The sequence below is a fragment of the Pseudomonas sp. MS646 genome, from assembly GCF_036693845.1.
Taxonomy (GTDB): Bacteria; Pseudomonadota; Gammaproteobacteria; order Pseudomonadales; family Pseudomonadaceae; genus Aquipseudomonas; species Aquipseudomonas chlororaphis_E.
On record NZ_CP144763.1, the window covers coordinates 2,496,887 to 2,554,557 of the forward strand.

The following is a 57,671-nucleotide window of genomic DNA, read 5'->3' on the forward strand; positions in this document are numbered from 1 at the left end:
TGGCCGCTGCCGCCCAGTTCGAGGGTCTGCGGCAGGCCGGCCAGGTGGGCGCGCCAGAAGTCCTGCTCGGTGGCGATCCGCTGTTCGCTCCAGTGGGTCGCTTCCCACTGGGCGAAATCGAGGTATTGCACCGGTTGTTGGGCGTTCGCTACACCGGCCAACTCCGCCAGCAGCACTTGCGCCGAACGCCCGTCAAAGGCGATGTGGTGCAGGGTCAGCAGCAGGTCGTGTTGCTGCGCGTCACGGCTCAGCAGTTGGGCGCGCAGCAGCGGCCCCTCGGTGAGATTGACCGGGGTGGCGTGTTCGCGTGCCAGGGCGTCGCGCAGCGCTTGCCGTTGCTGCGCCTCACTCTGCCCTTGCAGGTCGTGCCAGTCCAATGCGACCGGCGTGGCGGGCTGCACCTGTTGCTGCGGGCCGTCGATGCCATCGCGGTAGACCGTGCGCAATACGCTGTGTCGGTTGACCAAGGCGCTCAAGCGCTCGGCCAGCACCTCGATTTCAAGTGGACCTCGCAGGCTCAGGTGCAGCACTAGGTTGTGCCGGGTGTCGTCCGGGTTGAGTTGGCGCAGGAACCACAGGCGGCGCTGGGCGAAGGATTGGCGATGTTCGCTGGCGTTGTCGCGCGCCGTCGAGGGTCGCTCGGCCGCTGGCGGCTCACTGAGGAAATCCAGCAGGGCCTTGGCCCATTGCGCCAGGGTCTGCTCGCCGAACAGGTCCTGGGTGTCGAGGTTCCAACCCAGGTCCCGGTGCAGGCGTGCGGCGAAATCGGCGACGCTGATGGAGTCCAGTCCCTGGCCTACCAGGCTCTGTTGGAAATCCACGGCCAGGTACGGATTGACCTCGTGCAAGGTCTGCGCGAGCCATTGGCGGCAGGCGCTTTGGGCCTCGTGTTTCGACGCCTGGACCAGGGCCTTGAGCTGGCCTGCATCAAGGGTTTCACGCGGGGAAGGCGCCGGCCCGCCGCTCTGGGCGATGATGCTCAACGTGCCCGCCGCCAGTTGCTTGCGTGCGCCCTGGCGGGCGATCTTGCCGCTGGTGGTCATCGGGATGGTGCCGGCTTCCACCAGCACGATCTGGTCGATGCCACAGTCGGCGGCTTCACGCACGGCGTTCTGCATCGACGCGAACAGCGCCGGATGCCGCGCCGGGTCGACGAACTTGCGCTGCGGCTCGGCGACGATCACCAGTTTCTCGCGGCCCAGGACCGGGTCCATTTCCGAGAACGCGGCGATGCGCCCGGTGCGGATGCCGGGCTCGGCATCGGTGATGGCGAACTCGATGTCGTGGGGGTAGAGGTTGCGCCCGTTGAGGATCAACAGGTCCTTGAGCCGTCCGCAGATCACCACCTGGCCTTCGTGCATGAAACCCAGGTCGCCGGAGCGCAGGTAGTGCTCGGAGGAACCGACGATCTGTGCTTCAAAGGCTTCGCGGGTGGCCTCGGGGTTTTTCCAATAGGACTCGGCGTTGCTCGGGCCCTTGAGCCAGACTTCGCCGATGCGATCAGCGGCGCAACGCTCGTGGGTCTGCGGGTCGACGATGGCGATGCTGTGCAAGGCCTGCGGGAAGCCACAGGCGACGAATTCGACGGCGGCGGCATCGGCGTTCGCCAGGGCCGCGCGGCCGGTTTCCAGCACAGCCTTGTCCAGGCGCAACACCACCGGCAGCACATCCGCCGGGGTGGCGCTGACACACAGCGTCGCTTCGGCCTGGCCATAACCGGGGCTGATCGCCAGCGGGTTGAGGCCGCAGGCGGCAAAGCGCTGGGCGAAGGCATCCAGTGTGCCGGGGTGGATCGGCTCGGCGCCGTTGATGGCGTGTTTCCAGGCGCTCAGGTCGAGTTGGGCGATCAGGTTGTCGCTGACCACCCGGTTGCACAGGGCGTAGGCGAAATTGGGGGCGAAACTCACGGTGCCACGGTAGCGACTCAAGGCCTGCAACCAGGTGGACGGTGCGTTGACGAAGGTCTGCGAAGCCATCAGGTAGCAGGGCATGCCACTGTAGAGCGGCGCCAGGAGGCCGCCGATCAGGCCCATGTCGTGGTACAGCGGCAGCCAGTTGACCATGGCGCCGTGCTCATCGAAACCGTAGGCCTGGCGCATCAGCTCGACGTTGGCGATCAGGTTGCGCTGACGCACCTCGACGCCTTTGGGCGAGCCGGTGGAGCCTGAGGTGTATTGCAGGAAGGCCACGGTCGAACCGTCGATGGCCGGGCGTTGCCACTGGCTGGCGGCTGGCGTGCCCAGGTGCTGGACCGTCAGCACGTCGACCCGGCCTTGCACCAGTTCTCGCAAGCCTTCGCAATGCTCCGCCGGGGCCAGGATCAGCGCCGGCTTGGCGTCCACCACCACGTTTCGCACGCGTTCGAGGTGACGCGGTTTACGTGACGGCGGCGGGAACAGCGGCACCGCGATCATGCCTGCGTACAGGCAGGCACAGAATGCGCGGGCGTAGTCGAGGCTGCTGGGCAGCATCAGCAACACCCGGTCACCCGGCGCGTAGCGTGCCTGCAACGCGGCGGCCAGGGACTGGGACTGCTCGTGCAATTGGGAAAAGGTCAGGGTTTCGCCGATCTCTACGCCGTCCGGCAAAAAGTGCAGGGCCGCACGCTCTGGAAAATGCCGGGCGTTGGACTCCAGCACTTCGATCCACTGTTTGAATGAAAACATCTGCAATTCACGCCATGGCCACGATGACCTTGCGGTCACCGGTATAAGGATTGCGACCGTGTGCCACCAGTCGGTTATCGAGCATCAGAACGTCGCCGGGCTGCCAGGGGAAGCTGATGGCGGTCTGGCGATAGACTTCGCGCACGGTGTCGAGCATGGCGTCGGGGATGGCCGAGCCATCGCCGAAATAGACATGGCGCGGCAGGTTCTCTTCACCCACCGCCGCCAGCAGGCTGGCGCGCACGCTCGGCTCGATGGCCGACACATGGAACAGGTGCGCCTGGTTGAACCAGACCCATTCGCCGGTATCGGGGTGCTGTTGCACCGCCGCGCAGCGCTGGCGGGTGCGCAGGTCGCCGTCGGCTTTCCATTCCCACTCGATGTCGTTGTCCTGGCAGTAACGCTCGACCTGGGCCCGATCCTGGGTGTTGAAGACCTTCTCCCAGGGCAGGTCCAGGGCGCCGCTGTAGTTGCGCACGTAAAGCAGCTCGCGGCGGGCGAACAGCTCACGGATTCCGTCGGGTATGCGCTGGTAGATCAGGCGACTGTCGGCGATCGGCGTTTCGCCGCCGGTCTCGCTGGCCTTGATGCAGTGGAACCAGATGCGCGAAGGCCAGGGCCGGGTGTAGGCCTGTTCGTTGTGCAGGGGGATGAACTGGTGGGCCGGGTATTCAGTGGAGCTGTAGACCCCGGCAAAGACTTTACTGCGGGGCGTGGAGCCGAATTCGTAGCTGGCCAGCGGCGCGCCGAAGCTGGCGGCGAAGCGCTTGAAGTCGATCGGGGTGGGCACGCCGAATCCGCGAAACAGGACACCGCCAACGGTCGCCAGCAGGTGGGGCAGGCGTTCGCGAATCGAAGCTTCCAGGTCGTGGATCGACTGCCCTGGTGTGGCCTGTACCAGCACGGGTAACGCCGTTGCGCTGCCATCCGTGCAAGCCAATGGAACAGGCTCGGAACGCCCGTTCAGGTGTTCGATTGAGGTCATCCTTGCGCATCCTCTTATAACTTTTTCGACCCGTCACGACCGGAACAGCAAGGCAGTGGTCGCAGATGTAGGACGGGTCTGTAAATGTATGCAAAACAATACAGGACGGCATATTAGGTACAAATGAGAGAGATTATCAATACTATTTATTTAAATAATTTTTTGGATTAGACTCCGCTCCGCTGGCACCGAACAGCCTTCAGCCAGCTCGAAGAAAACCAAAAATATCTGTCGCAGGGGAGCGGGGCGTGAATTTCAAAAAGACTACAATTGCGTTGGCTGTGGGGTCGGCGTTGGGCCTGAGCAGCGGTGCGTGGGCGGCTGAAGAGGCCGGCAAGATGGAGATCGCTCCGATCACCGTCACCGGTGAAAAAATTGACCGTACCCTGGACCAGACCCAGTCCAGCGTGGTGGTCATGACTGACAAGAGCCTGCGTGAACACGCCGACAAAGACCTGGTGGATGTGTTTGCCCGCACGCCAGGCGTCTACAGCCAGGCTGGCAACGAAAACTGGGGCATTCGTGGCGTGCCGGTATCCGGTTTCGATGACCAGGGCCCGGCGGCCCTGAACGGTGCGGTGTCGGTGTATGTCGACGGTGCCGTACAGCCGAACCGCGCGCTGACCTTGAGCCCGGTTCCGCTGTGGGACGCCGAGCAGGTCGAAGTCTTCCTCGGCCCGCAATCCACCACCCAGGGCCGCAACTCCCTGGCCGGTGCGGTGGTAATCCGCACCAAGAATCCAACCTTCGAACCAAGCTTCTCGGCGCAAACCAACGTTGGTAACTACGGTGAGCATGGGGCCGCGGTTGCCGGTGGCGGCGCCATCGTCGACGACAAGATCGCCGGTCGTATCGCCGTGGACTATTCCGACGGTGACGGCTACATCCGCAACACCACGCTCGACAAGGATGCCAACCCGCACCGCACCAGCAACGCCCGCGGCAAATTGCTGATCCTGCCCAATGACGACACCGACGTCCTGCTGACCTACGCCCACAACGAACACCGCCAGGGTGATCGCTCGACCATGCGTGGTTCCGACGGCAAGCCCAGCTATTACGACATTTCATCCAACACCGAAGCCTTCGACAACCTCAAGCAGGACACCGTCAGCGCCAAGGTGGATCATCGTCTGAACGATGCCTGGTCGTTGACGAGCATGACCGCCAACACCAGCTCGGACTACAGCAACCGCCTGGACTTCGATCAGAATGCCGTGGACAACGAGGTCGTTCTGCGTAAACAGGACGGTAACCTGTTCAGCCAGGAGTTGCGTCTGAATTACGACTCGGACACGGTGAAGAGTTTCATCGGTGCCTATTACGGCCACAACACCAACAAGTTCCATGACCGGCTGTTGTTCGACAACGTGCTGGCTCGCACGGTCAAGGGTGATACCAAGATTGAAAACAAGGCGGTGTTCGGTGAAGTCAACTGGACGTTCGCGCCGCGCTGGACATTGATCACCGGCCTGCGTTACGACCACGAGACGAACGATACCGACATCGAGGCAGACGGCCGTTTCGTTCCCGAGAAAATCAAAAAGTCGTTTGATGCCGTGTTGCCGAAACTCGGTATCGACTACGAGCTGGCAACGGATCAGTACCTTGGCTTCATGGTGCAGAAGGGTTATCGCGGCGGCGGTGTCAACCTGCGCTCCGGTAGCGGTCACCAAGCCTACGACCCGGAATACACCACCAACTACGAGCTGTCCTATCGCGGTTCGTTCTTCGACAAGAGCCTGCGTGCCCGCGCCAACCTGTACTACACCGACTGGAAAGATCAGCAGGTCAGCGTTCGGCAGCCCGGCAGCACCGTCATTGATATCTACAACGCCGGTCGCAGTGACATCAAGGGGCTGGAAGTCTTCGTCGAGAAAGACATCACCGAGCAGCTGACCCTGAATTTCGGCGGCGCCGTTACCGATAGCAAATACAAGGACTTCGTTGCTGACAATGGCCAGGACAGGAGCGGCGAGTCGTTCCTCTATTCGCCGAAATACAAGGCGTCGGTGGGCGGTGTCTATCGCTTCGATGATCGCCTGATGTTCGGCACGGACATTGTCTATCAGAGCACTGCGCCCTCGGAGTACGAGTTCGACTCCAACGGCAAGGTCAGTGGGGAGCGTAAGAGCGACGCTTATGTGCTGGTCAACTTCAATACCGAGTACAAAGTCACCAAGAATGTCGCTGTGTCTGCCTACGTCAAGAATGCGTTCGACAAGGAATACATCACCAACAACCGCGACGACACCATCATCGACGTCGGCGCACCGCGCACGGTGGGGATGATCCTGCGCTACGACATGTAAAACCGAAGGCGCGGGGAGGCAATCTCCCCGCGCTCGAGGGTGCAGGTCAGCGATGTGTTTCCAGGCTGCAGTTCCCTTCCAAACCCAGCCTCCATGGAGGAAATCATGAGTGCTTTTTCGAATGTCACAGCGGGTGGCGCGCAACAGCTACGCCTGTTGCATACCGGTCTGTCGAGCCCTTACTGCCTCGATCCGACGCCGCTGCTGGAACGCCAGCAACAACAGGAATCCAACGCCCGCAGTTACCCGCGGCGCATTCCGCTGGTGCTCGAAAGGGCCCATGGCATTTATGTCCAGGACAGCCGCGGGCAAGTGTTCGTCGACTGCCTGGCAGGGGCTGGCACCCTGGCCCTGGGGCACAATCATCCGGTGATCATCGAAGCCATCACCCAGGTCATGGCCGCGGGCGTGCCGATGCACACCCTGGACCTCATGACGCCGGTCAAGGACGCGTTCGTCCAGGAAATTTTCGGTTGCTTGCCTGCCGAGTTCGCTCGCAACGCACGCATCCAGTTTTGCGGCCCAAGCGGGGCCGATGCGGTGGAGGCGGCCCTCAAGCTGACCCGCACCGCGACTGGCCGGCACTCGGTGCTGGCATTCGAAGGGGCCTACCACGGGATGACCCTGGGCACGCTGGCCATCAGCGGCAACCTGTCGCCGAAGAATGCCCTCGGTGCGTTGATGCCGGGTGTACAGCGCCTGCCGTTCCCCCACGACTACCGTTGCCCGTTCGGTGTGGCCGGCGACCAGGCGGTCACCTTGAACGTGCGTTACCTCGAACACTTGCTCAACGACCCGGAGAGCGGCGTGACCGCGCCGGCGGCGATGATCCTGGAACCGATCCAGGGCGAGGGCGGGGTGATTGCCGCGCCGGATCGCTGGTTGCAGGAACTGCGCCGACTGACCCACGCCCATGGCATCCCGTTGATCGTCGACGAGATCCAGTGCGGCATCGCCCGTAGCGGCCGGATGTTCGGTTTCGAGCAGTCGGGCATCACCCCGGATGTCATCACGTTGTCCAAGGCCATTGGCGGTGGCTTGCCGTTGTCGGTCATGGTCTACAACGATTCGCTGGACGTCTGGCAGCCGGGCGCTCACGCCGGCACCTTCCGCGGCAATCAGCTGGCGATGGCGGCGGGCACCGCGACCTTGCGCTTTATCCGCGATGAAGGCCTGGTCAAGCACGCCGAAACGGTGGGTGCGCAACTGCGCAAACAGCTTGAGGCGTTGCAGAGCGAATTCGCCTGGGTGGGCGATGTTCGCGGCCGTGGCCTGATGCTTGGCATGGAAATCGTCGATCCTCAGGGGGCGCCGGATGCCCAGGGCCATCCACCAGTGGACACGGCCAGGGCCAAGGCCTTCCAGCAGGCTTGCCTGCGACACGGCTTGATCGTCGAACTCGGTGGGCGGCACGGTGCGACAGTGCGCTTGCTGCCGCCGTTGATCATCACCGAGCAGGAGGTCGACTTCGTGGCGAAGATCCTGTTCCAGGCAGCGAGCAGCCTCAACGAGCGGTGAGCGCGTTGATTGAGCGTTTTCGCTGCCTGCTCGCGAACACGGTGGGCCAGCTTGAAGTGTTGTTGGATGGGATGACGCCTTCGCGAGCGAGCTCGCTCCCACAGGGGTTGGGTGGGGATTGCACGTGATGTGTTCGCCGACATTACCTGTGGGAGCGGGCTTGCCCGCGAAAGCGGTGGGTCAGCTTGAAGTGATGCTGGATGGGATGACGCCTTCGCGAGCGAGCTCGCTCCCACAGAGGTTGGGTGGGGTTTGCACGTGATGTGTTCGCCGACATTACCTGTGGGAGCGGGCTTGCCCGCGAAAGCGGTGGGTCAGCTTGAAGTGATGCTGGATGGGATGACGCTTTCGCGAGCGAGCCCATTCCCACGGGGTATTGGGGCCTGTCGATTGCAATCGGCGGGCCTTTTTTCATTGGGCAGGGAGTGACCATGCAGAAGATTTTCGCCGCGATGGCACCCGCCTGGGTGTTGCTGGGCTTGCTGGGTTTAAGCGCGTGCGGCGACCGGCAAGCACCGGCCGAACCGGCTGCGGCGGTGCCGCAAGTGAAGACGCTGACGGTGCAGCCTCGGGCGTTCGCCATGACCACGGACTTGCCTGGACGGATCGAGCCGGTGCGCATCGCCGAGGTGCGCGCGCGGGTGGCCGGGGTGGTGCTGACCCGGCATTTCCAGGAAGGCAGCGACGTCAAGGCCGGCCAGTTGCTGTTCAGCATCGACCCGGCGCCGCTCAAGGCTGCGCTGATGCGCACCGAGGGTGCCTTGGCGCGGGCCGAGGCCGATGTCTATCGGGCCAACGCCCAGGTGCAGCGTTTCAAGCAACTGGTGGCGATCAACGCCGTCAGCCCGCAAGCCTTCGACGAAGCCATGTCCGACCTCAAGAGCGCCCAGGCCAATCGCCTGGCGGCCCAGGCCGACGTGGCCAGTGCGCGGCTCAACCTTGGTTACTGCCAGGTGCGTGCGCCGATCAGCGGGCGCATCGGTCGGGCTCTGGTCAGCGAAGGTTCGCTGGTGGGGCAGGACGAGGCGACGCAAATGGCGCGAGTCCAGCAACTGGACCCGATCTACGCTGACTTCACCCAGTCCGCCGACCAGGTGGTGGCCTTGCAGCAGGCACTGGCCAGCGGACGCCTGAGCCTCGATGGCAACGGTACGGCGCAGGTGACGGTGCAAGTGGGCAATCCTCCCCAGTTACGCCGTGGCACCTTGATGTTTTCCGACATCTCCGTGGACCGGAGCACTGGCCAGGTGACCTTGCGCGGTGAGTTTCCCAACCCGGACAACCTCCTGCTGCCCGGCATGTACGTGCGGGTGATCGCGCCGGCCGGTGTCGACCGGCAAGCGTTGTTCGTGCCGCAGCAGGCCGTGCAGCGCGGCGCCGACGGTCAGGCCCGGTTGATGCTGGTGGACGACAGTGGCGTGGTCCGTGAGCGGGTGGTCAGCACCGGCGCCATGCTCGGTTCCGACTGGCAGATCACCCAGGGCCTGGTGGCCGGCGAGCAGGTGGTGATCGAGCGGGCCGACAAGCTCAGCGCGGGGACGCAGGTCCACGTTGTCACTCTGGCCGGGCAGCAAGCTCGCCACTGACCGACCTTGGGAAGCACACCATGCCGGATTTTTTCATCAACCGTCCGAACTTCGCCTGGGTCATCGCACTGCTGATCGCCCTGGCGGGTGCGCTGACCCTGGGGCGTCTGCCGGTCAACCAGTACCCGGACGTGGCGCCGCCGCAAATCAACGTCAGTGTCTATTACCCAGGGGCGTCGGCACAGATCGTCAGCCAGAACGTCACCAGCCTGATCGAAGAAGAGCTCAACGGCCTCAAAGGCCTGCTTTACTACGAGTCCAACAGTGCCAACGGCGGTGCCGAAACCACCATTACCTTCAAGCCGGGCACCGACCCGGACATGGCCCAGGTCGACGTGCAGAATCGCCTGCAACGGGTGGTCGGTCGCTTGCCCCAGGCGGTGATCGAGCAAGGCCTGGAGGTGGAGCAGGCCCGCTCCAATTTCCTGTTGGTGTATGCCTTGTCCTACACCGACGACCAGCAGGACTCCGTCGGGTTGGCGGACTATGCCGCTCGCGCGATCAACAATGAAATCCGTCGGGTGGCCGGGGTCGGGCGGGTGCAGATGTACACCGCCGAGCGGGCGATGCGGATCTGGGTCGATCCGGCGCGCCTGGTGGGTTATGACCTGTCGATGAGCGATGTGGGCAGGGCCATCGCCGGGCAGAACATCCAGGTGCCGGCCGGCAGCATGGGCGAGCGGCCCGGGCCGGCGGACCAGCACATTACCGCCACCGTCATGGTGCAAGGGCAGTTGGACTCGGTGGAGGCTTTCGGCAACATCGTGCTGCGGGCCAATGACGACGGCTCCAGCGTGCGGATTCGCGACGTGGCGCGGGTTGAACTGGGGCGCAAGGACTACCGCTTCGACGCGCGGCTGAACGGCAAGCCGGCGGCGGCCATGTCGGTGCAACTGGCACCGGGCGCCAACGCGCTGGAAACCGCGGAGGCGATCAAGCTGCGGCTGGATCAACTGTCGAGCACCTTGCCGGCGAACATGGCCCTGAGCGTGCCCTACGACACCTCGTATTTTGTCGAGGTGGCGATCAAGCAAGTCCTCTACACGCTGATCGAAGCCATGGTCCTGGTGTTCCTGGTGATGCTGCTGTTCCTGCAGAAACTGCGCTATACGCTGATCCCGGCGGTGGTGGTGCCGGTCTGTCTGTTGGGCACGATGGCGGTCATGGCGCCGCTGGGCTTCTCGATCAATATGATGACGCTGTTCGGCATGGTGCTGGCGATCGGGATCCTGGTGGACGACGCCATTGTCGTGGTGGAAAACGTCGAGCGGCTGATCAGCGAGGAACACCTGTCGCCCAAGGCCGCGACCCGCAAGGCCATGCAGCAGATCAGCGGGGCGATTGTCGGCATCACCCTGGTGCTGTCGGCGGTGTTCCTGCCCCTGGCATTCATGGGCGGTTCGGTGGGGGTGATCTACCAGCAGTTCGCGATGACCCTGTCGGTGTCGATCCTGTTCTCCGGTTTTCTCGCGCTGAGCCTGACGCCGGCCTTGTGCGCGACCCTGCTCAAGCCGGTTGACCCGACGCGCCCGGTGCGCGTGCCGCGTTGGGCCCAGGGCTTCAATCGCCACTTCCAGGCCCTGGCCCGGCGCTATGACCGGCTGGGCGAACGCTGGTTGCGCCGCCGTGCCCGCAGCCTGTGCCTGTACCTGGCGTTGCTGCTGGTGCTGGCCTTCGCCTATGCCCGGTTGCCGTCCTCGTTCCTGCCCGAGGAAGACCAGGGCTACATCGTGACCGATATCCAGCTGCCGCCCGCCGCCTCGGCCTCGCGCTCGGACGTGACGGTCCAGGCGTGGGAAAAATATGCCCTGGCCCAACCGGCCACCGATCAGGTGCTGGCGATCATGGGCTTCAGCTTTTCCGGGGAAGGGGCCAACGCAGCGTTGTCCTACGTCACCCTCAAGGACTGGTCGTTGCGCGGCAGTGGCCAGACCAGCGAAGAGGTGGCCCGGCGGGCGAACGCCGCCTTCGAGGACGTGGCCGATGGCACGCTGTACAGCGTCGTGCCGCCGCCGGTGGACGGCCTCGGCACCTCCAGCGGCTTCGATTTGCGCTTGCAGGACCTCGCAGGGCAGGGGCACGAGGCTCTGCTGGCGGCGCGTCGCCAATTGCTGGAGGCGGCCAAGGCCTCGCCCGTGATCGCACACTTGAGGGAGGATGGCCTGGCTGATGCGCCGCAAATCAAGGTCAGCATCGACCGCGAGAAGGCCGAGGCCCTGGGCGTGGGTTTCGAGGTGATCAGCGCGGCGTTGTCTTCGGCGCTGGGGTCGGAGCAGGTCAACGAATTCGTCAACCAGGGACGCATGCAACGGGTGATCATCCAGGCCGACGGCGCCAGCCGGCAGACCCCGCAAGCGCTGCTGCGCCTGCAGGTGCCCAATCGCCAAGGCCGTCTGGTGCCGCTGGAAGCCTTCAGTCGGTTCGAGTGGCAGGTCGGGCCGTTGCAGATCGGTCGCTACAACGGCTCGGCATCGCTGCGTTTTTCCGGGGATGCCGCGCCGGGCTACAGCACCGGCCAGGCAATGGCCGCGTTGCAGGCGATTGCCCGGCAGTTGCCGGCCGGCTTCAGTCTTGAGTGGGCAGGGCTGTCGTTGCAAGAGCAGCAGGCCAGCGATCAGGTGCCGCTGTTGGTGGGTCTGTCGTTGACGATGGTGTTGCTGGTGTTGGTTGCGCTCTATGAGAGCTGGGCGATCCCGTTCGCGGTGCTGCTGATCGTACCGGTGGGTGTGCTCGGTGCGGTACTGGCGGTGACGGTGATGGGCTTGCCCAACGATGTCTACTTCAAGGTCGGCTTGATCACCATCATCGGCTTGTCCGCGAAGAACGCGATCCTCATCGTCGAGTTCGCCAGGGCGTTGCACGCCGAAGGGGCAAGCCTGGCGCAGGCCGCGGCACAGGCGGCGCGCTTGCGGTTCCGGCCGATTGTCATGACCTCGCTGGCGTTCATCCTGGGCGTGCTGCCCCTGGCGCTTGCCAGCGATGCCGGTGCGGCCAGCCAGCGCGCGATCGGCACCGGGGTGATCGGCGGAATGCTGGCCGCGACCGTGCTCGGGGTGCTGTGGGTGCCGGTGTTCTATGTCGCGGTGCTGTCCCTGGTGGAACGCATGCGGGGCCGGCGCGCGGTGGTGCCTGAATCCGCCTCCGGGGAGGGGGCTTGCACCCGGCACAAGACTCAGGCGTGACGTACCGCCACTCATCAACTAAATGCCAGGTTATTGATCTTGATCAAGGCAAATTCAAATTCTGCACTTGGCGCTTAGATAAACGCTGTACGGTAGGATATTAGGGGTGATGGCCATTTGATATTGGGTTAATATCACCCCACGATCAGCGTGTACAAAATCCCTTCTTACAACAGCGCCGCGCGTCAACTAATCGAGTATGGAATGAGGCTTGAACGAATATGCTCAGGAATGCACCGCTACGTCTGAAACTTTTATTGATTCTTTTACTGCCGTTATTAGGATTCCTGACCCTGGCCGGTATTTTTGTCGGCGATAACTACCGAACGCTGCGCGACATGGACGCGACGGTGACCGCCAGCGCCACCGCCCAGAAACTCAGCCTGCTCATCACCACCCTCCAGCGCGAACGCGGTGTCAGCGGGGTTTTCCTCGGTAGCGGCGGTAAATCCATGGGTGACCGGCTGGCCCAGATGCGCCGGGATGCCGACACATCGGTCGCTGTGATTCGTGAATTGCCGGTGTCGGGGAACAATCAACTCACCAAGGTCATTAGTGCCTTGGATGAGTTGTCCAGTGTGCGTGCACAAGTCGACAAGTTAAATATCAGCAGCACCGAATCCGGTGTTCGCTACACCGACATTATTCAAGTATTGATCGGTTACACCCACTCCCTGGAAGCGACCATCAATAACGCGACCATTGTTCATGCGCTCGGCGCACTCAATCAATTCATCGAAATGAAAGAACGGGCCGGGCGCGAGCGCGTCGTGCTCGGCCTGGTGTTCGCCCAGGACCGCTTCGACGAAGGGCTGTTGTCACGGTTCAGCCGCAACTGGGGTGAATTTACCGCCTACCTGGACGCTTTCCGTCGCAAGGCCCCACCCGTCTTGTTGCAGCAGTTCGATGATCAGATGCGCGAGCCGGCGGCCGTCGATGTTGCCCGGTTGCAGCGCCTGGCATTCGAGGTGCCGCTGGGCCAGTCGCTGGGCATCAAGCCGCAAGACTGGTTTGAAACCGCGACCCAACGGATCGACCTGATGGGCCAGGTGGAAGAAGCCCTCGGTCAGAGTGTCAGCCGCCTGGCCATGCACGAGCGCGATAGCGCCAGCCGTGCCCTGTGGCTGACGCTCGGTGCCGTGGTCGTTGCGTTGTTGGCGGTGGCGGTGCTGTCGTACCTGATCATCCGCATGATCGACCTGGCGGTGCGCGACGTGAATCAGGTCCTCAATGACCTGGCGGAGCGTGATCTCACTGCCCGGGCAAGTCACGAAGGCAAGGACGAGTTCGGCCAGATCTCCCGCAACCTCAACCGCATGGCCCAGGAGATCAGCGGGGTGGTGCAGGAAATCGGCAACGCCACGGCACAAGTGGCGACGGCGGCGGAAGAGTCTTCCACGGTGACGATCCAGACCAGCCAGAGTGTCGAGCAACAACGCCAGGGCACTGAACTGGTCGCCACGGCGATCAACCAGATGAGCGCAACGGTGCGAGAGGTGGCGCAAAGCACCAACGATGCGGCGCACATGTCGCAGCAGGTCAATATCAGCACCGCTCAGGGCCGGGTCGAGATTGAAAGCACCATCGGGCTGATCCGCCAGTTGTCCGGCCAGGCCGAGGAGACTGCAGCGATCATCGGGGACCTCAAAGAGGAAAGCGATGCCATTTCCTCGGTACTGGATGTGATTCGTGGCATTGCCGAGCAGACCAACCTGTTGGCCCTCAATGCGGCGATCGAGGCTGCGCGTGCCGGCGATCACGGTCGCGGGTTCGCGGTGGTGGCCTCGGAAGTGCGTACCCTGGCGCAAAAGACGCAAGAGTCCACGGGCAGCATCCAGCAGATGATCAGCAACTTGCAGGCCGGTTCGGACCGCGCGGCGCTGTCCATGCAGCAGACCCTGGGCAAGGCTCAGGACGGCGCGAGCAAAGTCGAGCGGGCGGGTGAGTTGCTGGTGGAAATTGCCGAGGGCGTGGCGACCATCAGCGACCGTAACATCCAGATCGCTTCGGCGGCGGAAGAACAGAGTGCGGTGTCCGAAGACATCAATCGCAATGTCAACGAGATCAATGACCTGGTGATCCAGGTCAGCGCCGGGGCCGAGCAGACGGCAATCACCAGCCAGGAACTGGCGCGCCTGGCGGAGTACCAGCAGCAGTTGGTCAGTCGTTTCAAGGTGGCCTGAAGGGGGGCGGCTGCGGATCGAACTTCGATCCGCAGCCGCTCGTTCGATTCAGACCTGATTGGTCGGCATCACGAACAACTCGGCAATGTTGACGTTGCGGGGGGCCGAGACCGCGAACAGGACCGTGTCGGCAATGTCTTCCGGCGACAGGAACTGCAACTGCCCCGAGAAGCCGGCAATCATCTGCACATACTCTTCGCTGGTCGTGTGCTGCGTCAATTCCGTGGCCGTCGCACCGGGTTGGATGCTGGTCACGCGGATATTGTGCTTGTGCCCGACCTCCATGCGCAGGCCTTCGGTGAAGGCGCTCACGGCGAACTTGGTGGCTGAGTACACGGCGAAACCCTGGCCGAACACCTTGCGACCGGCGACCGATGACGTGTTGATGATGTGGCCGGAATGCTGCTCGATCATCTGTGGAAGTACCGCCGCCGACACGTTCAATACGCCCTTGATGTTGACGTCCACCATGCGATCCCACTCGTCGGTCTTGAATTCATCGACGCTCGACAACGGCATCAGCCCGGCATTGTTGAAGGCCACGTCGATCCTGCCGTAGGTGTCGAGCAGTTTCCTCACGCCAGCGTCGACGGAGGCCTTGTCGGCGACGTCCATTTCCAGGACCAGGGCCTGGCCACCTTGTTGTTCAATCTCAGCGTGCAACGCGTGAAGGCGATCGGCCCGGCGCGCCGCAAGACCCACCCTCGCGCCCGCGGCGGCGAGTTTCTTCGCGGTGGCTTCGCCAATGCCGCTCGATGCACCGGTAATCAGTACGACTTGTCCAGTCAGTGCGTTCATGACCCATCCTCTTGTGCTCATCGTGAGGATTCACGACGAGATTTACGGTTGAGTCGCCATGGTATACATCGGATACTAGGTTGCAATTACGCACCTTAAGGGTACTAGATATGCTCGACGATACTGCAAAGCCCGAATGCACCCCGCAACGGCTGGAGCAAACGCGCCTGGTCCTGGACCAGATCGCCAACAAATGGTCGATCATGATCATGACCCGGCTGGCCGACGGGCCCGTCCGTTTCAATGAACTGCGCAGACTGCTGGGGAACATCACCCACAAATCGCTGACCGAGGCCCTCAGGCGCCTCGAACGCCACAAGTTGATCCGCCGCGAGGTGATCTGCTCCTCGCCCGTGGCCGTTCAATACGAAGTGACCGACCTTGGCAGAACACTCGAAACCCCCGTGACGGCCCTGGTACGCTGGGCTGAAGACCACGCCGGGGAGATGCTGGATGTGCAGAGCAGTGAGGAGGTTGAGGGCTAGCTGTCCCGAGCGTTCGGTGGTTGGAGTTGTCTGATTCTGGCGCCTGGTTTTCGAAAAACTCCAATGATCTGGCGCAGCATGATCTCACTGCCATAGTCGTCCGCAGCCAGGAGTACCGGCAGCCGTTAGGTCGGTCAGTTCAAGGTGGTTTGGTGGGGAAGCCGGTTTCGGAGAATCAGGAACCAGGCGACAGCATCCGATCCACGATGGTGTAGATCGCTTTTTCCATTGCCTGGTTTTCAAGCATGGTTTCAGCCACTTTTTTCGATATGCTGCCGAATTCAGGGTGCTCCAGAATGCTCTCGCCAAACTCCCAGCGCAGGATTTCCTGCACCGTGATGACCGGCGCAGCTGCGTGAAAGCCTTCAGTGTCTTTAAGGTCCCTAAGGCGATTTTGCAGGTGTGTTCGCAGCACTTCGAGCTCTTTTGCGTCTTTCCTTGATGTGGCGGCAGGAGCGGAATTGGCTGCGTTCGATACCACTCGCTCCTTGGGCTTGGCCAGCGCGGCCAGGACCTGTGACAGCCGAGTCGAATCGATCTTACTCATCGGTAGTCTCGAAACTGTTGCGGTAGGCGCCAAGGAACGCGGCGGGTTCAGTCAGATTGGAGGTGGAGGGCGGAGTGCTTGAGAGGCTTGCCAGTACCCGTTCCATGTCAGCCTTCAGTGCCGGATTGGAGCAATCGATCAGGCCTTGAGCCAATCGCGTGGCGGCGTTCTGCGGGCGCTCATCCAGCAGCTCCAGATAGGCACTGGAAAATTCCCGCAAGCTCATATCTTGCGACATGTCCTGGAGGGTGAGGAACGTACTGCGGGCTTCGTCCAACTTCGCAAGCTGAAGGCCAAGTAAACCCAGTTGGAAGCGAGCGATGTCCATCCCAGGGTCGAGTTCGAGTGCTTCTATCATTTCCGCATATGCACGCTCCATCAGGCCCAGTTCGGCATGTTCGGCGGCGCGAAAATAATGCACGGCGGCATTATTTGGCTCCAGTTCAAGGGCGGTGTTCAGATAACTCAATGCCGCGTGGTGGTCACCGTTCTGGCTGGCGTTGATAGCCAAGTGCAAATATTCCGGCGCGTCCAGCATGTAGAGGCTCCCTGTGAGCGATGACTTAGTGTTGGTCTGGATGACGGTCTGGGATTTTGTTCTGGTGTGTTCTCAACCAGTTTTCCATCAGGACGCGACCGGTGATGTCGCTGTCAGGGCGGGTCCGGTCAAGCACCTGGCCGATCAGTTGAACTGCCTTTTCGGGTTGGCCTGCGTCCTGGAGCAAGAGCGCTTCGGCATACTGCACCGACAGACCCAGCGGATTGAGTTTGAGGGCTCGGCGTATGCTTTTCTGGGCGCGTTCTTTCATTCCATCCAGGATGTCGACGATGGCCAGTCCTCCATGGGTCTCGCCAAAATTGCGGTCCAGCACATAGGAGGCATCAAGCGCCTGGCGAGCTTGAACGCTGTCCCGACGCAGAATGTAGATCCAGGCCAGTAGATGCCAGGTGCCGATATGGTCCGGCATGAAGCGGACAGCCATTTTCAGGTGTTCTTCGGCCTGGTCGAACTCCAGTTCGTTGAACTCCAGTCGTGCCAGGCCGGACCATGCCCGGCCGCATTCCGGATGTTGCTTGATCGTATGAAGCCACGCGTTGCGTGATGCGACGATGTTGTTTTGCTCGAAGTGGACCGAGGCGCAGGCAATCAGTGCATCGAGTTGATCGGGATCTTCGGCCAGCGTTTCGTGCGCCGTGATCAATGCCGGCGAGTAGTTGTCGTTCTCATATTGCAACAGCGCGAGCAGGCCGCGCGTGTTGGTGTTCTCCGGTTCCAGTTGCCGGGCCCTGGTCACCAGACGCTCGGCTTCTTCCGTTTCTTCCAACTGGTGTAGTGCACGTGCATGCATCACCAGCAGATGGGCAGGGCTTTGGGGGTCGTTGCTCAGCCGGGAGAGCAGGGTGTGGGTCGCCCCGTAGTCGCCGCTGTGAAAGTGGCCAAGGGCAGTATTGAAAAGAACGGCCGCGTGATGGATGCCTCCTTCGATTGCCTTGTCGCCGAACGCCGCGGCCGCGGCATATCGTCCTGCCTGCAATGATGCATGCGCTGCCAGTGCGTAAGTATGGGGTTGCTCGATACCCTGCGCTTGCATGTGCGCGATCAGTTGCTGGCCAGCGGCAATGTCGCCCAAGTCAATGGCCAATGACAGCGCATCCGCCAAAAGCGACAAATTACCGGGATCCTGCACCAGGTAAGAGAGCAGGCGCGCCAAGCGATTCTGTTCAGCGGGCGTGTGGTCAGCGGTCATGAATGGGCACTTTGTCGGCGATTGGAAAAGGAGTGAAGCGGTTCCGTCGGCTGATTATTGCCTCGGGAGTTGCGGTCTGTCATGCGTTAACAGCCGATTTACGTCGCTCATAAAATATTTTTCGTTCGCCCTAAACTTTATTAAAAAAACGAGCATAAGCCCTGACAGTAGCGCTGCTTGGCGGTTGGGCCAGCAGCAATGTTTTTAGCCGCGCGGACGGCTCAGCTTCGTCGGGGAGTTCAGGAAATCATGGTCGCCATCGTCGCCGGTAATGGATTAGGGCTGTTCAATGCCTCGTTGAATTCACTCGGAGGCAGCGGTGTTGGTGGCCAGGGCATTCTGGGCCAGGCCGGGGGGCAGGCGCTGGTCAATGTCAGTAATGGCAACCTGGTGTTGCGCTTCACCGACGAGCAGTTGTCCGGCTTGGGTCAGGATTTGCTACATACCCGCACCTATAACACCCAGGGCGGTCTGAGCGACGGTGATGCCGACGGCTGGCGTTGGGATGGCGAGCGCAGACTGTCGTTGAGCGGTTCAGTGAACACCTCAGGCAACCAAGTGACCCGCACGACAGGTGATGGCCATCAGACGGTTTATCAATGGAACGGCACTCGATACCAATCAACCGAAGGTGATGGCGCTCATGACACAGTCAGTTGGGATGCTGGTAACGGCCAGATGGTCTGGACGGATGGTTCGAGGCGTCTTGTCGAGCGCTACGACAGTAATGGCAAGCTGTTGTCGGTTACCGATGCCAACGGCACTCAGATCAGCTATGGCTATGACGCCAACGGGCGCCTGAACTCGGTCAAGGACAGCTCTGGCCAGGAATTGGTACTGATCTACAACGCGTCCGGCAAGCTCGATCGCCTGGATACCCTTAGCGCGTCTGGCGGTGCGCTGACTCGCCAGGTGTACTACGGTTATGACGCCCAGGGTCGGTTGATCAATGTCAGTACTGATCTGAGTCCTGAGGACAACAGCATCGTCGACGGTAACGTCTATCGAACCGACTATACCTATGACGCGGACAGTTTCCGCATTGCCAGTGTCGCGCAAAGCGATGGCACATCGACCAGCTTCACGTATCAGTTGCTCGATGGCGAGTATCGGGTCAAGACCGTATCCGATGGGTCCGGCATTACCACGTTCACCTATGACACCGCTAATAACCGCACTGATGTGGTCAATGGCACGGGCCAGCAGTGGAGCTACTTCTACGATGCCGATGATCGGTTGATCGAAGTGCAAACCCCCGCGGTGGATGGCCAACGGCTGTCCACGCGTTATGCCTATGACTTGGACGGCAATGTCATCAAGGTTACGGATGGGCGTGGCAACGCCATCACCTACCAGTACGACGCGAACGGTAATGCTCTGCTGGAGCGCGATGGGGCGGGTACTACCGTCGTTCGTACTTACAGTGCCGACAACCAGTTGCTCAACGAGATTCGCTACAGCGCCTCGGCAATCCTGAACAGTTCTACCGGGCTCTGGACCGAGCCGCCGGCCAGCACCGCGCAAGTTACTCGATTGGCCTACGACAGTAACAATCGGGTGCGTTTCATGGTCGATGGACGAGGCCAGGTCGTGGAATATCGCTACAACGCCCAGGGGTTGAGAAACCAGGAGATCAGCTACGGTGACGCGCTGTTCTCGTTGAGCGGGCTCTCGCCCCAGGCCGAATTGACAGAATCGCAACTGGTCACCTGGGTCGGGGCGCGTGACCGGACCCGCTCGACCTTGACCGAGCTGAGTTACGATTTGCGCGGTAACTTGAGCCGTCGAGTGACTTACAGCGTGGTCAATGCAGCAGGCGTTGGTACGCAGGAAAGCAGTACCAGCGTCACCGAGTACGTTTACAGCCAGTATGGCCAGCTGTTGCAGACGCTCGTGGCGCGCGGGGCGGACCGCAGTCAGAAAACCATCCTGAGCTCTGTCGTTTACGATGGCCTGGGTCGCGTGGTCAGTCAGACCGATTCGGCCGGAACACGAACAACCGTCTACAACGGCATTAATCGTACGGTGGCGGTCACCAACAGCGCGGGAATGACCGTTGCCCAGGCCTACGACAGCAAGGGGCGGCTGATCAGCCTGACGCAAACAGCAACTGGCCAGGTAGTGCGTACCACTTCGTATGTCTATGATAATGCTGGTCGCCAGGTCATGGTCCAGGATGCGACCGGCGCGCGCAGTTATACGTTCTACGACGAGGCCGGGCGAGTCAGTGCGCTGGTCGATGGTGTCGGAGCGGTGGTGGAGTACAGCTACAATGCTGGCGGCCAGCGCGTCCAGGAAAAACGCTATGCGACCCTTGTCGATACCTCGGGTTGGTACGACGGTACGGCAGTGCTCAAAAAACGGGTGGGCGATGTTCGTCCGGCGAGTACCTCAGCGGATCGCCTGTTGACGTTTTCATACGACACGGCGGGTCGACTGATGACCTCGGCCGACGGGGTGGGAACGCTGACGACGTTCACCTATGACGGTCGTGGGCAGTTGATCAAGCAGCAGACCGGCGATCGAATCACTCGGTTTTTCTATGACGCCACTGGGCACCAGAACGGTCAACTGGACGCTGAAGGCTATCTGCGCGAAAACCGCTACGACGCAGCAGGGCGGTTGACGCAAAGCATTCGCTACGCGAGCGTGGCACCGGCGGCCAGTCGGCTTGGCGGCAGCCTTGACCAGTTGCGTCAGCCATCCGCTGATGATCTGTCGACCTGGTATTACTACGACACGGCCGGCCGCCAGATCGCGAGTGTCGATGAGGAACAGTTCGTCACTGAAACGGTGTACGACGAAGCGAGCAATACACAGAAGACGATTAGTTATGGTACGGCCTTTACCGCGACGATATCGGACGCAACGGTATTCGCAACGATCAAGGCCGTGGTGGCTACGGGGGTAGCACAGACAACGACCACGACCTTTGATGGCCAGGGGCGCGTTGCTCGGCGCGTCGCTACCGATGGTACGGTCACCGCGTATGAGTACGATACGGCCGGGCGATTGGTACGTGAAGTCCAGGCCCAGGGAGCCACCGAGGAGCGTAGCGTCCGTACTCAGTACGATGCCTTCGGACAAACCATTGGCAAGCTATTGGGTGAAGCGTCGGCGCGCATCACCGCGGGCATGAGCGATACCCAGGTCGCTGCGATTTATACGCAGTACGGCCTGACCTACCGCTACGATGCTGCTGGCAGAGTAGCAAGTGCCAGTGACGCATCGGGCAACCGGACCTTGTCCTACTATGATGCGGCAGGACGCCTGACTCACGTGGTCAACGCGATGGGTGAGGTCAGTGAGACGGTGTACAGCGCGTTTGGCGAAGCCCGCGAACGAACGGATTTCACCGCGCGACTGGCGGCTTCGGACGTTGCCGCTCTCTCGGGCGGGGTTCTGGACGCACCCTTGAAAACCCTGGTGCAAGCGATCCGCAACGCGACCAATGACAATCGGCGCGTGTATGAATATGACAACCGAGGCCTGCTGGCTTCCAGCACCGATGCGCTGGGCTATGTCACTTCTTATGGGTACAACGCCTTCGGTAATCAAACCTCCGTGACTCGGTCCCTTTCCGCGAACAACACGGTTATCAGCAACACCACCTATAACAAGCGAGGCGAGCAGACAGGCCGCATCGACGATGTCGGTGGCTTGGCCCGCAGCAGTGCCACGGTCTACGATGCCTTTGGTCGAGTGATCAGCCAGACCGATGGTCGAGGCCAGACCAGCACGACCACCTATGCCAGCAATGGTCGGGTGATTACCCTCAAGAATCCGCTCAATCAAGGGCAAACCAGCGAGTACGACGCCTTTGGTCGAGTGCTCACGCAAACGGATGCCCTGGGCAAGATCACGACTTACGGCTACAACGACAGCGCGCGAAGCTTGACGGTAACCACCCCAGATGGGGTCAGTGTCGTAACTGTAAAGGATCGTCATGGTCAGACATTGACGATCACCGATGGTACCGGAGCGGTGACACGCCATAGCTACAACAAGGACGGTCAGCTTCTTACACGTCAGGATGGCCTGAACCAGGTCACCACCAATGCCTACGATACGGCTGGGCGCCTGCTGACGGTAACGGACGCCCTGGGACGGGTCACCCGCTATGGCTACGATGCGGTCAATCGCGTACTGACCCGAACCGATGCCACCAATGGCGTGACCCGCTATAGCTTCGATGGCCAAGGACGCCAGGTGCGGGTGGTAGACGCGGAAGGAAAGGCCGAGCAGCGTATTACCGATTATGCCTACGACCGTAAAGGTCAGTTGTTGAGGGTGACCCAAGACCCTGGCGGCCTGAATATCACCACCAGCTACAGTTATGACGGCGTTGGCCAGCAAGTTCAGGTCATGCGCGGCACCGGTGCCAGCCCCAACCAACAGGTCACCCTGTATGCATTCGACAAGCTGGGCCGACGCATCAGTGAGCGTCAGGACCCGAGCGGGCTGAACCTGACAACCCAATACCGCTACGACGGTAACGATCAAGTCACACGCAAAATCGATGCGACGGGGAACAGCACCTGGTACGTCTACGATGCCGCCGGCCGCCTGAGCGCCACCGTCGATGCCCTCGGCTACGTCAGCGAGAATAAATACGATGCCAATGGACGGGTGATCGAGACGGTGCGTCGTGCCAGCCCGATACAGATACCTACGATCGGCGGCAACGATGGCCGGACCCTTACTCTGGGCGGTAACACGAGCAGACTGAATTCGGTGGAAAAAATCCCCATCGATCCGGCCAAGACTTACACCGTCCGTGTCAGGCTTCGTCAACTGACAGGGGAGGGCCAAGTTTATGCCGGTGTATTGACTCATGACAGCGCGGGCAAGTGGCTTTCCAGCGCAGCCGGCAGCTCCTATGCCTATAGTGCGGTAGCGGGTGTAAAGCTGACGCCGGAAATGGGTTGGCAGACGTTTGAGGGAACCATCAGCGGCACCAACCCGATCAATGCGAGCGCCAGCCCCAACAAGTTCTTTGAGGGTAGTGTCGGTGCACTGCCCCTGCTGCTGTACAACTACGGTGTCGACACCAGTGGCGAGGGGAGCCGCCTGGTCGAGGTGGATTCGCTGGAGTTGATCGACACCGCGACCGGCCAGGTTCTCAACGCCAATGGAAATGCGAGGGCCGGCCAGACGAACTGGTACTCGGCCGGTCTCGTCGGGGCAAATGGCCCAAGCGATGCCCTCGGCGCCGAGCAGTTGCAAACGCTGCTGCGTCAGGACAGCAACGATCGTCGCACCCAGTTCGTTTACGATGCTATGGGCCGTCAGCGCTATGTGATCGACGCCCAGGGTGCGGTTACCGAAAACAGGTACGACGCCAATGGCCGTCTCACCGAAACCGTGCAATACGCCAAGGGCATACAACTGCCAGCGGACGGCAGCAGCGACGGCCGGACGCTTACCTTGAGCGGTGATACCCGTTCAATGACCGCTATAGGGAAAGTGGCCATCGATCCAGCCAAGACCTACACCGTGCGTATCAAGGTGCGCCAGGTGACGGGGGAAGGGCTTATCTATGCCGGTGTAGTGACTCATGACAGCACCGGCAAAGAGATCTTCAATCCATACGGTGGCTCCTACGCCTATAACGCCGCGGCAGGGGTGAAACTGACCCCAGAGATGGGTTGGCGTACCTTCGAGGGCACCATCAGCGGCACCAATCCGATCAATGCGAGCGCCAGCCCCAACAAGTTTTTCGAGGGCAGTGTCAGCGCGGTGCCTTTGCTCTTGTACAACTATGGCGCCAACGGCAGCGGTGATCCGAGCCGGCAGATCGAAGTGGATTCACTGGAACTGGTCGACACGGCCACCGGCCAGGTGCTCAATGCCAATTCGAGCGTCGGTGCAGGCCTGGCGAATTGGGCCTCGGCTGGACTTGTCGGCGCAAACAACGCAAGCGATACCCTCAGTGCCGAGCGCCTGCAAACGCTGTTGCGCCCGGACAGCAGCAATGACCGTAGCACCCGGTACACCTACGATGCCGTCGGCCAACGGAAAACCGTTACTGACGCTGCCGGCAAGGTAGAGACGTACACCTATGATGCGGTGGGCAACCGCAAGACGCTGACCAACAAGAACGGCGACGTCTGGACCTACAACTACGACGCGTTCAATCGGCTGGTGGAGGAGATTACCCCGGCGGTCACTGTAGCCAGCATCACCGAGGCCGGCGTGGTCACGGCCGCGTCTCGCTATCTGGTGACCAGCACCACTTACGATGCTTTGGGTAATGTGACCCGTCGTACCGAAGGTCGCCTGCGGGCCGGCGTAACGGCCGACCCGGCATTGGACGAGGTGAGTGACGCACGTACCACGGCCTATGCCTACGATGCCGTTGGACGGCAGATTCGGATCACCAGCCCCGGTTGGTACAACAAGCTCAACGGTCGCTACCAGCAGAGTTCGGACGGTACCGCCAACACATTCCAGATCACCACCGAGGTGACCTACGACTCGGTTGGCAATGCCGTGCGCAACCGCGTTCGAGTGAACAACACGGGTGTTGCAACGACCGATTTTGTCGACACCTATAAGGTTTATGACGTGTTGGGTCGAGTCAGCCATGACGTCGACGCACTCAAGGGCGTCACTTCCTATGACTATGATGCGCTCGGTCAGAACATCCGCACCGTGCGTTACGCGAACGCACTGACGTTGGCTGCGCCAGCCAGGGGTTATTACCTCTGGACTGATATGACCGGCACCAACCTCGTGCCTGATGCGACTCAGGATCGCACCCTGATCACCCGATACGACGCCCTCGGGCGTAAGACGGCGGTGCAGAAGAACCTGGTCGGCCTCTACACCTTCACTGGCAACATCGCTACCTCAACCCAGAATACCCTGGCACCCACCACGCTCTATAGCTACGACGCTTTCGGTCAGTTGGTACGCGAGACCCAGACCGCGCGTAACGCCAGCGGTGCCACCGTGCAAACCGGCGCCAGCAGCATGTATTTCTACAATAAAGGCGGCCAGCGTATCGGCACGGTGGATGCCCTGGGCTACTACAGCCGCATGGAGTATGACGCCCTCGGCCAGTTGACCCGGCAGATCGACTACGCCAACAAACTCACCAGTTGGACCGAGAACGCGCTTCCGGCCGCACCGACGGCCAGCGCCACTGATCGCCGCGTTCGTTTCACTTACGACGCCATGGGGCGCCAGAGCCAGACCACCATTGAGGGCGCGCGTTTCTGGCAACAGAGCATTAACGCCAGCACTGGCGCGGTCAGCGCCACCCTGGTGACTGCCGATCTGCTGCTTGGCCGCAGCACTTATGATGGTGTAGGCAACGTCAAGACTGTTACCGACGCCCAGGGCAACGTGGTCAGCACCGACTACAACACCCTTGGTCAGGTGCTCAAAGTTACCGAGCCCGCACGGGCTACCGCCAAGAACGGCGCTGTCGACCCCTTTGCCAGCGCTACCGTCACAGCGTCGCCAACCACGACCTACCTGCTCAATGCGTTCGGGCAGCAGATCCGTGAGATTCGGGCTGCAGGCACTGATGGCGCAGGTACCGTGCAGGCCGGCCTGGATCAGATTACCCGTACCCGTTACGACGCTGTCGGGCATGAGATCCAGGAAATTGACGCGGCCGGTTCGTCGCAGAATTACAAGGTCGATATCGCCGGCCGACGGGTTGAGGAAAGCCGACAGATTAATGTCACGATGAATGCATGGATGACGGCATTTGGCGTACCGATGCCGATGAATCACACCATTCGCCGTACCTTTGAATACGACATGCTCGGTCAGCAGATCGCCACGGTGGATTGGTATACGGAAGGCCTGAGCACCCAAGCGTCCGCTCGTGAAGGCGCGTTGTATAACCGCTTCGGCGAAGTGACCCGTAAGCAGGTCAACGGCGCCGTCGTGGAAATCTTCAATTATGATCAGGTCGGTCGACTTGAATCCTACGGCAACGCAACCGGCGTGACCGCGTTCCAGTATGACCTTTCCGAAAAAGTCAGCCGAAGCACGGTGTTGGGTGACTGGAGCATCACCACCGATGACCGCATCACCTACATGCGCAACGACTTGCTCGGTCGCACTGTCGAACAACACTTGCCGGCGTTCGAAGCCAATCTGAGGACTGACACCCTCAACAGCGCGACACTGACCTTGAGCACGCCGATCATCCGGCAGACCGTGGACCGTTGGGGCAACGTCCTCAGCCGCACTGACGCCCGCGGCTACGTCACCAGCTATAGCTATAACCACGCCAACCAGGTGCTTACCGAAACGCTGCCGGTGACCGACATCCTGCGTGAGAACGGCACCAGCTACCGGGCCAGCCTGATCCATGAGAAGCGCTACGATGCCCTTGGCCGGCTGATTCAGGAGGCCGACCTGGTCGGGCCATACACCGGCATGGCCAGCAATACCCTATTGCGTACCCGCCAGCACGTCTACAACCAGGTGGGCCAACTGACTCGCGATGTCGACGCGCTGGGCAACTCGCGGCAGTACCGGTACGACATCCATGGCAACCGTGTCGCCACCCAGGATGCCTTGGGTACGGTGTTGGTCGACGGTTACGATGCCATGGATCGGCAGATCAACCACGGCGTTATTCGTAGTGGCGCCCAGGTCACTTTATTGACCAATAAGTACGACCAGGCCGGGCGTCTGTATGCCGAGATCAGTGGCACTGTCGAGACGGCGGAGACGTTAAAGAACGTGGAGGATGGCCGTCAAGGCAATTCCTATATGTCAGGGGTAGCGGGGACAACCCGGTATACCGTTTATAACGAGCGTGGCGATATCACCCACAGCATGAACGAATCCGGGGTGATGTTCAGCTATGCGTACGATGCCCTCAAACGCAAGACGCTCGAACAGGATGAGATGGGAAGCACCAAAACTTGGACATATTCAACTGGGGACGTTTCTCGGCTGGTTGGGTATAAGGATTGGGGCGGACATACCTATACCTATACTTACAATGCTTTTGGTGAGGTGGAGAAAGAGCAGGTTGCTGATGGCCCTGACAAAACTTATCAATACTTTGCCAATGGTCTGACCAAGTTTGTAATCGAGGGTAGTACTGATAACTGGGCGGTCACTGGCTCGGAATATGATTTGGTCGGCAATAAAGTGCGTGAATTCAACTCTACTATCATTACGTCGGGGGCAGCCGCTGGTGGCGCCAGTTTTGAAACGTTCTACAAATACGATGCGCAGGGGCGATTAGCTGGCGTAAGGGCGCCCGCCGGTACTCAGCACATAGGCTTGCGCGATATGATGAGCAATACCGCTCGAATTGACGCTCTTGCTTATAGTTATGATGAGTTAGGTAACCGACGCCGAGTCAACTTGGATACTACCAATCAGTCGGGTGTTCGCACGGTCCTCGATAACTGGTTCAAGTATGACTTGGAAGGGCGAGTACTCGTTGAGGACGGTTTTCTAAATGGCGTCGGTCAAATTGCCGCAGGCGTCATCAGCGGTAGAGGTAAGGGGCTGGTGTATACGTATGATGCACAGGGTAGGCGTACGTCTTCCGAAGAATACGTAAAAACGATTGATTTTTTCGGGTATCCAAGCCATGAATATGTACTGAAAAACTATACATATAACGATCTTGGTGCACTCTTAACCACTACTAGCCGAGCTTCGGTGCGAAATCTGGCGACTAATCCCGACACATCTTATGCTTCGTTGCTGGCGGATGCTGCACAGATATTCAATGCTCAATATGATGTTCGTAATAATAGAATTTCCCAAGAGGATGTCATTGGTGGCGAGCGTACGCGCACCACATATACATATCGCGGAGATGGAAAACTCAATAATCAGTTGGTGACCCGTTGGAATGGTAGTAACTGGATCGCATACCAGTACACCTTTTTCAATGAAACGAGAAAAATCGGTGTTGATGGCATAGAGCGTGATTCTACTGTTGGATATGACGCTGCGGGCCGCTCTAATCACTATCGTTATACAGTCTATGACAAGAACGGTACTGCAGCTATGTGGGGGGAAAATCTCACTACCTTCACGGGTTTTGACTCATGGAAAGAACTCCTCGTCCAGGCAAATATTAATAGCGGAAGTAATGCCCTGACCACTATGCTCTATAGCGCTCGTGGTGAGCTGATAGTGTCGTTTGCGACAGGAAAAACACCTTTCACTCGCCGTTTTGCCTCAGACCGTAGTGGCCAGCTAACTGTGCGTTCGGAGGGTGTTAATAACAATTTTACTCAATGCTACATTTTCCATGACGGTAATATGTTGGTCAGTACCGGAAACAATAGTGCACCGGAAATCTACGACACCATTGCGTCAAACTCATCCGATGAAATAGCGCGTACACCGAGCAATTACGTGATCGTCGATGGCGATACGCTGCGAGGCATTGCTCAAAAAACCTGGGGCGACTCGAGCATGTGGTATCTCATCGCCGATGCTAATGGGTTAAGCGGTGATGACTCCTTGATACGCGGTACAAGCTTAGTCATTCCAAACGTGTCCGGCAGCAACGCTAATAACGCTGATACTTTCAAGGCTTATGATCAAAGCGAAGTGACCGGCGACCTCAACCCTGTGCCGATCTATAAACCACCAAAGCCTAAGAAAAAGAAAAGCAAAGGGCTGGCCAGCGTCGTAATGGTGGTGGTGGCTGTGGTCGCGACGATATTTACGGCAGGCGCAGCGTTGGTGGCCGTGGGGGCTGCTGGAGGTGCGACTATTGCTGGGGCCGGGGTCGCCGCGCTCAGCGGTGCGGCAGGGTGGGCTGGTTTTGGAGCTGCGATAGTAGGTGGCATGGCCGGTAGCGCTGCCGCCCAACTCGCTGGTAATGCCATGGGCGTGACCGACGGTTTTTCCTGGGGACAAGTCGCCATGGGGGGACTCGCCGCAGGTATTGGCGCTGGAGTTGGTAATCTGGTCTCGGGCGGGCAGACCGTCCAGGAACTGGCAAAGGTGGGTAGCTATGGCAAAATCGCTACTGCCGCTGTACTGAACTCTTTTGGCAACTACGGAGCCAGTAAAATTGTCGGCCTGGACACCAGCTTCAGCTGGCGTTCAATCGCTACGTCAGCGTTGGCTTCCGTAGCCACCGCTCGGATCAGCAAAGGGTTGGGCCTGACTACCGATAACTTCAAATCCAACTTCATGAACGGGATCATTGGTGCTCAGGTCGGTTCCAGTGTTCAGGCCTTGATTGGAAAAGGCGGCAAGCTGGATTATGTAGACGTAGCGGCAGATGCCTTTGGTAACGCGATAGGGAATGGTTTGATTGAAGCGTCGTTGGGGGGCGATTTCTTTGGCCCTGAGTCGGGCGCGATGAGTAAGCGGCAGGGAATCGTCGCTGATGCTTTTGAGCGAGCGGCTCGGATTAGCTATGCAGAAAAGTATGATGCTGCGTTGAAGGAAGTGGCTGATGAGAATTCTCGTGTAGAGCGAGCCTCTAAAGATCTCGCTGATCCCGCCAAACTGGAGGAGTTGAAGAAGAATGGACTGGATGCATCGGCACTCCGGAAAGCATACATATCGGATCTGATGGCTGATGACGTTTATCTAGACTATGATTCTGATGATCCGATTAATAAACTTAGAGTCGAGAGTATGCGAAAGAATCTAAGCAGGTTTGGAATACATCGTCTTGATGCTAATGAGGTTCGAGTTGTTGGGCTGAGTCCAGATGACTTTGTAAATAAAAAATCAGATTTTTTTGCTGCTCTTTACAAAGATGAGAGTGAGGGGGGTTATTATCTTGCCAATCGAGGCACAGAAAGTGGTGCAGACGCCTGGACTGACGCGGTTAATAACTTTGGGTATGTAGATGGGCAGTTCGAAACTGCGGTATCGTTGGCGGTAGGTGTTTACGAGGCGCTTGAAGGAAATGTGACATTTGTCGGACATTCACTTGGTGGTGGATTGGCCTCAGTACAAGCTACCTCGGTTGGAGGACGAGCAATTACGTTCAATGCGGCGGGTGTGCATCCCCGTGTTGCAACAATGCTTAAGCTAGATATTTTGCCTGCAAAAGCTAATGTGATGGCATATCATGTTGCGGGGGATCTGGTTTCCATTGCACAAGACAGTTTAGGGTATGACGTAGCGGCCGCTCTGCTGGGTACACTACCCGTCGCTGGCATAGAGGCAGGACGGCTGCTCTCAGGTAATAAATTCGCTTCGAATATCGGCTTTGCCTACGCTCCGGAAGCTTTAGGTCGACGAATTGAGCTACCTTCTGTACAGAGCGGAAGGCCTATGTCGCGTTCGGAGCGGCTCAATCCATTAAATCAGTTGCAGCAACATAAAAATGGATCTGTACTACGGTCTTTGGAATATTTGATTGGTGCTTCAGCGCGATGAGTATTTCGAGAGTGAAATCAAGAATTATTCTATTAGTGTGGTTTGTTTTTATGAATATAGGAGTTGCTCAGGCTTCCTTACGGCTTGGTGGCAATACGACGTCTCAGGTTTTCGGGGATGCTGCGGTTGTCGCTCTGATTGACGCCGCAATGGAGGGTCGTGTCGGTGATGTGAATCGACTGGCTGCCCAAGGAGTCAACGTAGATGAAGTGGGGAGTGATGGAACGACTCCACTCATCTGGGCACTTAACGCTCGTAACGCTAAAGGTGTCGAAGCATTATTGAAAGCTGGGGCAAATCCCAACCTAGTGTCTGAAAAGCTCGGTGGTCTCTCGGCCATGGCCCTTCTTGCGGGGGGAAATAGTTTGGAGCTATTGGAACTAATACTTCGTTACGGAGGTGATGCTAAAGGGACTGGGCTCAAAAGGAGCATGAAACCTTTGGATCGCGCTGCGCGAGAAGGACGATTGCAGAACGTCATGCTAATCGTCGCCGCCGGAGCAGACGTTAATGACCATGATGAATATGGTAAGTCGGCGGCCATTGCTGCTGCTGCGTTGGCAAATTTTGAGGTGATCGCTTGGCTGTTGGAGCATGGCTACACCTATGACCTGCGCAAGTTGGCAATAAGTGTTGAAGTACGTCAGGTACCACCAGACTCCGAAGCACAGCGTTGGAAAAATACTGTCATAGATATGCTGAAGGTGAGGGGAGTTAAATTTCCTGCCTTTATCAAAAAAACATCCTGAGGATATAGGGGCCAGACCTTAAGGGAGCCCCACAAATCTGCTCCAACGATTGGTGCCTGTTTGATGGATCCCCTCTCGGAAGGCAGACGTTCCCCGTTTCGTTCCCCCCATCCCTTTTGGCAAGAAACGAGAGTTAGCGCAGGCGGAAGAAGGCTCGCGGGCGCGTACCTTATAGGAAGTGCGCGAAGTCCTTTGAATTAGTGCTGACCCTCCGGTAAGCCAAGCAACCCTACCATTTGTCCCCGCCTCGTAACATCCTGTTGCATCCACTGACACTAAATCGCTACCATGGCGAAATCATGGCGATCTGCCATTCAGGCTATGGCGCGCCCAGAGCGCACCTTGGATCAAGCTCAGTTGGGGTTATGGATGACGCAGGATTTCATGCTCTACGCGCTCAAGGAAGCGCTTCTGACCTCCGCAATGGTGGCTGCTCCGCTACTCCTGGCCATCCTGATCGTCGGCCTTCTGGTCAGCATTCTGCAAGTCGCGACCCAGATCCAGGAAATGACCCTGACCTTCATCCCCAAGCTGATCGTGACGGTCGTCATGTTGCTGGTCTTCGGTGGCTGGATGCTGACGGTCCTCAAACAATTCGCACTCATTGCATTAACTCAGGCCGCTAGCTTCTAGCAGCGTTTTTGGTGTGAGTTTGTGCTGACATCCTTCTTCCTCAATGCGCTTCTCGTATCGGTCAGGTTGATTCCGCTCGTGGTGGTTTCGCCGATCCTGTTTTTTTCGCGCATTCCATTGACTGTCCGGTTGATCCTGGCACTGGCGTTGTCCGCCGTGTTGGTCGGCAGCATGACGCTCACTCAGGCGCCTGTTTTCACGCTGCCCGTGGTGTTGGGCGAGTTGCTGCTGGGTGTGTTGATGGCCTTCGGTTTTCATGCCGCTCATGCCGGTGTCGATATGGCTGGCAAGTTGATTGACACTCAAATCGGTTTGAATGCGGCCGGGGTATTTGATCCGGGTACCTCGAACATGGCGGGCTTGTTGGCCGAGCTGTTGGGCTGGTCGTTGGCTGCGTTGTTTGTCGTGCTCAATCTGCATCACGATTTGCTCCGGGTGTTCGCTCAGTTGCTGGTGGCCGTTCCGCCCGGCAGTGTGTCGTTGACCACGTTGTCCTTGTCTCTGGCGACGGTCATGACGCAGCAGTTCTTGCTGGCGTTCATGATTGTCGTGCCGGTGATTCTCGGGCTGTGGCTGATCGATGTGGCGTTTGCGTTTCTGTCCCGTTCCATGCCCCAGGCCAATGTCTATTTCCTGTCCTTGCCCCTCAAGTTGGGCGTGGGCATGTTCATTTTTATCCTGACCTTGCCGATGATCGTCCAGCGTTTGCCGCTGCTGATTGAAAGCGCCTTGCGGTTTGCCCTGTCGCCGGCGGGTGTGCAATGAGCGATCAACAGGACAAGAGCGAAGAGGCAACACCCTACAAGCTCGAAGAGGCGCGCAAGAAAGGGCAGGTGCCCCGCAGCCCCGATCTGTTGTCCTTCATCATGTTGTTGACCTTCCTGATGGCCTTTTCGGCCATCGCCTACCCGTTGGCGAGTGTCATTGCTGCTCACACCCATTGGTGGCTGGGTAACGCCGGGCAACTGGGGCAAGGCTTTGGTTACCTGGGCGAGCAGGGCGGCTATAGCCTGCGACAGGTGGTGTACGGGTTGTTGCCGTTGATTGGTGCGCTGGTGCTGATGGCGATCCTGACGAACCTGTTGTTCAGCGGCCCGGTATTTTCAATGACGGCGTTGAAACCCGATTTCAAACGACTCCATCCGATCCAGGGCCTCAAGAAACTCTTTTCGCGACGCATGTTCGTCGAGCTGATCAAGGTGCTGGTCAAGGGCGCGCTGTTCTCGCTGGTCTTGTATTACCTGTTCCAAAGCGTGCTGCCGCAATTGTTGGGCATGGCGACGATATCGCCCCTGGCGTTGCCCCAGGCCGGCAAGCAATTGCTGATGCAATTGGGGTTTACGGTATTGGCGGTGATGGCGGCAGCGGCGCTGTTTGATATCTGGTATTCGCGACGCGAGTTCGGGCGGCAGATGCGTATGAGTCGTCGGGAAACGAAGGACGAACATCGCCGCCGCGAAGGCGATCCTGAAGTGCGTGCCAAGCGCAAAGGCATCCAGCAGGCGCTGCTGAAAAAAGCCGCTGCGCTGGGTCAGGTCAAGGATGCCGACGTCATCATCACCAACCCGACCCATTACGCGGTGGCTTTGCAATACCGACCGTCCAGCATGCTAGCACCCAAGGTGCTGGCCATGGGGCGCGGCCTGCATGCCCGACGTATCTGCCATGTTGCCAGGAAACACCAGGTACCGATTTTGCGTCGTCCCCCTTTGGCGCGGGCGCTGCATGCCCTGGCACGGGTCGATTCGGCGATTCCGGATTCGACGCAGGCCGACGTGGCGCGGATTTATCGCTGGGTCATCGCACTGCCAGGCAATAAGGTGCTTTCGCCATGAAACCACTCTTGTCACGCCTGCTTTCCGAGGGCAGCGATCTGCTGCTGGCTGTGGCGGTTATCGGCATTTTGCTGGTGTTGTTCACGCCGATCCCCACCTGGCTATTGGACTTGCTGCTGCTGACCAACTTTGCCGTTGCGTTGATGGTGTTGCTGGTGACCTTCGACATCGATAAGCCGTTGAGCTTCTCGACCTTTCCGTCGCTGTTGCTGATGACCACCTTGTTTCGCCTGGCCCTGAATATCTCCGCGACGCGGCTGATCCTCACCGATGGTGATGCGGGGCTGGTCATCGCCGCTGTGGGCACCCATGTCGTGGGCGGCAACTACGTGATTGGCTTCGTGGTTTTCCTGATTCTGGTGGTGGTGCAGTACGTCGTGGTCACCAGTGGTGCCCAGCGTGTGGCCGAAGTAGCTGCCCGGTTTACCCTGGACTCCTTGCCGGGTAAGCAGATGAGCATCGACGCCGACTTGAACATGGGCATCATCGACCAGGAAGAGGCCAAGCGCCGACGTAGCCAGTTGGAGCGCGAATCGAACTTCTATGGCGCCATGGATGGCGCATCCAAGTTCGTCAAGGGCGATGCGATTGCGGGCATTGTGATCATCGCGATCAACATCATTGGCGGCCTGTCGGTCGGCATCCTGCAAAAAGGGCAGAGCTGGGGTGATGCGCTGCACCACTACACCTTGTTGACCGTGGGCGACGGCATCGTCACGCAGATCCCTTCACTGATCATTGCGGTGGCAGCTGGCATCATTATTACCCGGGCCGCCACCGATGCACGGCTGGGACCCGAGCTGGGACGGCAAGTGTCGGCTTATCCAAAGACTTTGGCGGTGGTGGCGCTGGTAACGCTGTTCCTGGCGATGATGCCGGGGTTGCCGCTGATTCCGCTGTTGATGCTGTTTTTTGCTTTTTTCGCGGCGGCTTGGTTTTCCTACCGAAAGTTGCGACGCAAGGCCAACAAAGATGATGACTCGCAAAAATCGGATCTGCTGACGGGGCAAGACAACGAGTCCAATGACGTCTACGCGTTGATGAGTACCGATCCGTTCGAGTTGCGTTTAAGTGCGGACCTGGCCGTGCATGTCCTTGCCGCCACCAGCACGCTGAGCCTGCGCATCGACAACCTGCGTAAGCAATTTGCCAGGGATTACGGTTTCGCATTACCGCAGCTCAATGTGCATGCCGACAAGAAGCTGGCCACTGGTACCTATCAGGTTTGTGTACAGGGCGCGGCGATTGCCGCCGGGGAGCTGGAGTTCGACAAGTTGCTGGCGATCAATCCGGGCGGTGTGACGCTGGCGCTGGAAGGACGAGCCACCAAGGAACCTACCTACGGGCTCAAGGCGCTATGGATTGAAGTCGCGCAACGGGGCCAGGCGCGAACGGCAGGCTACACCCTGGTTGAGCCTGACACGGTGTTGCTGACTCATCTGTCCGAGCTGGCGCGCCGTTATGCGCCGGAGTTCCTGACGCGCGCCGAGACCGAGCGATTGATCGAGAAAAAGCGCGCGAGCCTGGGCAGCCTGGTGGATGAGCTGGTGCCCCAGGTCCTCAGTTATTCGGATATCCAGCGGGTCCTGCAGTTTCTGCTGCGTGAGCAAGTGTCCATCCGCAATCTTGAAACCATTCTCGAAGTGCTGGTGGATGCAGGGCGCACCAACAAGAACGCCGAAGATCTCGTGGAGCGAGTCCGCGAGCGCCTGGGCGCGGCGCTGTATGAGCGTCTGGTCGATAAGAACGGCGAGCTCAACGTCTTCACGATTGCACCGCAGTTGGAGGGTTACATGCTCGCCGCTGCCCGCCCACGCGAAGGCTTGCAGGCGGCGTTGTTGCCGGCTCAGGAGCTGGAGCGGTTTGTCACCACTCTGGCGAGAGAGGCCGAACGGCAACTCAGTGGCAACAAGCAGCCGGTGCTGTTGTGTGCGGCACCGTTACGCCGGCTCCTGCGTGCGTTCATGTCGCGAGCCGTGCCGCACATGGCGGTGTTGTCGGTCACTGAAGTCGGGCAGCACGCCCGCGTTACCTCGGCAGGCATGATTGATTTGCCCGGTTTCCCCAGCCTGGAGTCCCAATGAGTGATCTGATCATGCAACTGGCTGGCGTCATTCAGCGTGATGTCGACAGTCTCAAAGGCGTGTCGCAGAACGTCGCCAACGCCAACACCTATGGCTACAAGGCCGAGCGCACGTTCAACGTCATGGGCACGGATGCGACTGGCATTGGCGTGCAGGGTGGGCTCGATGACATCCAGGCACAGACTTCGATCAATGCCGATGGCGGTGCGCTGCAATTTACGGGACGGGTGACCGACTTGTCGCTTTCGGGGGATGCCTGGTTTGCCATGAAGACACCGGACGGGGTCGTGCTCAGCCGAGATGGACGCTTTCAGGTCGACAACGCCGGCTATCTGGTCAGCAAGGCGGGTTATCCGGTCCTGGCCGAGGGTGGGCCATTGCAGGTGTCGGGCGGGGTGTTGAAGGTCGACGCTGGCGGCCAGGTCAGTGTTGATGATCGGCCGATAGGACGCCTGGATATTGTGCGCGTCGATCAACCCCGGCAGCTGCTTCCCATCGGTGCAGGGCTCTATGTGGCTACATCAAAAGTGATTCCCGCCAGGGATTACGTGGTGCATCAAGGATTGCTGGAGCGTTCGAATGCAGCCATGAGCACCGACATGGTGAAAATGATGGAAGTGTCACGGCATGTCGAAACCATGCAGCGAGCGTTATCGGCCTACGACGGCATGCTCAATAGCGGTATTAACCAAATCGGCAAGAACTGATCAGGGAATGTTGTTGTGATTGACTCATTAAGCATCGCCAGCTCTGGCCTGGCAGCGAACCAGGCGTGGATCGACAGCATTTCCAACAATGTCGCCAACATGCAGACCATTGGCTACAAACGTAGTCAGGTGGATTTCCATGACATGGTTCGTGAAGTCGGCACGCGCGATGACGGTGGAGGCATGACCGAGAGCTTGCTGACCGGCGCGGGTATCCAGGCTTCGCAGCCGAGCCAGGTCTTCAGCCCGGGGACCGTAAGGGAAAGCGGCAATGCATTGGACCTGGCCATTCAGGGCGATGGCTTTTTCGAGGTGGCGTTGCCTACCGGCGAACTGGCCTATACCCGTGCCGGACGTTTTCATCTGGACAGCGAAGGTCAATTGGCAATGCCGGACGGGCAGACGCTGACTGCTGATCTGCGCGTACCGCCGGATGCGCGCAACTTGGTGATCAAACAGAACGGCGAGGTTCAGGCGACGATCACCGAAACGGGAGAGGTCATCAATGTCGGACAGGTGCAGTTGGCCAAATTCGCCAGCGCCGAAGCATTGAGCAAACTCAGCGACGGCCTCTATCGACCGACCCAGGCCAGCGGTGAAGCCATCTATGCAGAGCCGGGACGGGACGGGCAGGGGGTGCTGCTGCAGGGTTATGTCGAAATGTCGAACGTCAACCTGATCGACGAAATGAGCGGTTTGGTGCTGGCTCAACGGGCTTACCAGATGAATGCGCGATTGCTGCAGGCCAGTGATCAGATTCTGGAAACCATCAATAACCTGCGCCGTTGATCATGATGATTATTCGTTGCCTGGCCGGGCTCGGGCTGTGGGTCGCAAGTGGTTGCTATGCCTATTCGGCGTCGGGCACGGGTTGTGACGTGGCTGCAGGCCATGCAATGACGGCGGCTCTGCAGGTGCTCCAGGCTCAACTGGCGGCGCCCGATACCGAACTTCAGTTCACACCCATGGGGGAGCTGCCGGCAATGGAACATCCACAGGTCAGGCTGTCGAGCCAAGGGATTCGCAGCCGGGTCCCGGTTTCATTTTCAGGCACCGTCTGCGGCCATGATCGACCTAGTGTGATGACCGTGTGGTTCAAGGTTCAGGCCTGGAGGCAAGCGTGGGTCTATGGCCGCAATGGACGTGCCGAACAGGCCGTCGCCGATGTCCAGCCGCGTCTTGAGCGAGTGGACCTGGCGGCGGCGCAACTTGCTCCGGGCGACCTGCCCACTGATGTGGCAGGGCAGTGGCTGAATCAGTCGGTCAATGCCGGCATGCCTGTGCTCAAGCGTCATCTGAAGGCTGAGCCGCTGGTGTATCGCGACGCTCCGGTGACCGTGGTGGTCTACGGGCCGGGATTGATGTTGCGTACCGAAGGCAGGGCGCTGCGTCCTGGCGTCCTGGGAGAACGTGTCCCGGTGATTCTGGACGGTGCCGAGTCGAGCCTGCTGGCGGTGGTCGCCGGCAAAGGAGAGGTTCATGTGGATAGATGACATCCGCGGCGCGTTGCTGGCAATGCTGCTGTTACCCGGGGTGGTTGGTGCCCAGAGCCTGATCGATCCCGATGGCTATAGGTCCCTGACTGGTGACCGTCGTGGCTACCATCTGGGCGATACCCTGACGGTCCTGGTGGTGGAGTCCACCTCGGCCCAGAGTGCGGCCGGTACAGGAGCCGACAGCAACACCGACATATCCGCGCGCACGGGCCTGGACAGCAATACCCATCAGGCCAGCCTGGGTCTGAAAGGCGACACCAATGGCTCGGGGCAAACCAATCGCAGCGGACAGATCCGCACCAATGTCTCGGTACGGATCATTGAACAACTGCCCGAAGGCCTGCTGCGTGTCAGTGGAGAGCAGCGGGTGACGGTCAATGACGAGAAACAACAGGTGAGAATCACCGGGCTGGTCAGGCCAGATGACATCGCTTACAACAACACGGTGCTCTCCTATCGCCTGGCGGACGCACAGATCGACATCGTCGGGGATGGTGTAGTGACCGATGCGCAGAAGCAGAACATCGTTTTCCGGGTGCTCAAGTGGATGCGTATCTTATGAAAACCGTTGCTCGACTGCTGTCGGGGCTGTTGCTTGCCCTATGGCTGCAACCTGCATGGTCGGATGTCCGGATCAAGGAACTGACCCGCATCCAGGGTGTTCGCGACTACTCCATCATTGGCTATGGCCTGGTGGTGGGCCTGGCCGGGACAGGTGATACCGACCGTAACCGGGCCACGCGACAGTCGTTGGTCAACACGTTGAAGAACTTCAGCGTGAACGTCGCCGATGGAGATCTCAATACCCGCAACACCGCGGCTGTAATGGTCACGGGCAGCCTGCGTTCGTTCAGCGAATCGGGGGACAAACTGGACGTCGAGGTCTCTTCGCTGGGTGACGCTCGCAGTCTGCTTGGGGGCACCTTGTTGATGACACCTCTGTACGGTCCTGACGAGAAGTTGTATGCCCTTGCCCAAGGGCCAATGTCGGTGGGTGGGTACGTCTTTGAAGCCAATGCCAACTCCGTCCAGAAGAATCATCCAACGGTGGGCCGCGTCCCACGGGGCGCCAGTGTCGAGCGCTCGGCTTTTGCAGACAACGGTGAGGTTTCGAAAAGCCTCGTGTTGATTCTCAATGAACCGGACTACACCACTGCCCAGCGCATCGCCGATGCCTTGACTCGGGAGTTGGGCGTGCCCGGTGTGCGAGTGGTGCACGCAGCCAAGGTCGAGGTGCCTGTTGCAGCGGGGATGAGCATGCCTCGACTGATCGCACGGGTGCAGGACATTGCCGTCGCACCGGATTATGCCGCTCGCGTCGTCGTCAACGAGCGCACCGGTACGGTGGTGGCGGGTGCCAACGTTCAATTGGGAGAGGTGAGTATTTCCCAGGGCTCGTTGAGTGTTGTGATCAGCACCAAGTACCAGGTTTCGCAGCCGTCCTGGGTCGCACGTACTGGGCCGGGCGTGGGTACCGTGGTCGTGCCTGACACCGAACTGACCGTAAATGAAGAAGAGCATGGCCCCGTGAAGTTAGCCGAAGGGGCGACGGTGGGCGATCTGGTGAAAGCGCTCAATCAGGTTCGATTGAGTACACGAGAAGTGATCACTGTGTTGCAAGCCATTAAACAGGCGGGCGCTTTGCACGCCGAACTTATCGTTCAATAAGGAAGATTGATGTCAGCTGATATGAGTCTTGCAATAGAAACGGTGCGCTTTGCCATGGACCTGGAGCAAATGCAGGCCAAGGTGGCGGCCCACAATATTGCCATGGCCAACGTTCCGGGAAGCAAGGCCATGCGCCTCAACCGTTTCGAGCCGATGGCTGCCTTGCATGGCTTGCGCAACGATCCGGAGCTGCTTGGCCAGGCGTTGCGTGCGATGCAAGACAGTGAATTAACGCCGTACCTACAAAGCTATACGCCGCTGTCGCCTCTGGCCCTGGACGGCGAAGTTGCACAGATGTCCGCCGCGAGCGGCCGCTATCAGGCCCTGGCTGACGGCGTCTCTCGGCAGTTCGCACTGATGCAGTTGGCGATCAAGGGAGGCCGCTGAGAGTGCCTCTGGACAACATCAGCGAAACCGTTCGCGCAAGCATGGCTTATGAGCGTTCCAGGGTGGAGGTCGCCAGTTACAACCTGGCGATCGCCAACGTGGCGATCGCTCCAGGCCAGCGCTCTCCGTTGCTCGGCGTATCGCCTCCGGCCAGCTTTGCCAGCCAGATGGGTTTGCCACAACCAATGGTTCACGCTCAGGCACGCAGCGACACCCGGCTGGTTCACGACCCTGCCCACCCGCTGGCTGACCATAACGGCATGGTGCACTACCCGAACATCGAGGCCGCCAGGGAGATGGCCACCCTGGTATCGGCAACCCGCGCCTATGAAGCCAACATTCGTGCTTACAACAGCTTGCGTGAAATGACGCTCAAAGCCTTTGAGATTGGAAAGTGACATGACCGCCGCCATCGCGCCTATTGCATTAACCAAGGATCTTTCGCCGACCGCCGCTTTGACGGACGGCCCGATGGGTCCCCAGGCTACTGATTTCGCAGGTTTGTTGGAAACTGGCGCAACTCGATTGAACGAGCAGACCGGACAAGCCAGCGAGTTGCTCTCGGCATATGCCTTGGGCGAAAACATTGCGCCCCATGACCTGGTCATGGCGATGGAGCAAGCGAAATTGTCGCTTCAGTTGGCCGTAGAAGTGCGCAATCGCCTGGTAGATGCCTACCAGGAACTCTCTCGGTTGCAGATCTAAGTTATGGAGAATCAACCGGTGTCCTCGTTCCTTGCTGGTCGTACCCGCGTCTTTCTCGCCGGTGCTTTGTTGGTCATCGGCTTGCTGGCCGTGTCGGCGTGGTGGGTAATCCGACCGCAGTACGTGGCGTTGTACAGGAATGCCGATGAAGCTTCCCAGGCGCAGATCCTGGCCACATTGAGCCAGCGTCATGTGCCTTATCGGATCAATACACAGCAAGGCGCGATTGAAGTGCTGGCCGATCATGCAGCGTCTGCCCGAATGTACCTGGCGGAGGCGGGGATTCCGACCCGTGGCGGCACCGGGTTCGAACTGTTCGATAAAGCTGACTACGGCATGTCGGAGTTCAGTCAGAAAATCAATTACCAGCGGGCCATGGAAGGCGAACTGGCTCGCACGATCATGAGCCTCTCGGAAGTCGAGTATGCGCGTGTTCATCTGACGTTCAAGAAAACCAGCCTTTACCAACAGGCAGAGGAGCCTCCAAAGGCCTCGGTGATCGTGCGCGTGCGTTCTGCGGGGACATTGATGCCGCAGCGCGTCAGGGGCATCCAACAGTTGGTGTCCTCGGCGGTGGAGGGCATGACGCTCGAACGTGTGTCGGTGCTCAACGAAGATGGCCAGGTACTCAGTGCCTCCGATGGCGCGGCGGCCACACCTGAACATCTGCAGTTGACCTCTCAGGTCGAGCAGGCTCTTAAATTGAAGGCTGAGGAACTGCTCGCGCGCCCGCTCGGTCATCGGGGTGTCGATGTGTCTGTGCGCGTGCTGATGAACTTCGATCGGGTCAAGTCAGTCAGTGAGCAACCACTCACCAATAAGATACGCCGCGAAAAACGCACGGAGTCCACTGAGAACTCCAGTGGTGAGTCGACGAGCAAGCGCCTGCAGAATAATCGGGAAATCGATTACGAGGTGGGCAAGGCGCGTGCAGAGACGGAGCATGCGACAGGCACGATCGAGCGTATCACCGTCGGCGTGGTGCTCAGTACGCCGGTAACGGATACCCAGATGAAGGATATCCAGGCCTTGCTAGAGGCCGCGTTGGGGCTGGACCTAAAACGCGGTGATCGCCTGGTCATGGTGTATATCCCCGATATGCCTGTGCCACAGACCACTTCGGTGGCGCCGATTGCCGCACAACCGATGCCGGCCAGCCGTGCCGAGGTGCCTGCGCCGGTCAACGAAAGCGGGGCGCTGCCGTGGCCTCGCTGGTTTGCCGGCGCGCTGATGGCCGTTCTGGCGATCGCTCTGTTGTTGCTCTGGGTAAAAGGGCGTCGCAAGGTCGTGGTTGCCCCGATGACGGTGCCTAGACTGACATCGGTAGAGCGCGAGCAATTGCTGGTCGACTTGCGCCGCTGGCTGCTGGAGGGGCGTTAACGTGGAGTTTTCTGCGCTTCGCAAAGCGGCTATCCGCCTGGCCTGCTCCCATGCCGAGGATCGTGACTGGATTCTTGCGCGGCTGGAAACTGACGAGCGTCGACAGGTTGAGGTGCTACTGGAGGAGATCAATCTGCTGGGCCTGGCCAACGATCCCGCGATTGTTGCTGCCCTGATGGATGAGATGGCAGCAACGCCGTCCGCTGCGCGCACGATGCCCGACCATTCGCGCCTCAAGGCGTGCCTCTCGAGAGCAACGCATCCGTTCTGGAGCGCACTGGTACTTCAGCTGGAAACGCCGGCGGTGCGTCGTGAAGTGCTGGGCAGCCAGGCCAATAGTGCCGATATCCGTCGATGGGATGGCAAGTTCGCCCGGCAGGTCCTGCCGGTGGAGTTGATGAAAAGCTTGAAAGCCCGGATGGACGCGCAGGAGGCTGGCCATGAGTAGCTCTAAGCCGCCGGTGTCATCCACGGTGTTGCGTCAACCTTTCCAGAATCAGGGAGCACGGCGCCTGCCGGGGCTCGGCGGGGATGTTCAACCTGCGAGGCTCGCCAGTGAGGCCCGCCAACCCGATGTAAAAGCGATGCTGCGCGAAACCTTCGCGCAGGAGCTCGCAGAGATGGAGCGGGAACGTCGCGAAGAAGGAGCACTGGAAGCCAGCAAACAGGCTCGTGCGCAATTGACTGAAGCGTTGGCCCGACAAGAACAGCAATGGCTGAAGACAGAGGCCTCCCTGCGCACCGCGCTCGAAGCGGAACGCCTGCAGATCGCGCGACTGGTTGAAGCGCTGGAAGCGCAACAAGAACAGTTGTTGTCGTCCATGGAACCCTTGGTTGGACGTTTCGCGCTCACCGTGGTTGAGCGCTTGTTGGGCACGCATGCCGAGACACGTCCATTGATTGCCGATCTGGCGAAGCAGGCAATCGAAACCTACCAACTGACAGCGCCACTGCGCATTCGCGTGGCTCGCGCGGACTATGAGGCCTTGCTTCGACTGGCTCCGGACGACCCTCTGATAAGGTCGTTCCTGGTCGATCCTCAGGCGTCGGCGGGCAGCTGTCTGATCGATTTTGAGGGGGGGCAACTGGACGCCGCTGTGCAGACACAATTGGCGAATGTCGCATCGGTGTTGACCGCGAAAGGAGATGGCCGTGTGGCAGGGGCTTGAGCACCGACTGCTGACGCGGCTTGATCAGGCTCGGCTGTGTCGACGGATGGGACGTTTGAGCTCGATTCAGGGGCTGGTGCTTCACGCCACTGGACTGGACGTGCGACTGGGCGAGTTGGTGGACATTCACCCGGCTCGTGGAGGCGAAGTTGTCGTCGCGGAGGTGGTCGGCTTACGCAGTGACTCCACCCTGTTGATGCCTTACGGTCCGGTGGATGGGTTGTGCCTTGCCAGTGGAGTCCACGCACGTGGAGCCCCTTATACGGTTCCTGTCGGAGAGAGTCTGTTGGGGCGTGTACTCGACGCGACTTGCGAGCCGTTGGATGACATGCCGGCCCCCGAAGGTCTCAAGCGCATGCCCCGGTTCGTGGCGCCGATCAATCCTTTGCATCGTTCGCCGATCAACACCACGTTAGTCACAGGGGTGAAGGCAGTCGATGTTTTCACACCGTTGGGACGTGGCCAACGAATCGGGATTTTTGCCGGCAGCGGCGTGGGGAAAAGCACGTTGCTCGGGATGATGAGCCAATACGCAGAGGCTGATGTGATCGTGATCGCGTTGATTGGCGAGCGCGGCCGCGAAGTCGGGGATTTCATTCGCGACAGCCTGGGGCCGACAGGTTTGCAGAAGGCCGTGGTAATCGCGGCTGCGGCCGAGCAACCTGCGGTGCTGCGACGTCAGGCGGCTTATACAGCAACAACCATCGCCGAATGGTTTCGTGCTCAAGGCAAGCACGTGCTGCTGATCATGGACTCGATCACCCGCTTTGCCCTTGCGCAACGTGAGATCGGTCTCTCAACGGGTGAGCCCATGGGGAGCCGAGGCTATACGCCTTCGGTATTTGGCCTGCTGCCTCCTCTGATGGAACGTGCCGGAGCGCTGAGCGGGCAAGGCTCCATCACCGGGGTGTATACCGTACTGGTCGAAGGCGACGATATGAATGAGCCAGTGGCTGATCACATGCGCGCCATTCTCGATGGGCATATTGTTTTGAGTCGCAATGTCGCTGCCCGCGGTCATTGGCCGGCCATTGATGTTTTGCACAGTATCAGTCGGCTGACCGGCGCGTTGCATAGCCAGGAACAGAAAGGCCAGGTCGAGCGTCTTCGCTCGGCACTGGGCTGCTACCAGAACAGCGTGGACCTGATTGAATTGGGCGCGTATGAAAAGGGTTCACAGCCTCTGCTGGATACCATGATTGAGTTGAAACCTGCGTTCGATGGACTGTTGCAGCAAACCCCTCAGGAACATTTTCCGGCATCACACACCTGGCAAGCGATTGCCCAGTTGGTCCAGCGCCTGGACAAGGGGGTAGGTTATGCACGATGAATGGCGCAAGTCCCGGCAGTTGGACGCGGCGTCTCGTTTGCGTGTCATGCAGCGGGAAAAGGCGGAACTGGTCTACAACCGCAGTCGCCATGATCTGGTGAAAGCCCAGCGTCTATTAGGTGAGGAACAGCTTCGCTACGACGCGCTGCAGGCTGGCTTTGAGGCATTGGGGCGCATAGGAACTCCGCTTGATCCTTCCCAGCACGAACAACGGTTACTGGCGCACACCGCGGCGTTCCAGCGACTTGCGGCTGCGTATCAGCCTGTCGTTGAAGCGCGGCAGACCTCGCGCTCAGCCATGGCGCAACTGCTCAAATGCAAAGTGAACGAAGACTTGATCGCCAAGGCAAAGGAACGGCTCGAGGTGCTGTTGGACAAGGCTGTACTCGAATACGAAAGCGTTGACATTTTTGATGCACAACAAGCGCTGGGAGCGGGCCATGGCCGTTAAGGTAGAAGCATCGTTGTGGACCATGACGGCTGACCATCGTGCTCCCGTACGCGAAACAAAGGCCAGGGACTTCGAGCGCAAACTTGGCTTGAGTGATCATGCATCCACGCCAAACGACAGCACAGGGTGGCAGCGTGATGTACAGGCATCCCCGCAGCAGCACCCGCACTCTGTCGTGCCCGATGCGGACCTGACCCGCATTCTGCGCCCCCGCCCAGCCGATGCATCAGACCCCAGGAGCGCTGGCGCGCTTGAGTTGTATGCATTGGGGGCTCGGGCCGGACACCATCTTTCATACCGGCCCGATGCATTCCTGGCTGGTCCGGACATTCGGAGTGTTGCAACGGTTGACGCGATGCAAGGCTATTCGGTGCCTTTGAGTGCCGTACCGTTCCCGTCGACGACTTCACTCATGTCCATAGCGGTGGCAACGGCAGGCCCCGTTGCCCTTTGGGACGTTGCCGTTGGATCGCAGCAGCAGGGCCTTGAAGGGACTAGCCAGGTGCAGTTCTTGAGTTATCTGACCCGGAAATGGCCGGACCGGCATTTTCAGTTCCTGCCCCGGGATAAGGGCATTGAGTTGGTAGTTCGGGACTACCGGCTCACATCGCTAGAGCACGACGAATTGGTTGAAGAGTTATCACGGCGGGCGGCATCGATGTCGGAGCGCCCGCAGCAGATCTGGCTCAATGGCCGGGAAGTCTGGCGGGCAGCGAGTCTTTCAAACGAAGGTGAACACCATGGCCGTTGAAGCGATTGGTAATGAGCTTAGTACCACCACTTCCGAGTTGGCCCAGAGCCGATTGGGGCAGGAAGATTTCATCAAGCTGTTTTTGACCGAGCTGACATTCCAAGACCCGCTGGAGCCGATCAACAACCGTGAGTTCCTGGCGCAGATGGCACAGTTCGCCAACCTTGAACAGACCCGGATTACCAACGAAAACACTGAAAACCTCGTGTCCATGAATGCCACTTCACAGTCCCTGGGCCTGTTGGGGCGCCAGGTTGAGGTCAGTATCACCAGTGGTGGGTCGGTGATCGGCTCGGTGACGGCGATTGCATTTTCATCGACGGGGCCGGTGCTTTCCGTCAAACGAACCGACGGTACGGTCCTCACGGACGTGCGGTTGTCACAAATCAAACTGGTCAGGCAGGGGGCGTGATGCTGCAAGCTTTCTTTAACGGAATGAGTGGCCTGTTTTCCTTCTCCAAGGGCTTGGATAACGTTTCCAACAACGTGTCGAACATGAACACGCCTGGCTACAGAGGCAGCGATACCTTTTATCGCGCCGTCAATGGACAGGATGGCCAGAGTTTCGGTTCGGGGATTGCGGGTACCGAGGTTCGTATCAAGCCGGGCGAGAACCGTCAGACCGGCAATAACACCAATGTGGCGATCAACGGTGCGGGCTATTTCGTTCTACGCGATGAGCAGGGGGCATTGTCGTATACCCGCGCCGGGCAATTCGAGGTCGACAAGGATGGCTATCTGGTCGACACCATCAGTCAGCGTCGTGTCTCGGGTATAGATTCGGCAGGAAACCTGCTGGATATCAATATCCAAGGCCAGCGCACGCTGCCGCCAAAGGCGACCACCCGGGTCGAAATGGTCGGTGCATTGGCGCGTAGCGGCCCTACGGAGGCGTCCCACCAGATCAGTTCGATACAAGTGTTCGATGCGACGGGCGCCAGTCATGCCTTGACTGTCAAATTCGTGCCGCAAGCGACACCGGTCAATAGCTGGAGTGCCACGGTATCGGATGCGAGCGGTGCCCAATTGGTGACCGGCACTATCGCCTTTGGAACCGACGGTAGCCCCGTTGCAGGTTTCAACAGCTTGTCTGTTCCCCTGTCTGTCAATGGCGTGGTTCAAAACATCCTGCTGGATTTCGGAACGCCGGGCAGCTTTAACCTGGCGACCCAGGTCGCCAGCGGCCCGAGTCATACACTGGGCGCGCGGGTGGTCGACGGGAGTGCGGTCGCTGGCCTTAATACGTTCACCTTTGATGAGCGGGGCATTCTCAACTTCAGCTACGCCAATGGCGAAAAACGCAGCGCAAATCAACTGGCGTTGGCGGATTTTGCGGATGAAAGTGCCCTTATTGCAGGTGCCAATTCGCTTTACCACACGCCGTCCTCCATGCAGGCAGAGTTTGGTCGGGCAGGGGAGAAGCAGTTCGGTCGTATCCAGGGGGGCTACCTGGAACTGTCGAACGTCGATCTTGCTCAGGAGTTCGGGGACATCCTGATCATTCAACGAGGGTATCAGGCCAGTTCGAGAGTGATGACCGTCTCCAATGAGATGCTTGAGCAGTTGTACAACGGAACGCGGGGAGGCTGAACGATGAGGATGTTGGGATGGGTCGGCGTCACTCGGCTGCGGATGGCCTGCGACCGTTTACCGCCTGTGGCCAGGCACTGGTACGAGCAGTGGTGTATTCGTGACGAGCGCCAGGCGTGCGAAGTGAGTTGCTCGACCTTGAGCGACTCAAGCGGGTTGACACCCGCGTTGGTCTGGCAGCGTGCCAGATCAACGAATGGCTCGATCAGCCTGGCGGGAGATTGGCGCTCGATCATATTCGGTTCTTTCAACCAGGAAACGCCCGACGATGAAATGTCCAGGTATTTGCTGGGCGAAGCGCAGTTGGCGTTGGTCAACCATGTGCTTGAGACTATTGGGCAACCTCCCGTCACCCTCTTGACCGACGAACCGTCCTGTCCCTTTTCCACTGTGCTCAATGCTCAGGTTCTGTTGCAACTGCGCATGGGCTCATCGACGCTTTATCTGTCGCTGGATGCAGCGCTGTTCAATGCCGCCCTTGAGCCGTCGGCTCCCCGCAAGCCTTTGATCGAACGCAAGCAAGCGTTGGGCAGCGCCCGAGTGAAGCTGTCCGTGCGCCTTCCCTTGGCCAGTCTCTCCATTGGGGAGATGAGAGACCTGCGCCCGGGAGATACCTTGCGCGCTGGCGCATTGTTAGCCGATCCGGTTTCGTTACAACTGGCCGAAGGCCCCGTAGTGGCCGGCGGATACCTGGCCAGGCAGCACGATCATCTGGCCGTGCAGTTGATTTCCCATGAATAAGTCAGGAGTTTTGGTGTGACCGCAACAGTAGATGCAATTGAATTGGAAGAGGCCGCGGCCGTGGTCAATGCCGGACAGTCGCCGTTGATCAAACGGGACATGAATCTGATCAAGCACGTGGTTGTAGAACTGGTGGTTCAGATCGGCAACGCGTCGATGAGTGTAGATGAATTGTTCGCGCTCAAGGCCGGTGATGTCGTCAGGTTGTTGGAGCAGGTTCACGAGCCTGCGTCGCTGTGCCTCGATGGCAAACCTGTTGCGCGAGGCAACCTGGTGGCGGTGGATGATAATTTTGGCATTCAGTTGACGGAAATATTGTGACACCTGAAACCGTAGCCCAACCTATGGGATTGCCGTTGCGGCAGGACGATCCACTGTCGTTCATTCTGATGATCAAGGTGATGTTGATCACGGCATTGTTACTGGCAGTAGTTTACCTCGTCATGCGCTGGTACGCGCGACGTCATGTGACCCCTCTAGGCACTTCACTCAGTCCGGTCGACTTGCAATGCGTACGTGCGTTGCGATTGTCAACCAAGACCAAGGTGTACCTGCTCAAGACAGAAACCTCGCAGGTTCTGGTCACTGAGTCCTCCAACGGCGCCACAGTGACCATCCTGTCGCCACATTCCCCAACTTCCCCGTTGGATGCTCGCTCTTGAAGTATTCGTCATGACTCGCCGGTTGCTGTTTATCGTGCTCAGTTGCTTTTCCTGTGTCGCGACCGCGGCAGATGATTTCTCTGAATGGGGAAGCTTGCACATCAACCAGATCCAATCACCGGTCAGCGTCGTGGCGTTGCTGACGGCGCTGTCGTTCCTGCCCTTCCTGATCATCGCCCTGACCACATTTACCCGCAACATCGTGGTGTTGTCGCTAACCCGGCAAGCATTGGGATTGCAGCAGACGCCACCGAATATCGTCTTGATCGTGCTGTCGATGTTCCTGACGCTGTTTGCCATGGCGCCAACCCTGGAAAAAGCCTATGACGCAGGCATCAAACCGTTCCTGGCGAACAAGGTGGGCCTCGATGGCGCAGCGCTGCAAGGCTGGACGCCGATACGTGATTTCATGATCAGGCAAACCCATGAAGAAGACCTGCGGCTGATCTATGAATTGGCCAAGGCTCCGCTGCCACAGGAGCCAGAGGGGTTGTCCCCGGTAAAGCTGGTGCCGGCCTTCATGCTGAGTGAGCTGAAGCTGGCCTTTCAGATCGGCTTCATGATTTTCCTGCCATTCCTGATCATCGATCTGGTCGTAGCGTCCATCCTGATGTCCCTGGGGATGATCATGGTGCCGCCCATTACCATCTCCTTGCCTTTGAAAATCATGCTGTTTCTGTTGATCGACGGCTGGGGCCTGATTGCCCAGACGTTGATGCGCAATCTCGGGTAGGCCACGGGTGGAACCTGTCGTGGCCAGGGATGGCATCAACAGTGACGGCGATCATGAGCAAGTCTTGTGGCGCGATTGGCTGGACAGCAAGGCAGAAGTAGCCAGGAGCCGGCTGTTCTTTTTCTACGGCCAATGGCTGCGGATGGTTGTCGGACTTTTGTATTCCCGTTATCCGCACCCCCTGGCGGAGTGGGGGGATTATGTGAATCTGGCTTCGATTGGCTTGCTGCAAGCTATTGATCGGTTCAATCCCGACCTCGGTACCCGCTTCCAGTCTTATGCCGAGCCCTATGTGAAGGGCAACGTGCTCAAGGGGCTGTCTTGTTATGTGAGCGATCAGCGTCGTTACTACCGAGAACGGCTGGAGAGTATTTCAGGGGCGCAGGAAGAGGGGCGTATTGAGTCCGATCTGGAGCAGGTGGCGAACGTCGCTATCGGCTTGGCGTTCGGGTTGTTCCTGGAGTCCGGGATCGTTGACCAGGAGCCGGGGAACAACAATCCGCTCAGCCTTTACGAAGCGGAGCGTGAGAGCGATGCGCTGAACGAGTGCGTGAAGCTGCTTTCGGCGAATGAACGGCAAGTCATCCAGGGGCATTACCACCAGCATCTGAGTTTCACGCAAATCAGTGAACTCATGGGCATCTCGAAATCGCGCATTTCACAATTACACGCTCAGGCACTGAGAAACATTCGGTTGAACCATGAACGGTTGATGGCGGGAGGCAACTGGTAATGTCGATGGAGCGAAAAGTGTTCTCGAAAAGAACTTCAGGCGCCTTGGCTACCTTGCATTGACCGCTACCGCCATTGCCTAATACACCTCGGTCAACGGCGTGGGAGCATCGCCGGAGATTGTGAAACAACCACTACAAAAAGAGCAATCAATTGACGTTACAGCACAGAACACCGCCTCTCGAACCTGCTGAGTTATCGATCTCGAGCTCATCGCAATCGTTCGACACCGTAACAGGGGCGATGAAAAAAACTCAGGCGTACGGGCTCGTTAATCTGCTGCCATTGCTGATTGGCGCGTTGGCTTTCTTCCTGATCATCGGTCCGCGTGTGCTGGACCCGCAGAACATCGCCTGGTTGGGGGACGGTGATCCGGCAACTCACTATCTGGGCTGGTTGTTTTTCAGGCACTCGCCCTGGTCGTTCCCCATTGGCCTGAATCCAGCCTATGGGCTCGAACTGAGCAACAGCATTATCTTTTCGGATTCCAATCCGCTTTTCGCTTTCCTGTTCAAGCCGTTTTCGTCGATTCTTCCCGAGACTTTTCAGTATTTTGGTCTCTGGCTGCTGACTTGTTTCTTGCTACAGGCCTGGTTTGCCTGGCAACTGGTGGGCCTGGTCACGCCCAATATTGCTATCCGTGCCCTCGGTGCGGCGCTGTTCGTTGTGGTCCCGCCCATGATCATGCGTATGACCGTACACCTGTCTCTGGGTGGGCATTTTCTGGTCCTTGCGGCGCTGTACCTGAATCTCCATCCGGCATTGCCCAGGAGACGCCTGGCCTGGGGCATGTTGTTGGCGGCGGCTGCGCTGGTCCATGCGTATATCCTGGCAATGATTGCGGTCATCTGGCTGGCCGACCTGGCCGCCAAATGCTTTAAGCGCAGCCTGACCATCGGTATGGCGATCGTCGAGCTGGGTGTGCTGTTTTGCGTAGTGACCCTGTGTTGCTGGCAGGCCGGGTATTTCACAGTGGAGCGTGCCGGGATCATTTCCGGCGGGTTTGGTCTGTTCCGTGCAAACATCCTGACCTTGGTCAATCCGCAGAACTGGTCCCATGCCTTGAAAAATCTTCCGGCGGCGTTGGGCGACAGCGATGGTTTCGCGTTTCTCGGGTTGGGCCTGATGATGCTGGCGATCTGTGCCTTCGCTGGATGGTTACGCGGCAGCACAGGCCTGGGAGCTGCGCTGCGTAAGCGGCCCTTGCTCGGACTGGCGCTGTTCGGGCTGGCCTTGTTTTCATTTTCAAATCACATCGCGATCGGCTCGTTCGAGCTTGTGTACCCGCTGCCCCCGGAAGTGATTTCCATTGCAAACATCTTCCGTGCATCGGGACGAATGTTCTGGCCGGTTTATTACGCAGTGATCTTTGCCATTGTTTTCTTGGTCATTCGCGCCAATACACCCGGCGTCGCAATAGCCTTGCTAGGAACGGCGTTGCTGATTCAGGTTGTCGACACCCATGGTGGTTGGTCGGACGCCAGGAAGAAGTTTATGGCCAAGCCGTCATCTGAATGGGCGACGCCCTTTGTCGATCCGTTCTGGAAAAACGCTGCATCCCATTACCAAAAGGTGCGGTGGATTGTGCCGCAGAACCTTTCTCTACATTGGATTTCGGTTTCTGCCTATGCCGGGCTCCATCACCTGTCAACGGATGCTGTTTATCTGGGACGAATGAGTACGGAGCAGTGGCGACTGTCTGATGCAAAGGCGTCCCTGGCCCTGGCTTCGGGCAAGTACGACCCCGACTCGCTGTATCTGATGGATCAGCGAGCAATGTTGCGCGCTGTGGGGAACGTTGACACATCGTCCGATCTTTTCGCCCGGATTGACGGTTTTACCGTGCTCGCGCCGGGCTGGAAACAGTGTGGCAGTTGCCCCCAGTTGGCCAACGAGCAGACGCCGATAAATGCTGTTCCCTCCCTGGAGCCCGGACAGACCGTGTCATTTAACCTAGGTGATTCCGGTGCAGCTTATATGGCTAAAGGCTGGGCTGATCCGGAGCAGTGGGGGACCTGGTCCGAGGGGAGCGAGGCGCAAATGGTATTTCGAGCATCGGCATCCGTGCGCTCCATCCGTCTGGGCGTCTCGGCGTTTCTTGCGTCCGGTCATGCACAGCAGAAAGTTACGATCCTTATCAATGGCATAGAGGCTTCCACCTACACCCTTGAAAAAGCGGACGGCAATGTACTCGATATACCGGTGACATCCCTGATGCACCAGCGCGCCGCAGAACAAGGATTCTCAAGAATGCAGCTGTTGCTTGCCGATGCGATCAGCCCACAGCAACTTGGCTTGAATGATGATGCCCGGGTGTTGGCGATAGGCTTGAGGTCCTTGAGCGTCGAGTAGTGTGGAGTGGCGGCTATCCTGGTCCGGCCCGGGCCCTGGAAAAATCAGCTCGCCGACGCCTGGACGCCCCAGCGGCACCCGCTATGCTTCGGCGATGGCCTCTGGCCATTTACCCTGAATACTCCATCGATTTCATGGCGACAGACGAGACGTCAGCTTGTCATCGCCTTTGCTGAGACAACCCATGAATAAATACAAGAAAGTGGCGGCAATTGCCTGGGGCGTTTGGTTGGGTTGCGTTGGGCAGGCCGGGGCGTTTCAGCTCTCGCCGAGCGGTACCGAGGCCGAGCGGGAGATGGCCAAGAAGTATGGGGTTTCCTATAAGGCGTCGGTGCCTCTCATGAGTTTCGCGCTGCACAGCTTCGGCGATTCCGCCCATGAGGCCTTGACGCAGAAAATCTATGGGTGTGACGGGGATTGGCAGTATTGCAACAACCCCAACCTCGAAGATGCCGGTGCGTATGTCATTGCCGGTGTTCGCTGGAACGACGATCCAGTGTTCATGCCCAGCGCCGAAGATGCCAAGACCAAGGGGTGCGATGGTCGTTATTCGGTGGGGTTCATTTCCCAGACCCGGTGTTGGGTGAACCTTTTCGAAGAGGCAGAGGACAAGAGCGCCGTGGACCCGATGGCCTTCATGGGCACGGGAAACTACATCGCACGTTCGCATTTCGGCGACCTGCAGTTTCTGCATGCAATGGCCTCCCAGGAGGGCGATCCCGCGGAGAAGACCAAACGGGAGATCATGATGTGGGCGGAGTTCGCCTGGGGTGTTGCGGATGGTACTTACCCCATCAATACCTACTTGAAGGACATCAGGATCGACGGCTGGGACCAGCATTTCAATAATGGGCAGACCGTGCAGGACCTGTTTGCCGTCGGCCGCCCCTGGCTGCGTACCAACGTGGACAAGGTGGCCTTGGGCAGCCTGTTGCACCTGGTGGAGGACAGTTTTGCCGGCGGCCACGTCCAGCGCCGGGAGGAAATTCTCGGCGACAAGTGCATGGACGGTACCCAAGCGGTCCTGGCTCGCATCGAGGAGTTCCATTCCTACGCCAGGCAGAACCACACCAAGCACAAGGACGCCGACGCCAGTGCGGTGGCCAGGCTCATGCTGATGAAACATGAGCCTGACGTGGTGGACGCCGGCAAGAAGCTGCGAGGGTTTGCCGTCGATGGCAAGAAATGGGCGGACGTCAGGCCCTATCTGGATGAGTGTGTGTTTGCCCTGGCGAAGCAGACCAGTCCGGCGTCGGCGGGGGATCAGTACAAGTAGACCCTCGCACCTTCAGTCCAGGTCTTCAGCCCGATGCCGCTCCGGCACCTGGCTGGCCTCATCACCCCAGGTCCGGTTGACACGTTGTCCTCGCAGGACGGCGGGGCGGTTGGCGATGGCTTCGGCCCAGCGTTGCACGTGGGTGTAGCGCTGGGCGTCGAGGAATTCGGCGGCCGAATAGACGTTGTTGCGCACCAGTTGGCCGTACCACGGCCAGACCGCGATGTCGGCGATGGTGTAGTGGTCGCCGGCCAGGTACGGGCTTTCGCCCAGGCGGCGGTCGAGGACGTCGAGTTGGCGCTTGGTTTCCATGGTGAAGCGATTGATCGGGTACTCGAGTTTTTCCGGTGCGTAGGCGTAGAAGTGCCCGAAGCCGCCACCCAGGTAAGGTGCCGAACCCATCTGCCAGAACAGCCAGTTCAGCGTCTCGGTGCGCCCGGTCGGGTCGGTGGGCAGGAAGGCGCCGAATTTTTCCGCCAGGTACAACAGGATCGAGCCTGATTCGAACACGCGGATCGGCGGTTCCACGCTGCGGTCGAGCAGGGCCGGGATCTTCGAATTGGGGTTGATCTCGACGAAGCCGCTGGAGAACTGATCGCCTTCGCTGATGCGGATCAGCCAGGCGTCGTACTCGGCGCCCGTGTGCCCCAGGGCCAGCAGTTCCTCGAGCAGGATGGTGACCTTGACCCCATTGGGCGTGGCCAGGGAGTAGAGCTGCAGTGGCTGCTTGCCCGTCGGCAGGGTTTTTTCGTGGGTCGGCCCGGCGACCGGGCGGTTGATGCTGGCGAACTGGCCGCCAGACGGGGCTTCATGAGTCCAGACTTTAGGCGGAACATAGGACGCTTTGCTCATAGGGACTGACCTCCTGGGTGGTTGGCACGCGGGCGTGCCGATTCCCAGAGCTTACCGCTTTTCGCCCATGATTCGCGCCACTTCGCCAGATGCCTTGAGTTGTTCGAAGGCGCGCTGGGCCTTGGCGACGATGTCGTCCGGTGTGCTCAGGCTGAAGGCCAGGTAGACCCGATGGGGTTGTTCGTCGAGGGAATAGACCTCTTCCAGGCTGTTGAAGTCCACGTGGGTGTCCTGGCTCATCAGGCGCGCGGCGTTCTCCGGCATCGGCAACAACTGGATCTGATGGTTCAGCAGTTTCTGGAAGTTATCGTGATTGTCAGCCGACACCACCAGGCGGGTGAAGCCGCGCTGTTGCAGGTAGATCTGCTTGGCGTCGTTGCGTACCACCCCGATGCTGTACTGCTTGGCATCGTCGAGGACCTTGACGGCGATGCTGTCATCGCCGCGAAGCTTGTAGAGCTTGCTCGGCACCCGGAGGATCTCGCCCACCCATTTGAACGACTGCTCGCGAGCCGGCGTGCGGTCCAGGGGGAAAATCAGCACGTTGGGTTCGTGCAGCGCCTTTTCGTAGGCCCGGGCCCAGGGATAGAGCAGCACGCTGTAGTCGTTGAGGGCCGCGGCCTTGAGGGTTTCTTCGGCGATCTGCGTGCCGGGCCCGGCCACCTTGTCTTCACGCAGGTAGGCGTACAGGGAGTCTTCGGTCACGACTTCGATGGCCCCGGCCTGGCTTTTCAGGCTGAAGAGGGCGAGGAGCAGGCATAAGCAGAGTGTCAGGCGATTAGGCATACAGACCTCGTTGGCCGCGTGGTGTTAAAGAGCGACGCAATCGCGCCCCTGGTGTTTGGCCCGGTACAGCGCCTGGTCGGCGCGCTGCAACAGTTGATCGAAGTGGTCCATGCTCTCGGGGTCCAACTCGGCGATGCCGATGCTCAGCGTGACGAAGCGCGAGACGCTGGAGCCGCTATGGGGCAGCTCACGCTCGGCCAGGCTGGCGCGCAGCCGATGGGCGGCTTCGCTGGCCTGCCGGGCGTCGACGTTGGGCAGCACCACGACGAATTCCTCGCCGCCCAGGCGAGCGGCCAGTTCACCCGAGCGGCCGAAGACGCTGCGCAGGGTTTCGGCGATCTGCTTCAAGCACTGGTCGCCTTGCATGTGCCCGTAGGTGTCGTTGTAGATCTTGAAGAAGTCGACGTCGCACATCAGCACCGCCAGCGGTGTCTTGTGGCGGATGGCCCGGCGGAATTCGACCTCCTTGAGTTCGTCGAAATAGCGCCGGTTGGCCAGGCCCGTCAGGGCATCGTGACGCGACAGGGCTTCGAGCGCCTGGTTGGCGGCCTTGAGTTCGGCGGTCCGTGCCTCCACCAGTTGGGCCAATTGGTCGCGGCTGGCGGCGAGGGCCAGTTCATCGGAACGCTGGCGTTCCAGGTGGGCGTGGAGGTTGTCCTGGAGTTCGTTGACCTGGCATTCGAGCAGGCTCAGCTCGTCCTGGCGGTGCACCGCCCGTTGCAATCGCAGGTGGCGCTTGAGGGTCTGTGGCGCGACTTCGCCCAGGTGACGGGCGATATGGACCACATGCACGGTCACCAGGCGGTTGAACATGGTCATGACCAACCCGGCCAGCAGCAACGACTGGATGACCTGGGTGATGACGATGCTGCGGGCTTCGTCCCAGAGGCGTTCCCACAGCAGGCGGTTATCGCCTTCGATGGTCAACTCGCCGACCTTTTCGTGCGCTCCGGCGTAGGGCTGTGCAACGAGTTGACGATGCAGCACCGGCGCGGTACCGGAAGACTCGACGGTGTATCGGTTGAGTTCGATGATTTCCGGCGGTTGGCCCGGCCGCACGATGTTCAGTACCACGCGCCCCACTGGCGCGGCTGTCGCGACGCTGGCGATCTGCTGGTCAAGGGATTCACGGTCCATTTCCCAGATGGCGTGGGCCAGGGTGTTCTGGAACACCTGGTCGATCAGCACCAGCTCCGAGTTCATCTCCGCCAGGTTGTTCTCCCAGGCCAACCAGGTGCGCCAGGTGACCATCGCCAGGGTGAAGACCAGACTGAACAACAGGGTCGCGAGCACCAGGCGGCGGCCGAGGGAACTGAATGCCCCGGTACGCGGTTGCGCGCTGGACACGGCCCTGAAGTTGCCGGTCATGTCATAGCCATTTGCGAACGATGGCATCGTAAACACCGTTGCGGCGGATCGCTTCCAGGCCGGCCCGGAACTTCTCGACCGTCTCGACCGGCGTGTTGCGGCTGAACGCCATGTTGAGGCCTTCGCTGCTCAAGTCGGGTAGCGCCAATGAGCGGATCAGCACTTTGTCCGGGTCTTCGCCGTTCTGGCGGGTCAGGTACAGGGCGTTGAGTTCGTTGGAAATCCACAGCTCCACGTGGTCGACCTTGAGCTTGCGGTAGTTGTGCTCGTATTTGGTGCTCGACTGCAGCTCCTCGCCGATGCGAAAACCTTTCGACACCAGGTATTGCTCGCCGACGTCCTGGTTGACCGTGGCGATCTGGTGACCATGGGCGTCGGCCAGCGAGTTGAGTTTCACCGGGCGGTCGGCCAGCGAGTAGATGTACCACTTGGTCGGCGCAATCGCGCCGACCCACTGGAACAGTGATTCACGCGTGGGCGTGCGCACGATGGAATAGATCAGTACGTTGCTTTCATTGAGCGCCAGCTCATACGCGCGGGCCCAGGGCATGGGATGGATCGGTGCGTCCATGCCGACTTCCTTGAGCACCGCCTCGACCACTTCGGTGCTCATGCCCGTCACCCGGCCATTTTCCGTCATGTTGTAGGGCGGCAGTTCCTCGGTGACGATGCGCAGCGGGGCCTCGGCCGCGCAAGCGTTCGCAGCCAGGGCCAGCAGGACACCACACAACAGGCGGTTAAGCGCAGAAAGCATCGATCATTACCCTAAGTAACCCGCAAGGCCTGGTCAGGCCCAAGCGTTATCACTTAACGCTCATCAGGCTATCGGCGGGTTTGGCAGCGGCTTGAGCGTAACGGGCCGCTGCCTGGGGG

The 57,671-nt window shown here is 59.5% G+C and carries 45 protein-coding genes (1 of these 45 cut by a window edge); 35 read left to right on the plus strand and 10 right to left on the minus strand.

Annotated elements, in window-relative coordinates:
* Window positions 1-2,666 carry the 5' portion of a condensation domain-containing protein gene (locus V3H56_RS11070; protein WP_338474605.1) on the minus strand. Its footprint begins 763 nt before the window's first position, so only the first 2,666 of its 3,429 coding nucleotides appear in the window; the start codon lies at window positions 2,664-2,666; its stop codon lies off the left edge, out of view.
* A 7-nt stretch (window positions 2,667-2,673) separates the two neighbouring features.
* A complete protein-coding gene (locus V3H56_RS11075; protein ID WP_338474606.1) occupies window positions 2,674-3,651 on the minus strand; it encodes a TauD/TfdA family dioxygenase in 978 nt (325 codons plus the stop codon).
* Between the two features lie 248 nt (window positions 3,652-3,899).
* Between V3H56_RS11075 and V3H56_RS11080 the strand changes: the two genes are divergently transcribed.
* The 5 genes from V3H56_RS11080 (at window position 3,900) to V3H56_RS11100 (ending at window position 14,432) form a co-directional block, all read left to right on the plus strand.
* Window positions 3,900-5,963 (plus strand): TonB-dependent receptor, encoded by a 2,064-nt coding sequence (locus tag V3H56_RS11080; protein WP_338474607.1) that lies wholly within the window; start codon window positions 3,900-3,902, stop codon window positions 5,961-5,963.
* Window positions 5,964-6,068: 105 nt separating this feature from the next.
* Window positions 6,069-7,481 carry a diaminobutyrate--2-oxoglutarate transaminase gene (locus tag V3H56_RS11085; RefSeq protein ID WP_338474608.1) on the plus strand — a complete coding sequence of 471 codons (1,413 nt, stop codon included), beginning with the start codon at window positions 6,069-6,071 and terminating at the stop codon, window positions 7,479-7,481.
* A 431-nt stretch (window positions 7,482-7,912) separates the two neighbouring features.
* Window positions 7,913-9,067, plus strand: coding sequence for an efflux RND transporter periplasmic adaptor subunit (locus V3H56_RS11090; protein ID WP_338474609.1), 1,155 nt, complete (start codon window positions 7,913-7,915; stop codon window positions 9,065-9,067).
* Window positions 9,068-9,087: 20 nt separating this feature from the next.
* Window positions 9,088-12,249, plus strand: a complete 3,162-nt coding sequence (locus tag V3H56_RS11095) for a multidrug efflux RND transporter permease subunit (protein ID WP_338474610.1) — start codon at window positions 9,088-9,090, stop codon at window positions 12,247-12,249.
* A gap of 221 nt (window positions 12,250-12,470) precedes the next feature.
* Entirely contained in the window at window positions 12,471-14,432 is a 1,962-nt protein-coding gene (locus V3H56_RS11100; RefSeq protein WP_338474611.1) for a methyl-accepting chemotaxis protein, read from the plus strand.
* A 48-nt stretch (window positions 14,433-14,480) separates the two neighbouring features.
* On the opposite strand, the gene V3H56_RS11105 is transcribed toward V3H56_RS11100, so the two are convergent.
* Complete coding sequence (locus V3H56_RS11105) at window positions 14,481-15,230, minus strand: SDR family oxidoreductase (RefSeq protein ID WP_123578033.1); 750 nt, start codon at window positions 15,228-15,230, stop codon at window positions 14,481-14,483.
* Window positions 15,231-15,340: 110 nt separating this feature from the next.
* On the opposite strand from V3H56_RS11105, the gene V3H56_RS11110 reads away from it, so the two are divergent.
* Window positions 15,341-15,715 (plus strand): helix-turn-helix domain-containing protein, encoded by a 375-nt coding sequence (locus V3H56_RS11110; RefSeq protein WP_047735523.1) that lies wholly within the window; start codon window positions 15,341-15,343, stop codon window positions 15,713-15,715.
* Between the two features lie 175 nt (window positions 15,716-15,890).
* Here the strand turns inward: V3H56_RS11110 and V3H56_RS11115 are convergent, their stop codons facing one another.
* The 3 genes from V3H56_RS11115 to V3H56_RS11125 are packed head-to-tail and all read right to left on the minus strand — an operon-like array spanning window position 15,891 to window position 18,010.
* Window positions 15,891-16,262 carry a hypothetical protein gene (locus tag V3H56_RS11115; RefSeq protein WP_338474612.1) on the minus strand — a complete coding sequence of 124 codons (372 nt, stop codon included), beginning with the start codon at window positions 16,260-16,262 and terminating at the stop codon, window positions 15,891-15,893.
* The gene (locus V3H56_RS11120; RefSeq protein WP_338474613.1) at window positions 16,255-16,800 is read right to left on the minus strand and encodes a tetratricopeptide repeat protein; all 546 of its coding nucleotides are present in this window, start codon (window positions 16,798-16,800) and stop codon (window positions 16,255-16,257) included. The genes V3H56_RS11115 and V3H56_RS11120 overlap by 8 nt, the downstream gene beginning before the upstream one ends.
* 25 nt (window positions 16,801-16,825) lie before the next feature.
* A complete protein-coding gene (locus V3H56_RS11125; protein WP_338474614.1) occupies window positions 16,826-18,010 on the minus strand; it encodes a tetratricopeptide repeat protein in 1,185 nt (394 codons plus the stop codon).
* Between the two features lie 249 nt (window positions 18,011-18,259).
* Between V3H56_RS11125 and V3H56_RS11130 the strand changes: the two genes are divergently transcribed.
* The 29 genes from V3H56_RS11130 to V3H56_RS11270 all read left to right on the plus strand — a co-directional run bounded on the left by V3H56_RS11130 (window position 18,260) and on the right by V3H56_RS11270 (window position 53,792).
* Complete coding sequence (locus V3H56_RS11130; RefSeq protein ID WP_338474615.1) at window positions 18,260-30,361, plus strand: hypothetical protein; 12,102 nt, start codon at window positions 18,260-18,262, stop codon at window positions 30,359-30,361.
* The gene (locus V3H56_RS11135; RefSeq protein ID WP_080921999.1) at window positions 30,358-31,110 is read left to right on the plus strand and encodes an ankyrin repeat domain-containing protein; all 753 of its coding nucleotides are present in this window, start codon (window positions 30,358-30,360) and stop codon (window positions 31,108-31,110) included. The genes V3H56_RS11130 and V3H56_RS11135 overlap by 4 nt, the downstream gene beginning before the upstream one ends.
* Window positions 31,111-31,479: 369 nt before the next feature.
* Window positions 31,480-31,743: a flagellar biosynthetic protein FliQ gene (locus tag V3H56_RS11140; protein WP_338474616.1), complete on the plus strand. Its 264-nt coding sequence runs from the start codon at window positions 31,480-31,482 to the stop codon at window positions 31,741-31,743.
* Window positions 31,744-31,764: 21 nt separating this feature from the next.
* The gene (locus tag V3H56_RS11145; RefSeq protein WP_338474617.1) at window positions 31,765-32,508 is read left to right on the plus strand and encodes a flagellar biosynthetic protein FliR; all 744 of its coding nucleotides are present in this window, start codon (window positions 31,765-31,767) and stop codon (window positions 32,506-32,508) included.
* Window positions 32,505-33,578 carry an EscU/YscU/HrcU family type III secretion system export apparatus switch protein gene (locus V3H56_RS11150; protein ID WP_338474618.1) on the plus strand — a complete coding sequence of 358 codons (1,074 nt, stop codon included), beginning with the start codon at window positions 32,505-32,507 and terminating at the stop codon, window positions 33,576-33,578. Before V3H56_RS11145 ends, V3H56_RS11150 begins: the two co-directional genes overlap by 4 nt.
* Window positions 33,575-35,662, plus strand: a complete 2,088-nt coding sequence (locus V3H56_RS11155; RefSeq protein WP_338474619.1) for a flagellar biosynthesis protein FlhA — start codon at window positions 33,575-33,577, stop codon at window positions 35,660-35,662. Before V3H56_RS11150 ends, V3H56_RS11155 begins: the two co-directional genes overlap by 4 nt.
* The gene (locus tag V3H56_RS11160; RefSeq protein WP_042727966.1) at window positions 35,659-36,369 is read left to right on the plus strand and encodes a flagellar hook basal-body protein; all 711 of its coding nucleotides are present in this window, start codon (window positions 35,659-35,661) and stop codon (window positions 36,367-36,369) included. Before V3H56_RS11155 ends, V3H56_RS11160 begins: the two co-directional genes overlap by 4 nt.
* A 15-nt stretch (window positions 36,370-36,384) precedes the next feature.
* Complete coding sequence (locus V3H56_RS11165) at window positions 36,385-37,158, plus strand: flagellar hook-basal body complex protein (RefSeq protein WP_042727965.1); 774 nt, start codon at window positions 36,385-36,387, stop codon at window positions 37,156-37,158.
* Window positions 37,159-37,160: 2 nt separating this feature from the next.
* Window positions 37,161-37,862, plus strand: a complete 702-nt coding sequence (flgA, locus tag V3H56_RS11170) for a flagellar basal body P-ring formation chaperone FlgA (protein ID WP_338474620.1) — start codon at window positions 37,161-37,163, stop codon at window positions 37,860-37,862.
* Window positions 37,849-38,427 (plus strand): flagellar basal body L-ring protein FlgH, encoded by a 579-nt coding sequence (locus tag V3H56_RS11175; protein WP_338474621.1) that lies wholly within the window; start codon window positions 37,849-37,851, stop codon window positions 38,425-38,427. The genes flgA and V3H56_RS11175 overlap by 14 nt, the downstream gene beginning before the upstream one ends.
* Window positions 38,424-39,533, plus strand: a complete 1,110-nt coding sequence (locus tag V3H56_RS11180; RefSeq protein ID WP_338474622.1) for a flagellar basal body P-ring protein FlgI — start codon at window positions 38,424-38,426, stop codon at window positions 39,531-39,533. The genes V3H56_RS11175 and V3H56_RS11180 overlap by 4 nt, the downstream gene beginning before the upstream one ends.
* Before the next feature lie 21 nt (window positions 39,534-39,554).
* Window positions 39,555-39,920, plus strand: coding sequence for a hypothetical protein (locus V3H56_RS11185; RefSeq protein WP_338474623.1), 366 nt, complete (start codon window positions 39,555-39,557; stop codon window positions 39,918-39,920).
* 2 nt (window positions 39,921-39,922) lie between these two features.
* Complete coding sequence (locus V3H56_RS11190; protein WP_042727962.1) at window positions 39,923-40,318, plus strand: flagellar basal body rod C-terminal domain-containing protein; 396 nt, start codon at window positions 39,923-39,925, stop codon at window positions 40,316-40,318.
* A 1-nt stretch (window position 40,319) separates the two neighbouring features.
* A complete protein-coding gene (gene fliE, locus V3H56_RS11195) occupies window positions 40,320-40,625 on the plus strand; it encodes a flagellar hook-basal body complex protein FliE (protein ID WP_338474624.1) in 306 nt (101 codons plus the stop codon).
* A gap of 18 nt (window positions 40,626-40,643) precedes the next feature.
* Window positions 40,644-42,005 carry a flagellar basal-body MS-ring/collar protein FliF gene (gene fliF, locus V3H56_RS11200; RefSeq protein WP_338474625.1) on the plus strand — a complete coding sequence of 454 codons (1,362 nt, stop codon included), beginning with the start codon at window positions 40,644-40,646 and terminating at the stop codon, window positions 42,003-42,005.
* A 1-nt stretch (window position 42,006) separates the two neighbouring features.
* Entirely contained in the window at window positions 42,007-42,453 is a 447-nt protein-coding gene (locus tag V3H56_RS11205) for a hypothetical protein (RefSeq protein ID WP_042727959.1), read from the plus strand.
* Window positions 42,446-43,174, plus strand: a complete 729-nt coding sequence (locus tag V3H56_RS11210) for a FliH/SctL family protein (protein ID WP_338474626.1) — start codon at window positions 42,446-42,448, stop codon at window positions 43,172-43,174. The genes V3H56_RS11205 and V3H56_RS11210 overlap by 8 nt, the downstream gene beginning before the upstream one ends.
* The gene (locus tag V3H56_RS11215) at window positions 43,152-44,504 is read left to right on the plus strand and encodes a FliI/YscN family ATPase (protein WP_042727957.1); all 1,353 of its coding nucleotides are present in this window, start codon (window positions 43,152-43,154) and stop codon (window positions 44,502-44,504) included. Before V3H56_RS11210 ends, V3H56_RS11215 begins: the two co-directional genes overlap by 23 nt.
* Window positions 44,494-44,955 (plus strand): hypothetical protein, encoded by a 462-nt coding sequence (locus V3H56_RS11220; protein WP_042727956.1) that lies wholly within the window; start codon window positions 44,494-44,496, stop codon window positions 44,953-44,955. Before V3H56_RS11215 ends, V3H56_RS11220 begins: the two co-directional genes overlap by 11 nt.
* Window positions 44,945-45,706: a hypothetical protein gene (locus tag V3H56_RS11225; protein ID WP_338474627.1), complete on the plus strand. Its 762-nt coding sequence runs from the start codon at window positions 44,945-44,947 to the stop codon at window positions 45,704-45,706. The genes V3H56_RS11220 and V3H56_RS11225 overlap by 11 nt, the downstream gene beginning before the upstream one ends.
* Window positions 45,696-46,118 carry a flagellar hook capping FlgD N-terminal domain-containing protein gene (locus V3H56_RS11230; protein WP_042727954.1) on the plus strand — a complete coding sequence of 141 codons (423 nt, stop codon included), beginning with the start codon at window positions 45,696-45,698 and terminating at the stop codon, window positions 46,116-46,118. The genes V3H56_RS11225 and V3H56_RS11230 overlap by 11 nt, the downstream gene beginning before the upstream one ends.
* On the plus strand, window positions 46,118-47,296 hold the full coding sequence (gene flgF, locus V3H56_RS11235) for a flagellar basal-body rod protein FlgF (RefSeq protein ID WP_338474628.1): 1,179 nt from the start codon (window positions 46,118-46,120) through the stop codon (window positions 47,294-47,296). The genes V3H56_RS11230 and flgF overlap by 1 nt, the downstream gene beginning before the upstream one ends.
* Before the next feature lie 9 nt (window positions 47,297-47,305).
* Complete coding sequence (locus tag V3H56_RS11240; protein WP_338474629.1) at window positions 47,306-48,037, plus strand: FliM/FliN family flagellar motor C-terminal domain-containing protein; 732 nt, start codon at window positions 47,306-47,308, stop codon at window positions 48,035-48,037.
* A gap of 15 nt (window positions 48,038-48,052) precedes the next feature.
* Window positions 48,053-48,358: a FliM/FliN family flagellar motor switch protein gene (locus tag V3H56_RS11245; protein ID WP_052497344.1), complete on the plus strand. Its 306-nt coding sequence runs from the start codon at window positions 48,053-48,055 to the stop codon at window positions 48,356-48,358.
* Window positions 48,355-48,699: a hypothetical protein gene (locus V3H56_RS11250; protein ID WP_042727951.1), complete on the plus strand. Its 345-nt coding sequence runs from the start codon at window positions 48,355-48,357 to the stop codon at window positions 48,697-48,699. Before V3H56_RS11245 ends, V3H56_RS11250 begins: the two co-directional genes overlap by 4 nt.
* 10 nt (window positions 48,700-48,709) lie before the next feature.
* Window positions 48,710-49,432, plus strand: coding sequence for a flagellar type III secretion system pore protein FliP (fliP, locus tag V3H56_RS11255; protein WP_042727950.1), 723 nt, complete (start codon window positions 48,710-48,712; stop codon window positions 49,430-49,432).
* A gap of 19 nt (window positions 49,433-49,451) precedes the next feature.
* On the plus strand, window positions 49,452-50,165 hold the full coding sequence (locus V3H56_RS11260) for a sigma-70 family RNA polymerase sigma factor (protein ID WP_338474630.1): 714 nt from the start codon (window positions 49,452-49,454) through the stop codon (window positions 50,163-50,165).
* Between the two features lie 242 nt (window positions 50,166-50,407).
* Window positions 50,408-52,516, plus strand: a complete 2,109-nt coding sequence (locus tag V3H56_RS11265) for a DUF6311 domain-containing protein (protein WP_042727948.1) — start codon at window positions 50,408-50,410, stop codon at window positions 52,514-52,516.
* Window positions 52,517-52,700: 184 nt separating this feature from the next.
* Entirely contained in the window at window positions 52,701-53,792 is a 1,092-nt protein-coding gene (locus V3H56_RS11270) for a hypothetical protein (RefSeq protein WP_042727947.1), read from the plus strand.
* Window positions 53,793-53,804: 12 nt separating this feature from the next.
* Here V3H56_RS11270 and yghU read toward each other — a convergent pair whose 3' ends face one another.
* From yghU to V3H56_RS11290, 4 genes are read right to left on the minus strand one after another with little or no spacing between them, the layout of a single operon-like run.
* Entirely contained in the window at window positions 53,805-54,644 is an 840-nt protein-coding gene (yghU, locus tag V3H56_RS11275) for a glutathione-dependent disulfide-bond oxidoreductase (RefSeq protein WP_338474631.1), read from the minus strand.
* Window positions 54,645-54,695: 51 nt separating this feature from the next.
* Window positions 54,696-55,430 carry an ABC transporter substrate-binding protein gene (locus V3H56_RS11280; protein WP_338474632.1) on the minus strand — a complete coding sequence of 245 codons (735 nt, stop codon included), beginning with the start codon at window positions 55,428-55,430 and terminating at the stop codon, window positions 54,696-54,698.
* A gap of 24 nt (window positions 55,431-55,454) precedes the next feature.
* A complete protein-coding gene (locus V3H56_RS11285) occupies window positions 55,455-56,798 on the minus strand; it encodes a diguanylate cyclase (protein ID WP_338474781.1) in 1,344 nt (447 codons plus the stop codon).
* A 1-nt stretch (window position 56,799) separates the two neighbouring features.
* Window positions 56,800-57,552, minus strand: coding sequence for a transporter substrate-binding domain-containing protein (locus V3H56_RS11290; protein ID WP_338474633.1), 753 nt, complete (start codon window positions 57,550-57,552; stop codon window positions 56,800-56,802).
* Window positions 57,553-57,671: the final 119 nt, after the last annotated feature.

Bases quoted from the DNA above. Each gene is read 5' to 3' on its own strand.
- V3H56_RS11075 (WP_338474606.1), bottom strand. From the start codon at position 3,651: ATGACCTCAATCGAACACCTGAACGGGCGTTCCGAGCCTGTTCCATTG.
- V3H56_RS11085 (WP_338474608.1), top strand. From the start codon at position 6,069: ATGAGTGCTTTTTCGAATGTCACAGCGGGTGGCGCGCAACAGCTACGC.
- V3H56_RS11090 (WP_338474609.1), top strand. From the start codon at position 7,913: ATGCAGAAGATTTTCGCCGCGATGGCACCCGCCTGGGTGTTGCTGGGC.
- V3H56_RS11095 (WP_338474610.1), top strand. From the start codon at position 9,088: ATGCCGGATTTTTTCATCAACCGTCCGAACTTCGCCTGGGTCATCGCA.
- V3H56_RS11100 (WP_338474611.1), top strand. From the start codon at position 12,471: ATGCTCAGGAATGCACCGCTACGTCTGAAACTTTTATTGATTCTTTTA.
- V3H56_RS11105 (WP_123578033.1), bottom strand. From the start codon at position 15,230: ATGAACGCACTGACTGGACAAGTCGTACTGATTACCGGTGCATCGAGC.
- V3H56_RS11110 (WP_047735523.1), top strand. From the start codon at position 15,341: ATGCTCGACGATACTGCAAAGCCCGAATGCACCCCGCAACGGCTGGAG.
- V3H56_RS11115 (WP_338474612.1), bottom strand. From the start codon at position 16,262: ATGAGTAAGATCGATTCGACTCGGCTGTCACAGGTCCTGGCCGCGCTG.
- V3H56_RS11120 (WP_338474613.1), bottom strand. From the start codon at position 16,800: ATGCTGGACGCGCCGGAATATTTGCACTTGGCTATCAACGCCAGCCAG.
- V3H56_RS11125 (WP_338474614.1), bottom strand. From the start codon at position 18,010: ATGACCGCTGACCACACGCCCGCTGAACAGAATCGCTTGGCGCGCCTG.
- V3H56_RS11130 (WP_338474615.1), top strand. From the start codon at position 18,260: ATGGTCGCCATCGTCGCCGGTAATGGATTAGGGCTGTTCAATGCCTCG.
- V3H56_RS11135 (WP_080921999.1), top strand. From the start codon at position 30,358: ATGAGTATTTCGAGAGTGAAATCAAGAATTATTCTATTAGTGTGGTTT.
- V3H56_RS11140 (WP_338474616.1), top strand. From the start codon at position 31,480: ATGACGCAGGATTTCATGCTCTACGCGCTCAAGGAAGCGCTTCTGACC.
- V3H56_RS11150 (WP_338474618.1), top strand. From the start codon at position 32,505: ATGAGCGATCAACAGGACAAGAGCGAAGAGGCAACACCCTACAAGCTC.
- V3H56_RS11155 (WP_338474619.1), top strand. From the start codon at position 33,575: ATGAAACCACTCTTGTCACGCCTGCTTTCCGAGGGCAGCGATCTGCTG.
- V3H56_RS11160 (WP_042727966.1), top strand. From the start codon at position 35,659: ATGAGTGATCTGATCATGCAACTGGCTGGCGTCATTCAGCGTGATGTC.
- flgA (WP_338474620.1), top strand. From the start codon at position 37,161: ATGATGATTATTCGTTGCCTGGCCGGGCTCGGGCTGTGGGTCGCAAGT.
- V3H56_RS11175 (WP_338474621.1), top strand. From the start codon at position 37,849: ATGTGGATAGATGACATCCGCGGCGCGTTGCTGGCAATGCTGCTGTTA.
- V3H56_RS11180 (WP_338474622.1), top strand. From the start codon at position 38,424: ATGAAAACCGTTGCTCGACTGCTGTCGGGGCTGTTGCTTGCCCTATGG.
- V3H56_RS11185 (WP_338474623.1), top strand. From the start codon at position 39,555: ATGAGTCTTGCAATAGAAACGGTGCGCTTTGCCATGGACCTGGAGCAA.
- fliE (WP_338474624.1), top strand. From the start codon at position 40,320: ATGACCGCCGCCATCGCGCCTATTGCATTAACCAAGGATCTTTCGCCG.
- V3H56_RS11210 (WP_338474626.1), top strand. From the start codon at position 42,446: ATGAGTAGCTCTAAGCCGCCGGTGTCATCCACGGTGTTGCGTCAACCT.
- V3H56_RS11215 (WP_042727957.1), top strand. From the start codon at position 43,152: ATGGCCGTGTGGCAGGGGCTTGAGCACCGACTGCTGACGCGGCTTGAT.
- V3H56_RS11220 (WP_042727956.1), top strand. From the start codon at position 44,494: ATGCACGATGAATGGCGCAAGTCCCGGCAGTTGGACGCGGCGTCTCGT.
- V3H56_RS11225 (WP_338474627.1), top strand. From the start codon at position 44,945: ATGGCCGTTAAGGTAGAAGCATCGTTGTGGACCATGACGGCTGACCAT.
- V3H56_RS11230 (WP_042727954.1), top strand. From the start codon at position 45,696: ATGGCCGTTGAAGCGATTGGTAATGAGCTTAGTACCACCACTTCCGAG.
- flgF (WP_338474628.1), top strand. From the start codon at position 46,118: ATGCTGCAAGCTTTCTTTAACGGAATGAGTGGCCTGTTTTCCTTCTCC.
- V3H56_RS11240 (WP_338474629.1), top strand. From the start codon at position 47,306: ATGTTGGGATGGGTCGGCGTCACTCGGCTGCGGATGGCCTGCGACCGT.
- fliP (WP_042727950.1), top strand. From the start codon at position 48,710: ATGACTCGCCGGTTGCTGTTTATCGTGCTCAGTTGCTTTTCCTGTGTC.
- V3H56_RS11265 (WP_042727948.1), top strand. From the start codon at position 50,408: ATGAAAAAAACTCAGGCGTACGGGCTCGTTAATCTGCTGCCATTGCTG.
- V3H56_RS11270 (WP_042727947.1), top strand. From the start codon at position 52,701: ATGAATAAATACAAGAAAGTGGCGGCAATTGCCTGGGGCGTTTGGTTG.
- yghU (WP_338474631.1), bottom strand. From the start codon at position 54,644: ATGAGCAAAGCGTCCTATGTTCCGCCTAAAGTCTGGACTCATGAAGCC.
- V3H56_RS11280 (WP_338474632.1), bottom strand. From the start codon at position 55,430: ATGCCTAATCGCCTGACACTCTGCTTATGCCTGCTCCTCGCCCTCTTC.
- V3H56_RS11285 (WP_338474781.1), bottom strand. From the start codon at position 56,798: ATGACCGGCAACTTCAGGGCCGTGTCCAGCGCGCAACCGCGTACCGGG.
- V3H56_RS11290 (WP_338474633.1), bottom strand. From the start codon at position 57,552: ATGCTTTCTGCGCTTAACCGCCTGTTGTGTGGTGTCCTGCTGGCCCTG.